Annotated in this window: 56 protein-coding genes and 1 other RNA gene (2 of these 57 only partly in view); 19 read left to right on the top strand and 38 right to left on the bottom strand. The window is 56.8% G+C overall.

From position 1 onward, the window contains the following. The 3 genes in view from ACN0TS_RS12415 to clpS are tightly spaced (at most 39 nt apart) and all read right to left on the bottom strand, a layout consistent with a single transcriptional unit that may run on beyond the window. Positions 1-580 carry the 5' portion of an SDR family NAD(P)-dependent oxidoreductase gene (locus ACN0TS_RS12415; protein ID WP_417259678.1) on the bottom strand. It extends 233 nt beyond the left edge of the window, so 580 of the gene's 813 nt are visible here — the first part of the coding sequence; its start codon is at positions 578-580; the stop codon falls past the left edge of the window. A 39-nt stretch (positions 581-619) separates the two neighbouring features. Then, entirely contained in the window at positions 620-1,633 is a 1,014-nt protein-coding gene (locus ACN0TS_RS12420; RefSeq protein WP_417259679.1) for a class I SAM-dependent methyltransferase, read from the bottom strand. Next, a complete protein-coding gene (clpS, locus tag ACN0TS_RS12425) occupies positions 1,612-1,938 on the bottom strand; it encodes an ATP-dependent Clp protease adapter ClpS (protein WP_417259680.1) in 327 nt (108 codons plus the stop codon). Before clpS ends, ACN0TS_RS12420 begins: the two co-directional genes overlap by 22 nt. 135 nt (positions 1,939-2,073) lie before the next feature. Here clpS and ACN0TS_RS12430 point away from each other — a divergent pair, with 135 nt between their 5' ends. Both ACN0TS_RS12430 and ACN0TS_RS12435 read left to right on the top strand, forming a co-directional pair. After that, positions 2,074-2,778, top strand: a complete 705-nt coding sequence (locus tag ACN0TS_RS12430; RefSeq protein WP_417259681.1) for an HAD family hydrolase — start codon at positions 2,074-2,076, stop codon at positions 2,776-2,778. A gap of 245 nt (positions 2,779-3,023) precedes the next feature. Further along, complete coding sequence (locus ACN0TS_RS12435) at positions 3,024-4,577, top strand: D-alanyl-D-alanine carboxypeptidase family protein (RefSeq protein ID WP_417259804.1); 1,554 nt, start codon at positions 3,024-3,026, stop codon at positions 4,575-4,577. A 53-nt stretch (positions 4,578-4,630) separates the two neighbouring features. Here the strand turns inward: ACN0TS_RS12435 and ACN0TS_RS12440 are convergent, their stop codons facing one another. The 5 genes from ACN0TS_RS12440 to ACN0TS_RS12460 all read right to left on the bottom strand — a co-directional run bounded on the left by ACN0TS_RS12440 (position 4,631) and on the right by ACN0TS_RS12460 (position 11,046). Continuing rightward, the gene (locus ACN0TS_RS12440; RefSeq protein WP_417259682.1) at positions 4,631-6,238 is read right to left on the bottom strand and encodes an ABC transporter ATP-binding protein; all 1,608 of its coding nucleotides are present in this window, start codon (positions 6,236-6,238) and stop codon (positions 4,631-4,633) included. Further along, positions 6,235-7,341, bottom strand: a complete 1,107-nt coding sequence (locus ACN0TS_RS12445) for an ABC transporter permease (RefSeq protein ID WP_417259683.1) — start codon at positions 7,339-7,341, stop codon at positions 6,235-6,237. Before ACN0TS_RS12445 ends, ACN0TS_RS12440 begins: the two co-directional genes overlap by 4 nt. Position 7,342: 1 nt before the next feature. Then, the gene (locus ACN0TS_RS12450) at positions 7,343-8,434 is read right to left on the bottom strand and encodes a microcin C ABC transporter permease YejB (protein WP_417259684.1); all 1,092 of its coding nucleotides are present in this window, start codon (positions 8,432-8,434) and stop codon (positions 7,343-7,345) included. A 33-nt stretch (positions 8,435-8,467) separates the two neighbouring features. Next, positions 8,468-10,336 (bottom strand): extracellular solute-binding protein, encoded by a 1,869-nt coding sequence (locus tag ACN0TS_RS12455; RefSeq protein ID WP_417259685.1) that lies wholly within the window; start codon positions 10,334-10,336, stop codon positions 8,468-8,470. Positions 10,337-10,530: 194 nt separating this feature from the next. Beyond that, entirely contained in the window at positions 10,531-11,046 is a 516-nt protein-coding gene (locus tag ACN0TS_RS12460; RefSeq protein ID WP_417259686.1) for a c-type cytochrome, read from the bottom strand. Positions 11,047-11,167: 121 nt separating this feature from the next. Here ACN0TS_RS12460 and ACN0TS_RS12465 point away from each other — a divergent pair, with 121 nt between their 5' ends. Next, positions 11,168-11,998, top strand: coding sequence for a prephenate dehydratase (locus tag ACN0TS_RS12465; protein WP_417259687.1), 831 nt, complete (start codon positions 11,168-11,170; stop codon positions 11,996-11,998). Positions 11,999-12,046: 48 nt separating this feature from the next. On the opposite strand, the gene ACN0TS_RS12470 is transcribed toward ACN0TS_RS12465, so the two are convergent. Then, positions 12,047-12,520 (bottom strand): SRPBCC family protein, encoded by a 474-nt coding sequence (locus tag ACN0TS_RS12470; RefSeq protein WP_417259688.1) that lies wholly within the window; start codon positions 12,518-12,520, stop codon positions 12,047-12,049. Positions 12,521-12,559: 39 nt separating this feature from the next. After that, a complete protein-coding gene (gene nudC, locus ACN0TS_RS12475) occupies positions 12,560-13,528 on the bottom strand; it encodes an NAD(+) diphosphatase (RefSeq protein ID WP_417259689.1) in 969 nt (322 codons plus the stop codon). 353 nt (positions 13,529-13,881) lie between these two features. Here nudC and ACN0TS_RS12480 point away from each other — a divergent pair, with 353 nt between their 5' ends. The 7 genes from ACN0TS_RS12480 to recR all read left to right on the top strand — a co-directional run bounded on the left by ACN0TS_RS12480 (position 13,882) and on the right by recR (position 21,170). Then, the gene (locus ACN0TS_RS12480) at positions 13,882-15,792 is read left to right on the top strand and encodes a bifunctional 2',3'-cyclic-nucleotide 2'-phosphodiesterase/3'-nucleotidase (RefSeq protein WP_417259690.1); all 1,911 of its coding nucleotides are present in this window, start codon (positions 13,882-13,884) and stop codon (positions 15,790-15,792) included. A gap of 115 nt (positions 15,793-15,907) precedes the next feature. Next, an RNA gene (gene ffs / locus ACN0TS_RS12485) (signal recognition particle sRNA small type) lies at positions 15,908-16,006 on the top strand. A 77-nt stretch (positions 16,007-16,083) separates the two neighbouring features. After that, positions 16,084-17,127, top strand: a complete 1,044-nt coding sequence (rsgA, locus tag ACN0TS_RS12490; RefSeq protein ID WP_417259691.1) for a ribosome small subunit-dependent GTPase A — start codon at positions 16,084-16,086, stop codon at positions 17,125-17,127. Between the two features lie 60 nt (positions 17,128-17,187). Then, on the top strand, positions 17,188-18,960 hold the full coding sequence (locus ACN0TS_RS12495; protein WP_417259692.1) for a DNA polymerase III subunit gamma/tau: 1,773 nt from the start codon (positions 17,188-17,190) through the stop codon (positions 18,958-18,960). Positions 18,961-18,989: 29 nt separating this feature from the next. After that, positions 18,990-20,192, top strand: a complete 1,203-nt coding sequence (locus ACN0TS_RS12500) for a hypothetical protein (RefSeq protein WP_417259693.1) — start codon at positions 18,990-18,992, stop codon at positions 20,190-20,192. Positions 20,193-20,217: 25 nt separating this feature from the next. Then, a complete protein-coding gene (locus ACN0TS_RS12505) occupies positions 20,218-20,562 on the top strand; it encodes a YbaB/EbfC family nucleoid-associated protein (RefSeq protein ID WP_417259694.1) in 345 nt (114 codons plus the stop codon). A 53-nt stretch (positions 20,563-20,615) separates the two neighbouring features. Then, positions 20,616-21,170 (top strand): recombination mediator RecR, encoded by a 555-nt coding sequence (gene recR, locus ACN0TS_RS12510; RefSeq protein WP_417259805.1) that lies wholly within the window; start codon positions 20,616-20,618, stop codon positions 21,168-21,170. An 80-nt stretch (positions 21,171-21,250) separates the two neighbouring features. On the opposite strand, the gene ACN0TS_RS12515 is transcribed toward recR, so the two are convergent. Beyond that, positions 21,251-22,000 (bottom strand): DUF1013 domain-containing protein, encoded by a 750-nt coding sequence (locus ACN0TS_RS12515; RefSeq protein WP_417259695.1) that lies wholly within the window; start codon positions 21,998-22,000, stop codon positions 21,251-21,253. 139 nt (positions 22,001-22,139) lie between these two features. Here ACN0TS_RS12515 and ACN0TS_RS12520 point away from each other — a divergent pair, with 139 nt between their 5' ends. Continuing rightward, entirely contained in the window at positions 22,140-22,781 is a 642-nt protein-coding gene (locus ACN0TS_RS12520) for a ribonuclease T2 family protein (protein ID WP_417259696.1), read from the top strand. 5 nt (positions 22,782-22,786) lie between these two features. Here the strand turns inward: ACN0TS_RS12520 and ACN0TS_RS12525 are convergent, their stop codons facing one another. Further along, positions 22,787-23,773: an NAD(P)H-quinone oxidoreductase gene (locus ACN0TS_RS12525; protein ID WP_417259697.1), complete on the bottom strand. Its 987-nt coding sequence runs from the start codon at positions 23,771-23,773 to the stop codon at positions 22,787-22,789. A 21-nt stretch (positions 23,774-23,794) separates the two neighbouring features. Continuing rightward, the gene (locus tag ACN0TS_RS12530; protein WP_417259698.1) at positions 23,795-24,487 is read right to left on the bottom strand and encodes a COQ9 family protein; all 693 of its coding nucleotides are present in this window, start codon (positions 24,485-24,487) and stop codon (positions 23,795-23,797) included. A 112-nt stretch (positions 24,488-24,599) separates the two neighbouring features. On the opposite strand from ACN0TS_RS12530, the gene rpsU reads away from it, so the two are divergent. Then, entirely contained in the window at positions 24,600-24,806 is a 207-nt protein-coding gene (gene rpsU, locus ACN0TS_RS12535) for a 30S ribosomal protein S21 (RefSeq protein WP_058263026.1), read from the top strand. Positions 24,807-24,999: 193 nt separating this feature from the next. Here rpsU and ACN0TS_RS12540 read toward each other — a convergent pair whose 3' ends face one another. From ACN0TS_RS12540 to mscL, 6 genes are all read right to left on the bottom strand, one after another. After that, positions 25,000-27,030: a DEAD/DEAH box helicase gene (locus ACN0TS_RS12540; protein ID WP_417259699.1), complete on the bottom strand. Its 2,031-nt coding sequence runs from the start codon at positions 27,028-27,030 to the stop codon at positions 25,000-25,002. A 100-nt stretch (positions 27,031-27,130) separates the two neighbouring features. Beyond that, positions 27,131-27,490, bottom strand: a complete 360-nt coding sequence (locus ACN0TS_RS12545; protein WP_417259700.1) for a DUF779 domain-containing protein — start codon at positions 27,488-27,490, stop codon at positions 27,131-27,133. A gap of 150 nt (positions 27,491-27,640) precedes the next feature. Further along, a complete protein-coding gene (adh, locus tag ACN0TS_RS12550) occupies positions 27,641-29,161 on the bottom strand; it encodes an aldehyde dehydrogenase (protein ID WP_417259701.1) in 1,521 nt (506 codons plus the stop codon). 179 nt (positions 29,162-29,340) lie between these two features. Continuing rightward, entirely contained in the window at positions 29,341-30,291 is a 951-nt protein-coding gene (locus ACN0TS_RS12555) for a GAF domain-containing protein (RefSeq protein WP_417259702.1), read from the bottom strand. A gap of 80 nt (positions 30,292-30,371) precedes the next feature. After that, positions 30,372-30,830, bottom strand: coding sequence for an Lrp/AsnC family transcriptional regulator (locus tag ACN0TS_RS12560; protein ID WP_417259703.1), 459 nt, complete (start codon positions 30,828-30,830; stop codon positions 30,372-30,374). A gap of 206 nt (positions 30,831-31,036) precedes the next feature. Beyond that, positions 31,037-31,468 (bottom strand): large conductance mechanosensitive channel protein MscL, encoded by a 432-nt coding sequence (mscL, locus tag ACN0TS_RS12565; protein WP_417259704.1) that lies wholly within the window; start codon positions 31,466-31,468, stop codon positions 31,037-31,039. Positions 31,469-31,625: 157 nt separating this feature from the next. On the opposite strand from mscL, the gene ACN0TS_RS12570 reads away from it, so the two are divergent. After that, entirely contained in the window at positions 31,626-32,327 is a 702-nt protein-coding gene (locus tag ACN0TS_RS12570; protein WP_417259705.1) for a glutathione S-transferase N-terminal domain-containing protein, read from the top strand. Here ACN0TS_RS12570 and ACN0TS_RS12575 read toward each other — a convergent pair whose 3' ends face one another. The 9 genes from ACN0TS_RS12575 to pyk all read right to left on the bottom strand — a co-directional run bounded on the left by ACN0TS_RS12575 (position 32,328) and on the right by pyk (position 39,860). After that, the gene (locus tag ACN0TS_RS12575; RefSeq protein ID WP_417259706.1) at positions 32,328-32,771 is read right to left on the bottom strand and encodes a YtoQ family protein; all 444 of its coding nucleotides are present in this window, start codon (positions 32,769-32,771) and stop codon (positions 32,328-32,330) included. Between the two features lie 71 nt (positions 32,772-32,842). Continuing rightward, on the bottom strand, positions 32,843-35,236 hold the full coding sequence (gene pheT / locus ACN0TS_RS12580; protein WP_417259707.1) for a phenylalanine--tRNA ligase subunit beta: 2,394 nt from the start codon (positions 35,234-35,236) through the stop codon (positions 32,843-32,845). Positions 35,237-35,289: 53 nt separating this feature from the next. After that, positions 35,290-35,733: an ASCH domain-containing protein gene (locus ACN0TS_RS12585; protein ID WP_417259708.1), complete on the bottom strand. Its 444-nt coding sequence runs from the start codon at positions 35,731-35,733 to the stop codon at positions 35,290-35,292. Between the two features lie 24 nt (positions 35,734-35,757). After that, complete coding sequence (locus ACN0TS_RS12590; protein ID WP_417259709.1) at positions 35,758-36,213, bottom strand: hypothetical protein; 456 nt, start codon at positions 36,211-36,213, stop codon at positions 35,758-35,760. After that, the gene (pheS, locus tag ACN0TS_RS12595; RefSeq protein WP_417259710.1) at positions 36,210-37,280 is read right to left on the bottom strand and encodes a phenylalanine--tRNA ligase subunit alpha; all 1,071 of its coding nucleotides are present in this window, start codon (positions 37,278-37,280) and stop codon (positions 36,210-36,212) included. Before pheS ends, ACN0TS_RS12590 begins: the two co-directional genes overlap by 4 nt. A gap of 153 nt (positions 37,281-37,433) precedes the next feature. Then, positions 37,434-37,793, bottom strand: a complete 360-nt coding sequence (gene rplT, locus ACN0TS_RS12600; protein WP_062216829.1) for a 50S ribosomal protein L20 — start codon at positions 37,791-37,793, stop codon at positions 37,434-37,436. A 14-nt stretch (positions 37,794-37,807) separates the two neighbouring features. Next, positions 37,808-38,008 carry a 50S ribosomal protein L35 gene (gene rpmI, locus ACN0TS_RS12605; protein WP_058247396.1) on the bottom strand — a complete coding sequence of 67 codons (201 nt, stop codon included), beginning with the start codon at positions 38,006-38,008 and terminating at the stop codon, positions 37,808-37,810. Between the two features lie 148 nt (positions 38,009-38,156). After that, positions 38,157-38,378, bottom strand: coding sequence for a hypothetical protein (locus ACN0TS_RS12610; protein WP_417259711.1), 222 nt, complete (start codon positions 38,376-38,378; stop codon positions 38,157-38,159). A gap of 36 nt (positions 38,379-38,414) precedes the next feature. Continuing rightward, on the bottom strand, positions 38,415-39,860 hold the full coding sequence (gene pyk / locus ACN0TS_RS12615; protein ID WP_417259712.1) for a pyruvate kinase: 1,446 nt from the start codon (positions 39,858-39,860) through the stop codon (positions 38,415-38,417). A 135-nt stretch (positions 39,861-39,995) separates the two neighbouring features. Between pyk and ACN0TS_RS12620 the strand changes: the two genes are divergently transcribed. After that, entirely contained in the window at positions 39,996-40,781 is a 786-nt protein-coding gene (locus ACN0TS_RS12620) for an N-formylglutamate amidohydrolase (protein ID WP_417259713.1), read from the top strand. A gap of 236 nt (positions 40,782-41,017) precedes the next feature. Then, a complete protein-coding gene (locus tag ACN0TS_RS12625; RefSeq protein WP_417259714.1) occupies positions 41,018-42,277 on the top strand; it encodes a calcium-binding protein in 1,260 nt (419 codons plus the stop codon). A gap of 98 nt (positions 42,278-42,375) precedes the next feature. Here the strand turns inward: ACN0TS_RS12625 and ACN0TS_RS12630 are convergent, their stop codons facing one another. The 3 genes from ACN0TS_RS12630 to dgcN are packed head-to-tail and all read right to left on the bottom strand — an operon-like array spanning position 42,376 to position 45,263. Beyond that, entirely contained in the window at positions 42,376-43,236 is an 861-nt protein-coding gene (locus tag ACN0TS_RS12630) for a D-amino-acid transaminase (RefSeq protein ID WP_417259715.1), read from the bottom strand. 27 nt (positions 43,237-43,263) lie between these two features. Beyond that, positions 43,264-44,229, bottom strand: coding sequence for an N-acetyl-D-Glu racemase DgcA (gene dgcA / locus ACN0TS_RS12635; protein WP_417259716.1), 966 nt, complete (start codon positions 44,227-44,229; stop codon positions 43,264-43,266). An 11-nt stretch (positions 44,230-44,240) separates the two neighbouring features. Next, positions 44,241-45,263, bottom strand: coding sequence for an N-acetyltransferase DgcN (gene dgcN / locus ACN0TS_RS12640; RefSeq protein ID WP_417259717.1), 1,023 nt, complete (start codon positions 45,261-45,263; stop codon positions 44,241-44,243). A 297-nt stretch (positions 45,264-45,560) separates the two neighbouring features. On the opposite strand from dgcN, the gene ACN0TS_RS12645 reads away from it, so the two are divergent. Further along, positions 45,561-46,520: an L-malyl-CoA/beta-methylmalyl-CoA lyase gene (locus tag ACN0TS_RS12645; RefSeq protein WP_417259718.1), complete on the top strand. Its 960-nt coding sequence runs from the start codon at positions 45,561-45,563 to the stop codon at positions 46,518-46,520. 202 nt (positions 46,521-46,722) lie between these two features. Beyond that, positions 46,723-47,685: an acetyl-CoA carboxylase carboxyltransferase subunit alpha gene (locus ACN0TS_RS12650; RefSeq protein ID WP_417259719.1), complete on the top strand. Its 963-nt coding sequence runs from the start codon at positions 46,723-46,725 to the stop codon at positions 47,683-47,685. Between the two features lie 80 nt (positions 47,686-47,765). Here ACN0TS_RS12650 and ACN0TS_RS12655 read toward each other — a convergent pair whose 3' ends face one another. The 3 genes from ACN0TS_RS12655 to ACN0TS_RS12665 are packed head-to-tail and all read right to left on the bottom strand — an operon-like array spanning position 47,766 to position 50,070. Further along, positions 47,766-48,503, bottom strand: coding sequence for a lysophospholipid acyltransferase family protein (locus ACN0TS_RS12655; protein ID WP_417259720.1), 738 nt, complete (start codon positions 48,501-48,503; stop codon positions 47,766-47,768). Next, positions 48,503-49,402, bottom strand: coding sequence for a cell division protein FtsX (locus ACN0TS_RS12660; protein ID WP_417259721.1), 900 nt, complete (start codon positions 49,400-49,402; stop codon positions 48,503-48,505). Before ACN0TS_RS12660 ends, ACN0TS_RS12655 begins: the two co-directional genes overlap by 1 nt. Next, the gene (locus ACN0TS_RS12665) at positions 49,399-50,070 is read right to left on the bottom strand and encodes a cell division ATP-binding protein FtsE (RefSeq protein ID WP_417259722.1); all 672 of its coding nucleotides are present in this window, start codon (positions 50,068-50,070) and stop codon (positions 49,399-49,401) included. Before ACN0TS_RS12665 ends, ACN0TS_RS12660 begins: the two co-directional genes overlap by 4 nt. Before the next feature lie 157 nt (positions 50,071-50,227). On the opposite strand from ACN0TS_RS12665, the gene ACN0TS_RS12670 reads away from it, so the two are divergent. Continuing rightward, on the top strand, positions 50,228-51,250 hold the full coding sequence (locus ACN0TS_RS12670) for a zinc-ribbon domain-containing protein (RefSeq protein WP_417259723.1): 1,023 nt from the start codon (positions 50,228-50,230) through the stop codon (positions 51,248-51,250). Between the two features lie 3 nt (positions 51,251-51,253). Here the strand turns inward: ACN0TS_RS12670 and ACN0TS_RS12675 are convergent, their stop codons facing one another. From ACN0TS_RS12675 to argH, 4 genes are read right to left on the bottom strand one after another with little or no spacing between them, the layout of a single operon-like run. Then, positions 51,254-53,788: a DUF4175 domain-containing protein gene (locus ACN0TS_RS12675; RefSeq protein WP_417259724.1), complete on the bottom strand. Its 2,535-nt coding sequence runs from the start codon at positions 53,786-53,788 to the stop codon at positions 51,254-51,256. Positions 53,789-53,836: 48 nt separating this feature from the next. Then, entirely contained in the window at positions 53,837-55,102 is a 1,266-nt protein-coding gene (lysA, locus tag ACN0TS_RS12680) for a diaminopimelate decarboxylase (protein WP_417259725.1), read from the bottom strand. A gap of 42 nt (positions 55,103-55,144) precedes the next feature. Beyond that, a complete protein-coding gene (locus tag ACN0TS_RS12685; protein WP_417259726.1) occupies positions 55,145-55,312 on the bottom strand; it encodes a hypothetical protein in 168 nt (55 codons plus the stop codon). Beyond that, positions 55,309-56,700 carry an argininosuccinate lyase gene (gene argH, locus ACN0TS_RS12690; protein ID WP_417259727.1) on the bottom strand — a complete coding sequence of 464 codons (1,392 nt, stop codon included), beginning with the start codon at positions 56,698-56,700 and terminating at the stop codon, positions 55,309-55,311. The genes ACN0TS_RS12685 and argH overlap by 4 nt, the downstream gene beginning before the upstream one ends. 13 nt (positions 56,701-56,713) lie before the next feature. Between argH and ACN0TS_RS12695 the strand changes: the two genes are divergently transcribed. Continuing rightward, positions 56,714-56,875 carry the 5' end (the start) of a TlpA family protein disulfide reductase gene (locus tag ACN0TS_RS12695; RefSeq protein ID WP_417259728.1) on the top strand. 417 nt of this gene lie beyond the right edge of the window, so the window shows 162 of its 579 coding nt (coding positions 1-162); it begins with the start codon at positions 56,714-56,716; its stop codon lies off the right edge, out of view.

Raw genomic sequence — 56,875 nt, forward strand, 5'->3', positions numbered from 1 at the left:
CGGCATTCACACGGATACGGTGCGGCGCAAGAGCCACCGCCATAGACCGCGTCATCTGCTCAACGGCAGCGCCCGAGATCGAAAAGGCCAACATTTCGGGCTGTGTACGCCGCGCCGCCACAGAGGACAGGTTGACGATAGATCCGAGCATACCCTCGGTCCGCTCGTCTTTCTCGGCGCGTTTGATCATCCATTTAGACACCTGTTGAGACAGGCGTAGCGCTGTCAGAAGGTTCTGCTCCAACAATGCTTCCACATTGTCTTCCTCTGCACACAATGGATCACTTTGCGCCACTTGGCGCGAGGCATTGACCAAAATATCGACACCATCGAACGCATCGACCGTGGCCGACAACAGATTGGCAATGGTCAGTTTCTCACGCAGATCACCCGCAAAATAGGCAACACGAGCATCCTCAAGTTCAGAGGCCTCACCCACTTCGGCGATCAAACCGTTTTCGTCCATATCGGCGAACATAACATTTGCCCCTTGGGCTTCGAAATGGCGCGCGATAGCAAGACCAACACCATTTGCGGCCCCTGTGACAATGGCCGTCTTACCCGCAATCGAAAAGCTCATGAGATCATCCCTGATTCTGTTGGCGCTAACTTACGAGGTTCAGGCGCGCGTGCGAAGAGGTCTCTTGGCGTAAAGAACTTTGAAGCCGCCCGCGTCCGCAATTTTCTCGACAAAGGAGAACCGTTCGGACAAGGCCACTTCATAAGGGAGTTGACGGTTGGCCACGAGCCACAACTGTCCGTGGGGCGCGAGAAGGCGAGCTGCCGCCGATATAAACGCTTGCCCCAAAGCAGGGTCGGCAGCGCGTGTGGTATGGAACGGCGGGTTCATAATCACGCCGTCAAACCGCAGTTTCGGATCAAACCGTGTGGCGTCGGCCCAATGGAAGGTGGCCCTCGGATCGGTCACATTGGCCTTGGCACATTCCAACGCGGCATGTTCTGCCTCGACCAGATGCAGCGCCTTTACCCCGTCGCGCTCAAGGATATGGCGCGACAGATATCCCCACCCCGCGCCTAAATCCGCGATAATCGATGGGAGTTTTTCGGGCAGCGCTCCGATCAGGAGTTGCGATCCTTTGTCGATACGGTCGGCGGAGAACACACCCAAGCGGGTCTCGAACCCCTCCACAGAGCCAAGCGGGCCTTTGTGTTCCCAATCAGAAAAATCGCCGCCCTCAAACGCAATAGCTTTGCCATGCGATTTGGATTCGACACGCACATTGCCGCCGCGCTTTTTGATATCCCGTGCGATACTATCGATACCGTCCGTTTTCTGACCATCCACGACGACCATCGATGCGCGGGATGCGGCATCAGCAATAAGATCGCGGGCCTCGGTCTTCGAACGCGGCACAGCCACAATGGCAAGATCAAACTCGCCCTCAGGCTCAATACGCACCTCAAACCCCGCATCCGAAAACGCGTCAAAATCAGGTTTGAAACCTTGGATGATCTGTACCGATGCAGGATCAAACACTGACAGGTCAGCCCCGACACGAGGGCGATAGATCGCAATACGATCAGGCTGCTCGCTCAGGAGCAAAGAGATGCGGGCTGTATTCATTGTGACGGGCGCGACCGGAGCCGGCTCTATTCCTTTTCCATCGTGCATTGCAGCGGGTGCTGCTGACGGCGGGCGAAATCCATAACCTGATTCACCTTGGTCTCCGCCACTTCGTGGGGAAAGACCCCGACCACGGCCAGTCCCTTTTTATGGACGGTCAACATAATCTCGGTCGCTTGTGCGTGACCAATAGAAAAGAAGCGCTCCAACACAAGCACGACAAATTCCATCGGCGTGTAATCGTCGTTGAGCAGCATCACCTTATAAAGCGGTGGGCGCTTTGTCTTTGGCTTGGTTTTGGTCGCAAGTGAGGTGTCGCCGTCATCGTTATGACGGTCGTCATCGTCGGACATTTTATGCAGCGAGAGAGTCACTCTGGCGTCTCCGGTTCTACGCAATACCAAAAATAGTGTTGTTAGACGCTGTATATAGCCTCTTTCTCGTATCAATAAAGGGGGTTATCCACACAGGGTAAAGGGGAGACGTAAATGAGCGCAGAAATCTCGACAATCGCCTTCGATGCAGATGACACCCTATGGGAGAACGAACAGTTCTTTCGTATGACACAGGAGCGGTTTGCCGAACTTCTGGCCGATTACACCCCCGCCGACCATCTCGCGGAGCGCCTGCTCGCGGCCGAGCGGCGCAACCTCGGAAGCTATGGATTCGGGATAAAGGGCTTTGTCCTGTCGATGATCGAAACCGCCATCGAAGTGACCGATCATGCCGTGCCCGCCAAAGTGATCAAGGAGTTGATCGAAGCGGGCCAAGACATGCTCTCACACCCGATCCACCTCCTCGATGGGGTCGAACAAACCGTGCGGGCTCTTGCCGCCGACCACGAGCTCATCATGGTGACAAAAGGGGATCTGCTCGACCAAGAGCGCAAACTCGCGCAATCGGGTTTGGGCGACCTGTTCGATGCGGTCGAAATCGTCTCCGCAAAAACACCCCCCGTATATGCCGACATTTTCGGGCGTCACGGCGTGACCCCGGAACGCGCGGTCATGGTCGGAAACTCGATGAAATCCGACGTTTTGCCCCCGATCGAAGCAGGCGCATGGGGGGTCTACATCCCCCACACCATCACATGGGAGATCGAACACGCCGAGGCTCCTGAGGATCATCCGCGCTTTAAGCAACTCGACAGATTGGCCGATTTGCCCGATTTTGTCGGCTCCATTTCACGCTAATTCAGGCTTGTCTCGCGACTCGGAGCAGAGGCGTATAGTGGGGTGGAAAATTTTGCTCTCTTGGCTCACCCCGAAAAGACACCTCATTTAGCGGTCCACCCCAGAACACCCCCTATATTTTGCGTTGCATCAATGCCATCCTCTAATGCCTTATAAAATTTAAGGTTTTCTCATTTCAAAGCCTATGCTAGCGTCTTGGCAATAAGCTGGGCGAAATGATCCGGCACATTCGAGGCAGAGCAATGATGTTGAACAACGTGCGAGCGTGGGCAAACCCGCGTGCCGTGATAAGACGTGTATTCCCCGTTTTTCTAATCGCGTTTGCGATGATCGTAGGCGTTTCCGCCAAGGTCATGGCCGCCGAATACGCCGCATTGGTAATGGATGCGCGCAACGGGAAGATTCTTCATTCAAGCAACGCAGACACACGACTGCATCCCGCCTCCCTCACCAAAATGATGACGCTCTACATTGCGTTCGAAGCTGTCGAACACGGTGAGATCGACCTCGACACGCTGGTGACCATCTCCAAAAATGCCGCCGCAGAGCCGCCCTCGAAATTGGGCCTCAAAGCAGGTCAAAAAATCAAACTGCGCTATCTGATTCGTGCCGCCGCCGTGAAATCCGCCAACGATGCGGCCACCGCGATTGGCGAAGCCATCGAAGGGTCCGAGGCCGCATTTGCCCGTCGCATGAACCGCACCGCCAAACAGCTTGGCATGTCGCGCACCACCTTCAAGAACGCTCACGGCCTGACCGCGAGCGGGCATTTGTCGACCGCACGCGACATGACTGTATTGGGGCGCCACGTGTTTTACGATTACCCAGAATACTACAATATCTTCTCGCGCAAGACGGCCGACGCAGGGGTGCGCACAGTAACCCACACCAACAGCCGTTTTCTCAATAGCTATGCCGGCGCTGACGGGATCAAGACAGGATATACCTCTGCCGCAGGGTTCAATCTCGTGGCCTCCGCCCAGCGTGGCAACGAACGCATCATCACAACCGTCTTCGGTGGACGTTCCACCGCATCGCGCAACGCACGTGTGACCGAACTGATGGACCTCGGGTTCAAACGGGCTCCAAGTCGTGTCGCTGTCGTCAAACCCAAGCGCCCCCCTTATCTCGGCAAGGCTGCGGGTGGTGCGGTTATGGTTGCAGGCACACAGGAGGCACCCAAAGTGGCCTCTAAAATCATTCGCGTGACTGTCAACATCACCAAGAGCCCGATCCCCAAACCGCGCCCGATGCGCGAACTGGCACCTGAAGAAGAAACACTCCTCGTCGCAATGTCGGATGATATTCTCAATGCCGTCACGCAGGCCCAAGAAGAGGAACAGGTGCTTGCCTTGGCCGAGACCGCAACAACGGAAGCCGCCGAAGTGCTCGAAGAAGTCGCAGCAAAACCCGCTCCCGCAGGCATTGCGGCCATCGCGCCCAAGCCACGTCCTGCCACATTGCAACTTGCCGCGATTACACCCACATCTGCACAAATCACTACACAAACAGTTGTGGCAGACACCGGCCCCGAAGTTGTCACCCGCCTATCGACCTCCGGATCGCGTCATTGGGGGGTCAACATCGGCACCTACGGGTCGGAATATGAGGCGCGCAAAGTGTTGTTGAAAACGGCCCTGACCGAACTCGACATGCTTGATGGTGCGCTCCGCAAGGTCGTGAAATCAAAACGCGGATATCAGGCGAACTTCCTCGGCCTGACCCAAGACCTCGCGGGTATGACCTGTCGCCGCCTGTCGGCGCGCGGCGTAGAGTGCTCCCCGATTGGCCCGACCTGAAGACAGGCCTCAACACATAGCAAAAGAGATCACCACCGGAACGGCGCGGGCGTTTAGACGCCTGCGCCCTCTTCAACTTTGAGATCGAACGCCGCAGCAACGAGAGCTTTGGTATAAGGCTGTTGCGGCGCATCAAAGATCGCATCAGCGTCCCCCGCCTCAACGACATCCCCACGCTTCATCACCATCACCTTATGGCTCAGCGCACGCACCACACGAAGGTCGTGCGAGATGAACAGGTAGGCGAGTTTGTGTTTGACCTGAAGGTCGCGCAGAAGATCGACGATCTGCACCTGCACCGTCATATCAAGTGCGGACGTTGGCTCGTCCAGAACGACCAGACGCGGACGCAGGATCATGGCACGCGCGATCGCCACCCGTTGCCTCTGCCCGCCTGAAAACTCATGCGGGTAACGATGGCGCGTTTCGGGATCAAGGCCGACTTCATGCATGATTTCGATCACAGCGTCTTCCTTGGACGTATGATCGCCCAAACCGTGGACGCTCAAACCTTCGGCAATGATTTGCGCGATGGTCATGCGTGGCGACAGCGATCCGTAAGGGTCTTGGAACACGATCTGCATATCGGCCCGCAGATCACGCAGCGCTCGGTTGTTCCACCCTTGCACATCCTGACCAAGCACAACCACAGGGCCTTGCGACGAAATCAGCCGCATCATCGCAAGCGCGAGTGTGGTTTTCCCTGAACCGGATTCGCCTACGATGCCGACGGTTTCGCCTTCGCGCACGGAAAATGTCGCAGCATTCACCGCCTTCACGTAGCCCGCCGTGCGGCGCAAAAATCCGCGCTGGATCGGGAACCAGATACGCAAATCTTTGGTCTCCGCTACGACCTTTGCATCGTCGGGCACAGGCGCAGGTCGCCCTGTCGCGGCGGCTTCCAACAACAACTTGGTATAGGGGTGGCTCGGCGCATCGAATATCTCGGACGTCTTTCCCGCCTCGACGATCTCGCCGTCCTTCATCACGCAGACACGATCAGCAAATTTGCGCACGATGTTGAGGTCATGGGTGATGAACAGCATCGACATGCCCTCATCGCGCTTAATATCCATCAACAGGTCGAGTATCTGCGCCTGAATGGTGACATCAAGCGCCGTGGTCGGCTCGTCCGCGATGAGCAATTTGGGCGCATTCGCAAGCGCCATAGCAATCATCACGCGTTGGCGTTGCCCACCTGACAGTTGGTGCGGATAGGCACCCAAACGTTCTTCGGCGTTATGAATGCCCACACGGTCCAACAGATAGAGAATGCGTTCGCGGGCCTTGGCCCCTGTCATCCCTTGGTGAACGAGCAAAATCTCGGACAACTGCTTTTCAATCGTGTGCAGCGGATTGAGCGAGGTCATGGGCTCTTGGAAGATGAAGCTGACGTCATTGCCGCGAATTTTGCGCAGCACGTTTTCGCTCGCCCCTGCCAACTCCTTACCATCATAGAGGATTGACCCCTCGATCACAGCATTGTCGGACAACAGGTTCACAGATGAGAGCGCAGTGACGGATTTGCCCGACCCGCTCTCTCCAACCAAGGCGACGACCTCACCCTTCTGGACGTTAAACGACACGCCTTTAACAGCCTCGACAAGGCCGCCATCCTGTTTGAACGACACGCGCAAATCTGTGAACTCAAGAAGGCTCATTGAAAGGTCTTTCTCGGATCAAAGGCATCGCGCACCCCCTCGAAAACAAAGACGAGGAGCGACAGCATAATGGCATAGGTGAAAAACGCGGTGAAACCGAGCCACGGCGCTTGCAGGTTCTGTTTGGCTTGCAGCGTTAGCTCGCCCAGTGACGGATAGGACGACGGCAACCCGAACCCCAGAAAGTCGAGCGAGGCCAATGTACCGATGGTGCCTGTGACGATGAACGGCAAAAGCGTTAGTGTCGCGACCATCGCATTGGGCAGCATATGGCGGAACATGATCGTCCAGTTCCCGACACCCAAGGCTCGCGCCGCACGGATATACTCGAAATTGCGCGCTCGCAGGAATTCAGCACGCACAACACCGACCAAGGCGGGCCAGCCGAATAGGATGGTAACAAAGACCAAGAGCCAGAAACTTCGCCCCAAAATGGCGAACAGGATAATGATGACATAGAGCGAGGGCATGGACCCCCAAATTTCCAGAAATCTCTGGAATACGATGTCCGTGCGTCCGCCAAAGAACCCTTGGATCGCGCCCGCAACAATGCCGATGAGTGACGACACCACGGTTACAATGAGGGTAAACAGGATCGACAGACGGAAGCCGTAAATCACCCGTGCGACCACATCGCGTTTGGTGTCATCGGTCCCGAGCCAATTTTGCTTGGTGGGCGGGCTTGGCGCCGCACCTGGCCCCTCGACCTGCGTGTTGAACGAATATCGGATCGGCGGCCAAAGCAGCCAGCCTTTCTCGATTGCCTCGCCATTCACTTCACCATCTTGCGCGTCTGCGATGATGGCATCGGGATCGTCAAAACAATCAACCAAACCACCCGATACAATCAGACATTCCACCTCGGGGTAACGGTAGACGGCCTCGGTCTGGAAATCGCCGCCGAATTCGGTTTCAGGATAGAAGTTGAAGACTGGCGTATAATAGCTGCCGCGATAATTCACGATGATCGGTTTGTCGTTCGCGAGGAATTCCGCAAACAGCGACAACACGAACAGGAACGAGAAAATCCAAAGCGACCAAAGCGCGCGGCGGTTGGCCTTGAAGTTACGCCAACGACGTTGATTGAGAGGGGACAGGCGCATCTCAGCTCTCCCGCTTTTCAAAGTCGATACGCGGATCGACAAAGACATACATCATATCCGACACGATATTGATCAACAGACCGATCAGACCAAAGAAAAACAACGTGCCGAAGATCACGGGATAGTCGCGTTGCAGAGCGGCTTGGAATCCCATGCGGCCAAGACCATCAAGCGAGAAAAGCGTCTCAATAATCACAGACCCGCCAAAGAAGACCGACAGAAACAGACCCGGGAATCCCGCGATGACAATCAACATCGCGTTGCGGAACACATGTCCGTAGAGAACACGGCTTTCCGTGAGGCCCTTCGCCTTGGCTGTCACCACGTACTGCTTGCGGATTTCATCGAGAAACGAGTTCTTCGTCAGCAAGGTCAGCGTCGCAAAAGACGAGATCAGAGAGGCCAAGACGGGCAATGTAATGTGCCACAGATAGTCGCCCACTTTGCCCAAGGCGCTTAACTCGTCAAAGTTGGATGAGGTCAATCCGCGCAGCGGAAAAATCTGCCAGTATGAGCCGCCCGCGAACAAAACAAGCAGCATAATCGCGAACAGAAAGCCCGGAATAGCATAGGCAACAATGATGATCGCAGAGGTCCATGTGTCGAACCGCGACCCGTCGCGCACCGCCTTGCGGATGCCCAAAGGGATGGAAATCATATAGGAAATCAACGTCGCCCAAAGACCGAGTGTGATCGACACGGGTAGCTTGTCCCAGACCAGTTCCAACACGCCTTGGCTGCGGAAATAGCTCTCGCCAAAATCAAATTGCATGTAGTTCCACATCATCGACAGGAACCGTTCAAGCGGCGGTTTATCGAGACCGAACTGACGCTCCAACTCCGCGATGAATTCAGGCGGAAGCCCACGCGCGCCGATGTATTCGGACTCCGCTCCCGCCGCTTCAAGCTGCACTTCGACATCGCCAGAGCCACCCGAAATGCTCTCAAACACATCGCCTTCGCCACGCATCTCGGCAAGCACCTGCTCCACCGGTCCGCCAGGGACGAACTGGGTCAGGGCGAAGTTGATGATCATAATCCCGAGCAACGTCGGAATAATCAGCAATAAACGCCGAAGAATATAGGCTCCCATGTGGGTGGCTCCCGCTCGTTTTCTCTTTGGGCGTTATTTAATCGCGCCTGCCGCTTTCAACTGAGCGGCTTTGTCGGCGTTATACCACCAGTAATCCAGATAGCCTAGATGATAGGGTGCCATCTGTTCCTCTGGGGGATGCTCATACATGTCGTAATAGGCGACCCAGTGCTTATCGAGGAACCAAGTCGGCACCACAAAGTACTCATAGCGGAACAGGCGATCTACAGCCCTGAGTGCGGCCGCCATATCATCGTAAGTCGGCGCTTCAATGACCTGTTGGATCAGGATGTCAGCCGCCTCGGACGCATAGCCTGCGGGATTGAACACGTCGTCGATCCCTTCAGTGCCATATTTCTGGCTCAGGCTCACACCCTCTTCAAAGCCGCTCGTATAACCGCCAAAGATGATGTCATAATCGAAACTCTGCGTACGGGCCTGATAGGCGTTTGTGTCCACACGATTGTAAACAGCGTCCACACCCAATGCGACGAGATTTTCGACGTATGGGATCAAGATGCGGTCAAACGACGGGGTATTCTCCAATATCTCGATCTTGAGCACCTGACCGTTCTCGTCGCGCAATTTTCCATCTGGTCCCGGCGTGTAACCCGCCTCGGCCATCAGGGCGAGCGCTTGGCGCATGTTCTTGCGATCTAACGAACGGGCACCAGAGACATGCGGCAATACTGCCTCTTGGGTGAACAGCTCTTCAGGAACGAGATCACGCACCATCTCGAGATACTCGAGTTCCTTGCCTTCGGGCAGCCCCACAGCCTTGAGTTTCTCTGTGTCCCAGAAACTCTCACGCTGCGCAAATAGCCCGTATTGCAACGTCTCGTTGGTCCATGTGAAATTATACATCAGGCCTAGCGCACGGCGCACATTGCGGTCCTGTAGCTTTTCTTTGCGCAGGTTGAAGACAAAGCCCGTGGCGTTGGGCAGATTGCCATCGGGCAACTCCGCCTTCACCACATAGCCATTGTCGAGCGCGGGAAAATCATAGCCCGTTGCCCAATTGAGTGATGAGTTTTCTTGGCGGAATGTGATCTCACCCGATTTGAACGCTTCAAACGCGCCGATGGTATCACCGAAGTATTCGATACGGATGGTATCGAAATTCTCGGTCCCCTTTTTAAGCCAGTGATCTTTGCCCCAATAATCGGGATTGCGGTTATACTCGATCCATCGCCCGGCCTCGAATGCTCCGTGAGTATATGGCCCTGTTCCCGGAGAGACATCGAAACGTTTCTCGTCGATCTTCGCATTTGTCTCGTCGAACCATGCCTTTTGCATGACAACAGTTGACCCCGCCTGTGAAATCAATCCATTGCGCGGCGCGTCAGGCTGGAAATTGAACCGCACAGTATAATCATCAAGCGCTTCAACGCTCGCGATCATATTGCCCACGCCCGTGCGCCACGACAACGTCGCCTCGGCCATGAATTTCTCATGGGTAAAGACGACATCGGCGGCGGTCATCGGCGTGCCATCCGAGAAGGTCACATCATGGCGCAGGTTGAAAATCACCCACTCCTGACTCTCGGGATATTCGATGGTTTCGCACAGCAAACAATAAGACGCCGACAGTGCTTCGTCCCCGACCCCCGCCATCAGGCGTTCGTAGGGGATGGATGAGTTTGCGGCAGGTGTGCCCGAACGTGTGGAATAGGGATTAAGGCTGTCAAAATCCCCGATGACGCCAAGCACGATCTTTCCCCCTTTGGGTGCATCGGGATTTACATAGTCGAGATGGTCGACAGGATCGCTATATTTTGCCTCGTTCCAGTCTGAATACCACGTCGCGGTAATCACCGTATCGTCCTGCGCCCAAAGAGCGCTCGTTGAAATGGCGATACCTGCGGCAGTGAGAAACGCGAGGCGAATGCGATTGGCGACCATGTGTGACCTCCGGTCAATTGGTGATAGCTCGGTATTTTGTAGTAGTGTTATCAAACTGGCCTGAAAATGCACGACTTCCAATGGGTAAGTGAAACAACTGTGATTAGCCCGTGAGCGCTGCGCGCCTCACATAACGAAAAAGCCCCCACAGCAGGTGCTGCGAGGGCTTTTCAATGAGATCAACTTAGGGGCTATCAGTTCAAGGTCTGAAGATAGGCCACGAGGTTGGCGCGATCCTGAGGTTTGCTCAGACCGGCAAAGGACATTTTTGTGCCTGGTGCGTAGTTTTTTGGAGAGGTGAGAAACTCATCCAAATGCTCGGGCGTCCATGCGCCCTCCATACCTGCCAGAACATCAGAGTAACCGAAGTCACCAACGGATGCGATGTCACGATCGACAACACCATCGAGGTGGGGGCCGGTGCCGTTGGAGCCGTCCACTTTGTGACAGGCTTTACATTTGTTGAAGACTTTTTCGCCTTTAGCAACATCCGCAGAGGCCAGAAGCTCGGCGAAGGACACTTCGACCACGACTTCTTCTTCGGCTGGCTCATCGTCGCCCGTCGCAATGACATAGGCCTGAGCGTGCTCACCGTGGCCACCGCCACCGGAATGATAAATGGCGTCTGCGCCCCAATTGGCGAAGAGGAAGATCAAGAGCGTTCCGCAGATACCGCCGACGATCTTAGTAAGGGTCATAGTGTTGAACATGTCGCGTTCCGTTTTGGTGCATGGGTCGCGCGTTATCTATCCGTTTCCACCACCACTTTTCAAGGTATAAGACCTGCGACCAATAAACATTCCGTACAAACCAGATCGAAAAGGGACGAAAATGACAAAACGCATAGCATTCCAAGGGGAAATGGGCGCTTATTCGCACCAAGCCTGTCGGGATGCCCGTCCCGATTTCGAGCCTCTACCCTGCCCTTCCTTCGAAGATGCCATAGAAGCGGTCCGGACCGGCAAGGCCGATTTGGGTATGATTGCGGTTGAAAACTCAACTTACGGGCGGGTGCAGGACGTCTACCACCTGCTCCCTGAGTCGGGCCTGCACATCATTGACGAGACCTTTGTGCGCGTTCATGTGAATTTGCTTGGCGTTCCTGGCGCCAAAACCGAAGACGTGCGCGAAGTGCGCGCCATGTCTGTTCTGTTGGGGCAGGCGCGTGGCTTCATATCCGAACACGGTCTCAAAACCCGCAATTGGTCTGATAACGCCGCCGCAGCCCGCGCTGTCGCTGAGGAAGGCAATCCCGCCATCGGGGCCTTTGCGTCCGAACTGGCTGGTGAAATCTTTGGTCTCGACCTTTTGGAACGCCACATCGAGGATCACCAACTAAACACCACACGCTTTCTCATCATGTCGCGTGAAGCCGATCACTCGCGTCGCGCCGACAAGATGGTCACCGCCTTTATGTTTCGAGTGCGCAACATTCCCGCCGCGCTTTATAAGGCAATGGGCGGCTTTGCCACGAACGGCGTCAACATGACAAAACTGGAAAGCTACATGGTCGACGGAACGTTCTCCGCCACCCAGTTTTACGCCGACATCGAAGGCCACCCAGACGACGAAAACGTGCGTCTGGCACTCGATGAATTGAGCTATTTCACAGAGATGGTGGAAATTCTGGGGGTTTATCCCGCAGATCCACGGCGCAAATAAGCACGAGTAGGTACATTGTGGCGGGAGCCGACCTCGGCACCCGCCACCTTACGCCATGCGTGTTTTGTCGTAATCTTCGCGAATAGTGCTACAGAACTGTCCGATTTTGCGTTCATATCGCCGATCAAGCGTGCCTTTGGCGAATTTGATCGATTGCACAAGAATACGGGCCGACAAGGTCTGAGGCTTGACGTCAAAGGTCATCGCCAGTCTGGTCCGTTTCGGACTCAAAGCAACGAGATCGACAACAAGTACCATATCGAGGCCATCAGACTTCGCATTCACCGCAAGCCCGCTTGGCGCAGAAAATGCGACGACATCGGCCTCAAGATCGCGAGTCTTTCCGCGAAAAGGGACTTTCATCGTCCAACCTGCCCCAACGCCTCGGGACTGGGCAGGGTCTTTGCGGGCCACTTCGATGCCCCGACGCATGGCCTGACGCTCAAGCGCCTCAAAATTTGAAATACGTTCAAAAACATATTCTGCTGGGGCGTCGATGTCTTTATGCGTCGAGAACTTCATACTGTCCCACCTCATTAAACTGTTCGCCAGAATATCCGATTATTCAATCTCGTCCGCAAGCCACTTCATCAGAAGAAAATGTGCAATTGCGCCTTTTCGTGCAGCTTTGAGAGTCGGGTGCCCGCCAGCCATAGCCAAGGCCACATCCTCGCGCGTTACCCACATGGCATCTTGCAACTCTGCGGGATCAATCGTGATCTCACAGCTTGTTGCCTTTGCGGTGCAACCCAGCATCAAAGACGCAGGAAACGGCCACGGCTGCGAGGCCACATAGGAAACCTCGGACACCGAAATCCCCGATTCCTCAAGGACCTCGCGGCGCACAGCGGCCTCGATCGGCTCACCAGGCTCAACAAACCCCGCGAGCAAGGAATACATCCCCTCAGGCCAATTTTCATTGCGCCCCAAAAGAACCGAATTCGCACGAGTCACCAACATGATCACAACAGGATCTGTACGTGGATAATGAGGCGCGCCGCAAGCAGGGCAGTCTCTCTGCCATCCGCCCTGCGTCATGTTGCTTTTAGCTCCGCACGCAGCACAAAATCCGTGGCGGTTATGCCATTCCAACAATCCACGCGCGGTCGACGCAATCTCTGCCTCCCACGCGGACAATAGGGTCATCACCGAGCGCAATTCGCAAAAAGCTCGTCCCGACAGGCCGTCCACACGTTGCTGCGACGGATCAAGAAACCCCTCTTGCAACGGCTCAAGCGCATGAACATCCCACGCCTCAGTCACGTCCACCGCAAAGATCGCGCCGCCAGCGTCATCGACACCCAAGAAAATGGCATCACGCGCCAATCCCGCCACTTTAGGATCTTTTGTATCCAGGTAAGCCAACCCGCCCGTGTCGTGGCAAAACGGTTTGTACGACCAAAGAGGCAAAACGCGTGAGCCGTCTTTCTCCCAAAGGCTTGCCGCCTCAGCCCGCTGTAGTGCCGCGCGGTCCAACGTGCCTGCGCCCAAAGTAACGGCTTGATTTGGCCTACCTATTGTCGTGATCACGCTCGCACACCTCGCCGATTGGCCTGTCAAAGTTTTTCAAATTTCCGTCTTGTGCAAATCGCACCCACGGCATGGCGTCAAGGAGAACACTCGCAAAATCGGTCCTTTGTTTAGTCGACGCGACTGCTTCCGAAACAGCTCTCAACCGCAAGCTCTCCCTAAAGTTGTTTCCGTTGCGTCAATACCCCTTAAAAGTTTTGTTGCACACAATTTCCCTGTTATAGTTTCCTGATAGATCATGTGATTGTAGTTGCTGCCCGCACACCAAGACGGGCCCACAGACACGTGACCTGAAACGTTACGCAAGAATTCAAACCCGTGACTCACCGTCCGGTCTGCTAGCAGGAGCCGCCGTGAATCATCGCCATATATTTTCCGATACGGCCTGTGTAGGACAGGCGCATCTGCGGATTATGAGCACCACCGACCTGCACATGCAGATCTACCCCTATGACTATTACGGGGATCACACGACAGATACCGTCGGGCTTGCCCGCACCGCCGCACACATCGTGGCAGGGCGCGAACAGGCAGCCAACAGCGTTCTGGTGGACAATGGCGACTTTCTTCAAGGCACTCCAATGGGTGATTTCGTTGCCGCTGATCGAAACAATGGGCGGACCAAACCCCACCCGATGATCACCGCCATGAACACGCTTGGTTACGATGTCGGGACAGTCGGGAACCATGAATTCAACTACGGATTGGACTACCTCAAGTGGGTGACATCAGGGGCGACCTTCCCGATGATCTCTGCCAATCTCATCGAATCACGTGGCGACGCTCCGCTTGACGACACACCCGTATTGCCGCCTTTCGTCATCCTTGATCGCGATATCACTGATGGCAGCGGAGCCCTTCACAAGCTCAAGATCGGCTTTCTCGGACTGCTCCCACCACAAATCATGACATGGGATCGCCCTCATCTCGAGGGCAAAGTCACCACCCGTGACATCATGCAAACCGCCCGCGCCTATGTGCCCCATATGAAGAAGCTCGGCGCGGACATCATAGTGCTCTTGTGTCACTCTGGCATAGACAGTGCGCACGAATATGATGGCATGGAAAATGCTGCCATCCCCCTAGCACAGATCGAGGGCGTTGACGCTTTGGTCACGGGGCACCTACACATGGTGTTCCCTTCCCCCCAATTTGATCACATCGACGCCGTCGACAGCCGCCGAGGACTGATCAACGGCAAACCCGCTGTGATGGCTGGCACAGGCGGTTCACATCTTGGCCTCATTGATTTGCTGATCGAGCGCAAAGACGGGACATGGACCGTCATCGGCTCCCGCGTCGAAGCCCGTCCGATCTATGAGCGTGACAAAACAGGCGCGGCTATTCCCTTGGTCGACAGTGTCACCGAAGTCCTTGACGCCGTTGAACCCGATCACCTCAATACGTTGGAATTTGCGCGACGCGCCGTTGGCCAGACCGCTGGCCCGCTCCATTCCTATTTCTCTCTGATTTCCACGGACCGCTCAATGGAATTGATCGCGGAGGCGCAGCGCAGATATGTCATCGATGCCCTCGCAGGAACCGAATACGCAAACTTTCCCGTGCTCGCTGCTGTTTCGCCTCTCAAGTCGGGGGGGCGTGGTGGTCCCGAAAACTATAGTTCGGTCCCCGCAGGCATTTTGGCGATGAAGAACGTTGCGGACCTCTATCCTTTTCCGAACAGGATTTGCGCTGTTCGCATTACAGGAGAGCACGTGCTCAACTGGCTCGAACGCGCAAGCACCGTGTTCAACCGCATCACACCCAGCACACGTGACCAAATGCTGCGCAGCCCCTTGGCCCCCGCCTATTTGTTCGATGTGCTTTTTGGCGTGACCTATCAAATTGATCTGTCACAGCCCGCCCGATTTGATAGCGCCGGAAATCTGGTGGACCCTTCTGCCCATCGCATCCGCAACCTGTCCTTTAATGGTACTCCCGTCACCGACTCCATGGAGTTCATTGTCGTGACCAGTGACTACCGCGCCAATGGGGGCGGCAGATTCCCGGGCGCGGACGGGTCCACTGTGATCTTCGAAGGCCACGATCTCAGCATCGACATTTTAACACGCCACATTCGCACGTATGGCGTAGTCGCGGAAAAGAGCCCCCCAAACTGGTCCTTTGCCCCTCTTGGCGGCACTCCCGTCATTTTTGAAACGGCAACCGCCGCACAGCAACATCTCCACGAGTTGGCGCATCTCAATGTAAAAGACGTGGTCAAAAGCGCCTCAGGATTCGCGCAAATCAAACTGGTTTTGTGAGGCGCACCCCCTGTGAAAGCCCTATAGCCATTGGCCCCGCGCCTTTGGAAGGCTTAGTCGATCACCATGGCGCGTTTCTCTTGCCATTTCATCGCCTCCACCCTATATCCCCATGCGAGAGGTTGGCGCGGGCAAGCTCCTCGCCAACTCGGTCAGGTCCGGAAGGAAGCAGCCGTAACGAGGCCCGTTTGGGTCGTTGTCCAGCCTCTCACCTAATCTCCCTACATCCGCGCCCCTTGCCGTATCGGTCGAGACGGGCAATATAGGCGCTATGTTCATGAGTTCACTCAAATGACACCAAACCTGAAGCGCCTTGGCTGGTCGCAATACTTCACCGCGCAGATGAGCGTGGAGGAGATCGAAACACTTACCCCCGTGCGCATTTCCGAAGTGCGTCGCCGCAACATCATCGCCCTCACAGCTGAGCTTGATCGCTTGGAGCTGGCGCTAACGGGTGATCTGGTCGCGTCCGATTTCGCGGTGGGTGATTTTGCCCTGACAGACGGCGAGAAAATCGTGCGCCTTCTAGACCGCAAAACAGTGATCTCGCGCAAGTCTGCGGGCGTCACGTCACAAACCCAACTCATCGCGGCCAACATCGACACGCTGTTCATCACTACCTCATGCAACGACGACTTCAATGAAGCGCGTCTGGAACGCTACCTCGCCATCGCCATTGAGGCCGAAACGCATCCCGTCATTATCATCACCAAAGCCGATAGGCCCGAAAGAGGCAGCGCCGACGACTATGTTACGCGCGCCAAGGTTATCTATGCCCCCGCCGATGTGATCGCCCTGAACGCCAAAGATCCCGAAGCCTTCGGGGGCTTGAAATATTGGTGCGGCAAGGGTCAGACCCTTGCACTTGTCGGCTCCTCTGGTGTCGGGAAATCCACCATCGCACGCGGCCTCACAGGCCTCGACATTGAAATCGGCGACATCCGCGAAGATGACGCCAAAGGTCGCCATACAACCACCGCCCGCTCCATGCACCCGATGTTGGAGGGTGGCTGGCTCATCGACACCCCCGGAATGCGTGAACTGGCACTGCATGACGCGGCCGAAGGCATCGGCACCCTGTTCGAGGACATCACCGATCTGTCGACCACCTGCAAATTCTCCGACTGCGCCCATGACACCGAACCGGGATGCAAGGTCCGCGCAGCGATTGAAGATGGCACATTAGACATCGAACGCGTCGAGCGGTGGCGTAAATTGCGCGAGGAAGACGAGCGCAACTCCGAAACCGTCGCGGAAGCCCGCGATCGGGGCCGCAAATTCTCCAAAATGGCCAAGTCGGTTATGAAAGCCAAAAAGGCACGACGCGGCGAGTGAAACCCGCTTGCGGGGGGGGCTCTGCCCCCTTACCTTGAGCGGCGATAAGGGAGACTGCGCATGAGCGAGAACACCGACGGATATAAGGTCCTAGCACGCAAATACCGCCCAGAGACCTTCGCCGACTTGATCGGTCAGGACGCGATGGTGCGCACCCTCAAAAACGCCTTTGCCGCCGACCGCATCGCCCAAGCTTTCATCATGACGGGGATTCGCGGGACGGGGAAAACCACCACGGCACGGATCATCGCCAAGGGGCTCAACTGTATTGGGCCTGATGGCAAGGGCGGCTCTACCACCGAGCCTTGCGGGAAGTGCAAACCCTGCATCGGCATCAGTGAAGGTCGCTTCTTTGACGTTCTGGAAATTGACGCTGCCTCCTCAACAGGTGTCGACAATATCCGTGAGCTGAACTCAATGGCGCGCACCCGCCCCGCCGAAGGGCGCTATAAGATCTTCATCATCGATGAGGTTCACATGCTCTCGACCGCCGCGTTCAACGCGCTGCTCAAAACCCTCGAAGAGCCAATGGCCCATACCAAATTCATCATGGCGACCACGGAAATCCGCAAGGTGCCCGTCACGGTTCTGTCGCGCTGTCAGCGCTTTGATCTACGGCGCATTGAGCCCGAGGTGATGATGGCCCACCTTGCCTCTATCGCCGAGAAAGAAGGCTCGGACGTGGCGCAAGACGCCCTTGCCCTCATTACCCGCGCGGCCGAAGGCTCCGTCCGCGACGCTCTATCTCTCTTGGACCAAGCCATCTCGCATGGCGCAGGTGAAACCACCGTAGATCAGGTCCGCGCCATGCTTGGCCTTGCGGATCGTGGCCGTGTGCTTGATCTGTTCGACATGATAATGGCGGGCGATGCGGCAGCCGCCCTCGAAGAACTCAGCGGGCAATATGCCGACGGGGCCGACCCGCTCGCCGTGCTACGCGATCTGGCGGACATAACCCACTGGGTATCGGTGATCAAAATCACGCCAAACGCCGCTGACGACCCGACCATTTCACCCGATGAACGCGCAAGAGGACTGGCCCTGTCCGAAAAGCTACCCATGCGCGTTCTATCGCGGATGTGGCAAATGCTGCTCAAAGCCCTCGAAGAAGTTGCAGCAGCTCCCAACGCCATGATGGCCGCCGAAATGGCGATCATTCGCCTCACTCATGTGGCTGATCTACCCATGCCCGAGGATTTGGTGCGCAAACTCAACGAGCAAAATCCCCCTCCACGCCCCCCTGTTGGTCCCGCAGGAGGTGCGCCCTCCGGTGGTGGAGGTGGCAATTCGACATCTGCACAGGGCAGCGCCCCCGCAGGCGGTTCAGGTGGCATGACCCATGCCCCGACCATGTCAGCACAAGCCGCCCCCGCTCAAGCGCCCGACGCGGGCCTCGCCAAATATGCGCGGTTCGAGGACGTCGTCGAGTTGATCGGCTACCACCGCGATATGAAGCTCAAGATCGACGTGGAAAATCACGTGCGTTTGGCAAGCTACAAACCTGGTCGGATCGAATTTGAACCCGTCGGGGATGCGCCCGCTGATCTTGCATCTCGTCTATCGAGCCGCTTGCAGTCCTTTACAGGGCACCGTTGGGGCGTGTCGATTGCCACCGCCCCCGAAGGCACAAAAACCCTGCGCGAATTGATGGATGCCGACCGCCTCGCTCTTGAGGCCGCCGCCAAAAGTCACCCGATGGTTGCGAAGGTATTCGAGCTGTTCCCCGACGCCAAAATCGCGGACATCCGCACGCCCGAAAAGATCGCCGCCCAAGCCGCATCTGAAGCGCTCGAAGAAGTCGAAGACGAATGGGATCCGTTCGAAGAGGATTGATCTCCGCGGACCGCTCACGAAAGGGCATCATGCACGCACTCGCAGACACACATCAGCTCGTCAAAGACGGCGTTATTACGCCAGACCAAGCCGCGCAGATCGAAGATCGTGCGCGTGACACAATGATGCGGATGGTCATCAATATTATCCTGACGGGCGGTATTTTCGCGTCGACAATCGGTCTCATTGCCTTTCTCGCAGACGCGCGATCTGTGGCCGGCCTTGGCGCAGGTCTTTTGCTTCTCGGAGCTTTGATCCTGAACCGTAAGAGCGATAGCCTGTCCATGTTTGGTCAGGCGGCAACCCTCATCGGCGCAGGCATGTTGATCGGTGGCTTTGGGACGGAACTATTCCTCTATCACGAGCCGATTGCAGGACCTGCGGCATCGATCGCGGGCATCGTGGTGGCCCTGCCCGCCGCATGGATATTTCGTCGCCCCACGCATCATCCGTTTATTATCGGTGCCATCTTCATCATGGGCGTCGCCCTGCACCTTGCGGGATGCGCCTTTTGGCTCGACCAAGCCGAAATGGTGGGATGGTCCAAGGCGTTGTTCCTATTATACGGCGCAGTTGCAATCGCGGCATCCGGGCTCTTTGTCGATGTGCGTTTCATCACCGCCCTCGCGATTATCCCCTTCGCACAAATCCTTGATGCAAACACACGATATTATCACGCGGCTTATGCATTTTACTCCAAAGAATCGACGCTCTCCATTCTGCAAATGTCAGGCTTGATTGTTCTTGCCCTGCTCACGCGCAACCGTTGGGGTGACCGCGTCGGACGGCATATAACCCTGCTCGCGATAATTGCCTTTATCGTCGCCAACATGTGCGCCCTTGTCGGCTCGCTTTGGGGCGATGTTGTCGGCGAGAGCCTTTGGGGCCAGCATACCTATTGGCAGAATTACCCCGATTACGAGACAGCTCAAGCCGCACGTGAAGCCTTTGAAGCCACGACCTTGGTGATTTCCGAACAGGCCTATGCTATTCTTTGGGCCTTGGCTCTTGTGGCAGTTGCGGCCTTCGCCGCGCATCGCGGTTTGCGCGGTCTGCTCAACACTGCGGTGACCTTCGGGGCCATCCATGCCTACACTCAAATGTTCGAAAGCTATGCCGACCAACCCTTGGCCTATGTCATCGCGGGGCTCACTGCGATCCCCTTGGCATGGGCAATGTGGCGTCTCAATACATGGCTGGCCTTGAGAACCAACACTACGACGCGTATCTAACGCTTAACCGTACAGGAGACACGATATGTTCAAAGGACTTGGCAATCTCGGCGATATGGCCGGCATGATGAAAAAAGCCAAAGAAATGCAGCAGCAAATGGCTGACCTGCAAGAGAAAATGGACGACATGACAGTCGTGGGTGAAAGCGGCGCAGGTTTGGTCAAAGCCACCTCCACCGTCAAAGGTCAGCTGACAGCGCTCGAAATCGACCCCTCGATCTTTAACCCCGACGAGAAAGAAGTGGTTGAGGATCTCATCCTTGCCGCGATCAAAGACGCACAGGCCAAAGCCTCCGAGCGCGCCCAATCAGAAATGGCACAAGTGACCGAGGGTCTTGGCCTGCCCGCTGATTTCAAAATGCCGTTCTGAGGCTGCTTGAGGTGGGGGACGCGACACAGGACATCGAAGATCTGATTGACCTCATGGCACGGCTTCCGGGCCTTGGTCCGCGTTCGGCACGCCGTGCGGTTCTCCACCTGATCAAAAAACGCAGCCGCCTCATGGCCCCCCTCGCCACCGCCATGCAAGGCGTGGCCGACAGCGCGCGTGAATGCCTGCAATGCGGAAACATCTGCACCTCTGACATTTGCGACATCTGCACATCTGGCAAACGCGCCAACGGCGAAATCTGCGTGGTCGAGGATGTTGCCGACCTCTGGGCAATGGAACGCGCAAACGTCTTTGGCGGGCGCTACCACGTTCTTGGCGGGACACTGTCCGCACTGGATGCTATCGGCCCCGAGGACTTACGCATCCCTGCCCTTGTCCGCCGAGTCGCAGACGAACAGATCACCGAAGTAATCCTCGCGCTCAACGCCACAGTCGACGGCCAAACAACCGCCCACTACATCGCGGACCAACTGTCCGACCGCTGCGCCGTAACCTCACTGGCCCAAGGCGTGCCTATCGGTGGCGAACTTGACTATCTTGATGACGGAACAATCACAGCCGCATTAAGAGCGCGCAAAGGAATCTAACCCGAGGCCAAACACTAAACACAGAAAAGCCCGCCAAATTGGCGGGCTTTGCGCATTTCAGGACCATGCCCGTTTAGGCATCAATCGTCGTCGCCCTCGTCATCATCTTTGTCGGGCAGGTTGAAGAAACTGTCAGCATCAGGGACAGGAGCTTCTTTGTCTTCGTCGTCGATATCACGCGACAGGGAGAAGGCTTCGAGACCCGAAATAGCCGTCGGCATTTTTGGCTCGGCGCTCATACCCAAGGATTGCTCTGTAGAGAGCAGCTTGCGACGTTCGTCATCGGTCATCGCGGCGCCATCGGCAGCCCGTTTCGCGGCGGCTTTTTGCACAGCGGCGTCAAGCTCGGTCTGCTTACACAGACCCAAGGCAACAGGGTCAATCGGCTGCATGTTGGCAATGTTCCAGTGGGTGCGTTCACGGATCGACTGGATTGTCGGTTTGGTCGTGCCAACGAGCTTGGCAATCTGGGAATCAGCCAATTCAGGGTGGAATTTAACGAGCCACAGGATCGAGTTGGGGCGGTCTTGGCGCTTTGACAACGGCGTGTAGCGTGGGCCACGGCGTTTTTCCTCGCCAGACGCAGCAGGGTTGAACTTCAGCTTCAACTTCTGCGCAGGGTTCTCTTCAGCAGATTTGATCTCGTCTGCGGTCAACTGGTTGTTTGCGATCGGATCAAATCCTTTCACACCCGCAGCCACATCACCATCAGCGATGCCCTGAACCTCAAGCTCGTGAAGACCACAAAAGTCAGCGATCTGTTTAAAGCTCAGCGTCGTGTTGTCGACGAGCCAAACGGCGGTGGCTTTCGCCATAATTGGTTTTGCCATGGAATACTCTCCTTGCGATGCCTGTGCCCCGAACAGAACTTCTCCGTCGCCTGAAAAGGCTTTCCCACTTTGGGGACGTATCCGTTGTAAGGGAACTTGGGCGGTGTATAGTGCGGAAATTGCGTAAGGGGAAGAGAAAATGAGTAAACGATTGGTAACGGCTCTGACGTTGGCCGTATCTACGTTTGGACTGGCCGCATGGGCCGACGGTGAGACCGCAGGCGACTTTGACTACTACGTCTTGTCATTGTCGTGGTCTCCGACGTGGTGCGCCCTTGAAGGTGACGCTCGCAATTCTCCGCAATGCGACCGCGAGCTTGGATGGGTTTTGCACGGGCTCTGGCCCCAATACGAAGACGGTTGGCCCTCCTATTGTCACAGTCCTGTGCGCGATCCCTCTCGCAGCCAGACCGCTGCAATGGAAGACATCATGGGGACTGCTGGAGCCGCGTGGTATCAGTGGAAAAAACACGGGCGCTGCTCTGGCCTAGAGGCACAAGAGTACCTTGACCTGTCGCGTGCCGCCTATGAAAAGATCAAACGCCCGTCGGCCTTTATGAAACTACCGCACGACATCAAAGTGCCCGCCTCGGTTATTGAAGAGGCCTTCATGAACGTGAACGAGGGATTGGACGCCAACGAGATCACGGTGACGTGCAAAGATTATCGTATACAAGAGGTGCGCGTGTGCATGACCCCCGATCTGGAACCGCGCAAATGTGGACAAGATACGATCCGCGATTGCACGCTCACCGACGCCCTTTTGCAGGACATCGAATAGCGCCCTCAAATCTCAAGTACGATTTTCCCGATGTGTGCGCCGTTTTCCATGTGGGCGTGGGCGGCACTTGCATCCGCCAACGCATAGCGACTGTCTATCACGGGAGCGACGCGACCCGATGCAATCAGGGGCCAGACTTTGGCACGCAACGCCTCGGCAATCCGCGCCTTTTGCGCGTCGGATTGCGGGCGCAAGGTCGAGCCAGTCAGCGTCAGACGCCGCATCATAACAGCGGCAAAATTCAACTCCGCCTTTGAGCCTTGCAAAAAGGCTATATTGACGAGCCGCCCTTCCATCGCCAACGCCCTGACATTGCGCGGAATGTAGTCACCGCCGACCATATCGAGGATCAGGTTGGCACCGCCCTCCCCCTTCATCACATCGACGAAATCTTCGTTGCGGTAATTGATCGCGCGTTCGGCTCCGAGGTCCACACAGGCCGCGCATTTCTCGCCAGACCCTGCCGTTGCAAAAACTCGCGCACCAAAAGCTCGGGCCAATTGGATCGCGGTCGTGCCAATGCCCGAAGAGCCGCCGTGCACCAAAAACCGCTCGCCCGCTTGCAGCCCACCGCGCTCGAATACGTTCGACCAGACCGTAAAAAACGTCTCAGGTAGACAAGCGGCTTGTTCAAGAGACAGCCCCGTTGGAACGGGTAACGCATGTGCCGCTGGAGTCGCCACATATTCGGCATAGCCACCGCCGGGCAAAAGCGCACAAACCTGATCGCCCACGACCCACATCGACACCGATGCGCCCACGGCCACCACTTCGCCCGCCGCTTCCAACCCGGGTAAATCAGATGCGCCCGCAGGAGGATTGTAGAGCCCTGCCCGCTGCAATGCATCGGGACGGTTTACGCCCGCATAGGCCACCTTGATCACGATCTCATCGGCGCGCGGCACAGGCACAGGGCGCGAGCAAAGGCGCAGCACATCAGGGCCACCCGCCTGTGAAATTTCTACAGCGCGCATGGTGGTGGGAAGGCTCATAGGATTCTCCGGTGTCTCGAATTAGTCGGCACGTGTGCCAGGGATATCGTCACGACCAACGCCCGCAGGGGCCTTGATCGTACCAAGGATCGCATTGGGCAGTGCAAAAAGCGCCGAGAGTGCCTTGTTATCGCGCACCGTGGCCTTGGCCTTTTCGATCTGCATCACGTTGGCGATACGACGGTCGATAAAGGCGCGGGTTTCGGCGAAATCCTCGCTGTCATCTCCAAGCCAGAACAGCACGGAGGAGGCAAAAACCCCCGAAAGCGTGGCGCGTTTCGTGTACCAATTCACATCGCGCGACGTATCGCCCATCGCATTCCAAATCGCATCGCTCGTTTCCCAAAGCAACTTGGTCCCCTCAGGCGCATAGTGCGGCAAGGAAAAGAGCGACATGCCACGGCGCACGACCTCACGATCAACGGCCTGCAATCGCAACCACACAGCATGACCGATCCGATCAGAAAACCGCATCGCGCCCAGATCGGCATCCGCAAGCGCCGCGAGCATCGCGCGGTCGCCGCGCTTGTGATAGGCCGCAGCCAAATCAACAGCACCGCGCGGCGCAGACACGTTGGCCAAAGCCTCTGAAATCCCCGAATCAGCGACTGCCGCCTTGAACGTCTCGGCCCCCCATCCGTCGAAAACCACGTGCGGAAGCGCCGCATCGAGCAATTTTTCACGCGTTGGGTCGAGATAAGCGGTGGTTTGCATCGGATCAGTCCTTTTTGGAGATAGGGACATAGTAGACAAGGAAGTACCACTTTGCTATATGGCGACTTCCTGCAATTCATGCAAATCTAACTTAGGAAGGTGGTGACACCACATGCAGGTTAGCGTTCGTGATAACAACGTCGATCAGGCACTCCGTGCTCTGAAGAAAAAACTTCAACGCGAAGGCGTTTTTCGTGAAATGAAGCTCAAGCAACATTTCGAAAAGCCCTCCGTCAAGAAGGCACGCGAGAAAGCTGAAGCCGTACGGCGTGCTCGCAAGTTGGCTCGTAAAAAAGCTCAACGCGAAGGTATGCTCTAAGAGCTAAAGCCGTTCGATGTTAGAACGGTCCGATGCACGCAAGTGCTAGGACATAAAAGATTACAAACCCCCGCACCCTTTTGGGTTGCGGGGGTTTTGTTTTGCATGTGGCAAAGGCGCAGGAAGGTGGACACGAAAAAGGCGGCCCGACCCAAGATCAAACCGCCCTCAACCGTGTCGCAATATTTCGCGCCTATTTCTTACGTGTCAGAACCGCGTCGCCGCCCTTTGGGCCGCCTTTAGGCGCAGCGCCCTTACGGTGGGGCTTTTTACCCGAGCCAGTTTTGTCGAACTTGCCTGCGGGCTTACCACCTTTGGGCTTTCCTGCGGGTTTTCCAGCAGGCTTGCCACCTGTGGATTTGTAATCGCCGCCTGCCCCTGCGGGTTTTGGTTTGCCCTTATACTTGCTTGCAGGCTTGTCCTTGCGCGGCTTCGCAGGCGCATGAACGGTGTCATCACGCTCCTTACGCGCAGGTTTTTCAAACTTGTCGTATTTCGGCTTGTCGCCACGAGGTTTGTCGTATGACGGCTTATCCCCGCGCGGCTTGTCAAACTTGGGCTTACCATAGCTCGGCTTATTGCCACGTGGCTTGCCGCTGTGTCCGTCAAAGCGCGCTTTGGGTGAGCGCGGCCCACCAGAACTGAACGTCGGCGTGCCCTCAACAGCGCGCGCCGTCACACCGTCCTCAAGCTCACCACCTGCGCCAAGCTGTTTCATGAAATCAGGGAAAGCGGCCTCTTGGAGTTCCACGAAGGTTTCCGTGTTTTCCATTTTGATCTTGCCGATTTTAGATTTGTCGATGTTCCCCGCACGGCACAACAGTGGCAAAAGCCACCGTGGCTCGGCATTTTTGTCGCGCCCGACAGACAGCGCAATCCATTTAGACGGGCCAAAGGTCTCGCGGATGTCTTTTTGCGGGCGCCCACCGGTATGGACATTGATCTCTTCGGGCGCGGAAAGACCCGCACGATAGAGACGCAAGCAGGCCGCAGCAACTTGTTCGGGGCTGAACTTCTCAAGCAAGGTCGCCGCAAATGCCGTTTCGGTTTCCGTCAACTCTTCGGTCCATGCCGCGTCCTCGATCAGACGGGTCTCGTCGAGTGCCAGAATTTCTTCGGCAGTGGGCGCGCCACGCCATTCGGCGTCAATCTTGGCCCATTTCAAAAGGCGCTGCGCCTTCTTCGCGACATTGTCAGGCGCGATCAGAACGGATGTACCCTTGCGCCCCGCACGGCCAGTACGGCCAGAACGGTGCAACAAACCTTCGGTGTTGGTTGGAATATCAGCGTGGATCACAAGTTCGAGGTTGGGCAGGTCAATGCCGCGAGCCGCAACGTCCGTGGCGACACAAACACGCGCACGTCCATCACGAAGCGCTTGCAATGCATGACTACGCTCGTCCTGAGACAACTCACCCGACAGGCTCACAACCGAGAACCCACGGTTGGCAAAACGAGCAGTCAGACGCGCCACGGCGGCGCGGGTATTGGCGAACACAATCGAGGTCTGACTGTCGTGAAAGCGCAACAGGTTGATGATCGCGTGCTCGGCATCGCGCGGAGCACATTGGATCACTTGGTAGGAAATATCGGCGTGTTGATCGCGGTCGGACACAGTCGAAATCCGCACCGCATCGCGTTGGAAATTCGTCGCGATCTGGCTAATCGACTTGGATACCGTTGCCGAAAACATCAAGGTGCGACGGTCTTTTGGACATTCGCTAAGCATGAACTCGAGGTCTTCACGGAAACCCAGATCGAGCATCTCGTCCGCCTCATCAAGGATCACAGCACGGATGTCGTCGAGGTCAAGTGCGCGGCGCATGATGTGATCGCGCAAACGTCCAGGTGTGCCAACAACGATATGTGCGCCACGTTCCAAGGCGCGGCGCTCTGTGCGTGCGTCCATGCCACCAATACAGGTCACAACCTTGGCCCCTGTTTTGGCATAAAGCCATTCAAGTTCGCGGGCGACCTGCATCGCCAACTCACGGGTCGGCGCAATTGCGAGCGCGAGTGGTGCCGCAGCGGGACCAAAACGAATCTCGTCGCCCAAAAGCGTTTTCGCAATGGCGAGACCAAAGCCAACCGTCTTACCCGACCCCGTCTGAGCCGAGACAAGCAGGTCGGCCTGTTCCAATTCGGGAGCCGTAACAGCGGTTTGTACATCGGTCAAAGTGTCGTAACCGCGCTCGGAAAGCGCGTCAGAGAGGGGCGTAATCATGTGGGAATGTCCAATCGGCGCGCAGGTAGTCTGCGCAATTTTTGGCAAGTTAAAAGATTTTGCCGCGATTGTCCATTGCTGTCGCTCAAATGGGTAAACGCTACGCGCTCAATTGTGCATATTCCTCATCAGTGAACAGGCGCGATTTGGAGTGGAAACATCTGCCGCGCCCCGTATCGAGGGAAAAGCCCGCGCCGTTCCCATCGCCAGCGTCGAGGATCATTTGACTGTTGCGCCAAATCTCGAACAGGGTTTCTGAAATCCACACTGGTACCCCCGCAACATCGCCCAGATGGACATCGCGTGACCCGATCAGATAATCGCCCTCTTTGTAACACATCGGCGAGGAGCCATCGCAGCACCCACCCGATTGCACAAAAATCACATCGCCATGATCGGCGCGGATTTCGTCCAGAAGCGCCAAAGCGGCCTCGGTCGCAACAACACGATCAACAGTCATATCACATCCTCCAAATAAAAAGCGGTGGCCCGATGAAACAGGACCACCGCAAGTTGGGTCGAGACGCGCGGCTACGTACGGGGAGAAGACACCGCGCGTCTCATAGGGAGGGCGTCGAAACAGACACCCGAAACCAGATCAAAGAGGGGCTTAGAAGAAGCCCAGTTTGTTCGGGTTATAGGAGACGAGCATGTTTTTCGTCTGTTGATAGTGGTCGAGCATCATTTTGTGGTTTTCACGTCCAACGCCCGATTGCTTGTAACCACCGAAGGCCGCATGTGCCGGATAGGCGTGGTAGTTGTTGACCCAAACGCGCCCAGCCTGAATGTGGCGTCCAAAGCGGTAGCATGTATTCATGTCACGCGACCAAACGCCGGCACCGAGGCCATACATGGTGTCGTTTGCGATTTCCAAGGCTTCCTCTTCGGTTTTAAAGGTCGTCACAGACACAACTGGACCAAAGATTTCTTCTTGGAATACCCGCATTTTGTTGTGACCTTTGAGGATCGTAGGCTGAATGTAGAACCCGTCCGTCAGATCACCGTCAAAACGTGCAGCATCACCACCCGTCAGCACTTCAGCGCCCTCTTCACGACCAATCGTGAGGTAGGACAGGATTTTCTCCTGCTGCTCTTGCGAGGCCTGTGCGCCGACCATTGTGTTGATGTCGCGTGGATCGCCTTGTTTGATGGCTTTCACGCGGGCAATGCAGCGTTCCATGAACTCTTCGTAGATGTCTTCCTGAATAAGCGCACGGCTCGGGCAGGTGCAGACCTCGCCTTGGTTAAAGGCAAACAGAACGAAGCCTTCGACCGCTTTGTCGAGGAAAGCGTCATCTTCGCGCATCACGTCGGAGAAGAAGATGTTGGGGGATTTCCCACCAAGTTCCAACGTCACAGGAATAAGGTTCTCGGTGGCGTATTGCATGATCATGCGACCCGTGGCCGTCGAGCCTGTGAAGGCGATTTTGGCGATGCGTGGGGAACGCGCAAGCGGCGCACCAACTTCGGCGCCATAGCCGTTAACGATGTTAAGCGTGCCTGCGGGCAACACTTCGGAAATCAACTCGGCCAGAACCATGATCGCGGCAGGCGTCTGTTCGGCAGGCTTGAGCACGATACAGTTGCCCGCAGCCAATGCAGGTGCGATTTTCCACGCGGCCATCAGGATCGAGAAGTTCCACGGAATGATCTGACCGACAACGCCAAGTGGCTCATGGTAGTGGTAGGCAACGGTGTCTTCGTCGAGTTCGGACATCGTGCCTTCTTGACCGCGCAGCACAGATGCGAAGTAACGGAAGTGGTCAACGGCCAAAGGAATATCAGCCGCCATCGTTTCACGGATCGGCTTGCCGTTGTCCCATGTTTCCGCCGTCGCGATGAGTTCGAGGTTCTCCTCGATAACATCTGCAACTTTGAGCAAGAGGTTGGAGCGGTCGGTCGCGGAGCGTTTGCCCCATGCCTCTTTTGCAGCATGAGCGGCATCGAGAGCCAACTCGACATCAGCGGCGTCCGAACGCGCCACATCACAGACTTTTTGACCTGTGATCGGCGTGATGTTCTCGAAATACTTCCCATTCACAGGGGGCACGAATTTGCCGCCAATGAAGTTGTCGTATTTAGCCTTAAATGGATTGACGTATTTGCTGTCAGGTTTGGACTGAACGTTCATAGATTTTTCTCCTCCAAGAATGCCGGCGTCCTCCCGCCGGTATTCCAAGAGCATGCCAACCTGATTGGGGCTCAGTCAGCCCCCCCGACCTGTCCAACACGGCCAAAGTGTCTCACAGGTGAGACACTTCGAGACAGATTGCATGCGCAAACAAGCAGATCGTGGAGAAATCTAGGGCGTCAAGTCACCTCGATGCCGAGGCGACTCATGCGGCGGTAGAGCGTCGCACGTCCGATTCCAAGCTCACGCGCCGCCGCCGAGAGATTGCCGCCAGAGCGCGCGATGGCACGTTTAAGCGCGGCGCGTTCAGCCCGCTCCAAGGCGGACGCAGTGGTGTCGCGCCCCAAGACATCCGAGGCAGGACGCGGTGTAAGAGCGCCTCCCTGTCCCAAATCGAACACACGCCGTGCTGCACGGGTCGCCCCGACAATGATGTCATCGCTATCCACGGCCAGTAAAACCGCGCCTTCGGGGCGCTCTTCGGGTGAGGTGACAATACGGGCCTTGGGAAAGGCCGCGCGGAAGGCTTCGGTTTCGATCTGCTTGGCGGTCTGTGCCACGACCCCCGAGATCAGCCGCGTATAGGCCTCCGTCTGATCAGCTCGACAGGACGACACATCAAGCGCCGCAATCAACTCACCATCAGGGCCAAAAATCGGCGCGTCCATGCAGGACATTACAGTGTTACGGCTCAGGAAATGTTCGTCTCGGTGGATAGTGAGCTGACGGGCTTCAGCGATACACGTCCCGATCCCGTTGGTGCCTTCGGCTCTCTCCGACCAATCAGCGCCATACCATAGGCCCCATTTGTCAAAAGTCGCGGCATCCCCATCAGAGGAGCGCAGATCAAGCACAACACCCTCACGATCGGTCAGCAACACGCAACAGCCCGTTTGGCCCACCATCTGGAACAGGTGATCAAGTTTCGGGGTGGCCAGCTCCATGAAAGAGCCCATGCTGTCACGACGTTTATCAACCTCGCTACGTTCATACCGTCGCGGGGCGTGGCTCAGTGTCGGATCAAGGCCATGCTTGTTGATGGACCGTCGCCAACTCGCCGTCAGGCGCGATCCAACAGATCCCGATTCGACGGCGGAAATGACATTATCTGCGTGCTTTAGTCGTCTCATTGACTGCGTCCTCCCAAAACGACAGCAACGTTCATACCACGAATGTGTGTATTTTCACAAACTCGACAACCTGCGTCTCCTCACACAGGCAGGGCCGTGGTTTTGAAAACCGTGCGCATTGCAAAGGAAGATTGCATTTTTTGAACTCCGGGAAGGCGTACCAGTTGACGGTGAACAAGCGCGAAATGTTCCGTGTCAGCAGCTACAACTTTGAGCATGTAATCCGCTGAGCCTGCCATCAGGTGACACTCCAACACATCCTCGACCAAGGCCACCGCCCGCTCGAACTCATCGAGCGTTTCATCTGCCTGACTGTCGAGTGTGACCTCAACAAACACCGTCGCGCGGCGATCCACATGACGCGGGTCGATCATCGCGGCGTAATCCCGGATGACACCCTCCGCCTCCATACGCTGCACGCGGCGGTGACAGGCCGAAGACGAGACATTGGCCTGCACAGCCAAATCTGCGTTTGAGATGCGGCCATTGCGCTGCAAAATGCGCAAGATACGGCGATCTGTATCGTCCAATGTCGTCATGATGGCAGATTATCCCGAACTAACCCAAGTTACGGGAGAGTGTTCCACAGCATCTTTATCGGCGCAAGCGCGACGGAAATCCTCGTCGCCCCCGTATGATAAGATGTATCCCCCAAGTCGTGGCATCCCTGCCACGCAAAAGGCCCGCCGGAGCAATCCGACGGGCCTCTTTTCACTACCACGCAGCATTGCGCGGATAATGTCACTTATTTCTTCGCAAGCGAATCGCGAATTTCAAGCAATACGTCGAGTTCCGATGGACCCGCAGGCGCTTCTGGAGCGGCCTCAACAGGCTTTTCTGCCGCTGCTTTGATTTTGTTGACATAGCGCACAAGCATGAACACCACGAATGCGATGATCAGGAAGTTGATAATTGCCATGATGAACGAGCCATAGGCGAAAATCGCAGCGCCACTTTCGCGAGCGTCCGCAAGAGCCGTGCCGGCGGCGACGTCACCCGACAGCACAATGTATTTGTTCGCAAAGTCGATGCCGCCCATGAACAAACCGATGAACGGGTTGATCAGGTCGTCGACCAAGGATTTCACGATCGCGGTGAAGGCCGCACCGATGATGATACCAACAGCCATGTCCATGACATTGCCCTTGGCGATGAAGTCTTTGAATTCTTTCAACATGGAAAATTCCCCACTCTAGTACCTCTAACAACTGCGACAACCTGCCACAGCACTGCACACTGCATAGCAGATTTCCGAACAGTCTCTAGCCCTTTTGACACCACTACGGCACACTTACGTAGGGATAGAATGCAAAAAAGCCTCAGAAAGTTACTCCATGACACAGACACTGACACACCCGATCACCGCCCGTTGGCCCGCCAAAGACCCATCGGTGTTGCAACTCTATTCCTTTCCGACACCCAATGGGGTGAAAGTCTCCGCCGCCCTCGAAGAAATGGGGTTGGCTTATGAGCCACACCTCATCACTTTGTCCGATGCTGATGTGAAAAGCCCCGAATTTCTTGCGCTAAATCCCAACAACAAAATCCCCGCGATCATTGACCCCGACGGTCCTGACGGACAACAAATCGAGTTGTTCGAAAGCGGCGCGATCTTGCTTTATCTTGCGGAGAAGACAGGGCAATTCCTGTCCGATGATCCCAAGACCCGCATTGAAACAATCCAATGGGTGATGTTCCAAATGGGCGGTGTTGGACCGATGTTTGGTCAGCTCGGTTTTTTCCACAAATTCGCAGGCAGCGCGATGGAGGACAAAACCGCCCGCGACCGTTATGCGAATGAGGCCAAACGGTTGTTGAACGTGGTTGAGCAGCGTCTTGACGGGCGCGATTGGATCATGGGTGACTATTCGATTGCCGACATGGCGCTCGCGCCGTGGCTCAATGCACTCGACTTTTACGGGGCCAAGGAGATCACAGGTGCGGATCAGCTTAAAAACGTCCCCGCCTACATCGACCGCTTCTATGCCCGTCCCGCCGTGCAGCGCGCGAAAAACATTCCCGCGCGCCCCGAATAATCAGGACGGCAAAGCTCCATTCAACACATAGGTGAGCATCTCGACCACCTGCTGCGGCGTTTCGCAAACGGCAAGCGCCGCAGCATCCACTTCCTTCAGCGCGTGTTGATGATCCGCGCCATGCATCACAATCAACGCCTTACCTTTGGCTGCGGCATAGCCCGCATCAAACGCGGCGTTCCATTGTTTGTATTTTTCACCAAACCGCACAACGACCACGTCCGCCGCTTCAATGGCCATACGGGTGCGGATCGCGTTGAGCTTCGCGCCTTTATGATCGTGCCAGAACTTATTGTCCTCGGCCCCAAGGATTGTGACACCACAATCATCCGAAGCTGCGTGATCCGTCACGGGTGCAGAAAATTCGATATCAAGACCCGCTGCGCCCTCAACAATCTGATCGCGCCAATCGGTGTGGATTTCTCCTGACAAATAGACTTTCATTGCTTTCTCCCTGTCTCAGTAAAAAGGAGGCCGAAGCCTCCTTTTGCATAGCATAATAAGCGTGGGCCGCGTTACCCGCGCAGAGCGCCGCCTGTGGCTTTCTCGACTTTTGCAACCACCTTAGCCGACAACTCATCAAGGTCTTTTTCCTTGAGCGTACCTTCCGTGGGCTGAATACGCACGGTGATGGCAAGGGATTTCTTATCCTCACCCAAAGAGCCGCCGATGAATTCATCAAACACCCGCACCTCTTCGATCAGCGCCTTGTCTGCGCCACCTGCGGCATTGACCACATCGAGCGCGTTGACGGATTTGTCGACAACAAAGGCAAAGTCACGCTCGACCACCTGCAGGTCGTTGGTGAAGAACGCCGAGCGCGCCACTTTAGCCCCGCGCGGCATCGGAACCGCTTCAAGGTAAACGGTAAAGGCGACAGCGGGGCCTTTGACGCCCATCTGCTTGAGCACCTTGGGGTGAACCTCACCGAATTGCGCGAGGACTTTCTTTGGCCCGAGGCAGATTTTGCCCGAACGACCCGGGTGGAACCACGCCGCTGTGTCGCGCATGATCTGTGCCTTGGCGGGCGCACCGATGGCCGCCAAAACGGCCTCGGCGTCGGCTTTGGCATCGAACAGATCAATCACGCGGCGCTCGCCGTGGACATCCTTGGGCCCAGTCGCGCCCACAAGCAAACCCGCAAGCTGCAAATGCTGCTCGCCCGGCTCGCCACCGTGGAACGCTGGTCCGCACTCAAACAGAGCCAGATCGGCAAAACCACGCGCCTGATTGCGGCTCGCCGCTTGCAACAGACCGATCAACAGGTCAGGGCGCATATGGCTCATCTCGGACGAAATCGGGTTTTGCAACTTCACTGCATCACTACCACCGCCGAACAGAACAGCAGAGGCTTCATCCACAAAGGAATAGGTGACACATTCGTTGTAGCCCAATGCCGCCGCCGTATGACGGGCCGCACTTTCGCGCACCTGCATTGGCGTCTGGATTTGCTTTGCCACACCAGTGGGACGGGACAAAGGTTTTGGCTCCAGATGCGTCAGGCTTTCGACACGCGCAACCTCCTCAACAAGGTCCGCCGAGCCAAGCACATCGGGACGCCACGACGGCACTCGCGCCATGTCGCCATCCATTTCAAACCCCAAAGCGGTGAGAATTTCGACCTGACGCGCAGGCGTGATTTCCATGCCCACGAGCGATTGCACGCGGTCGGTATCGAGCGGATAGGCGCGGCTCACATCGGGCACCTCACCCGCGACAACCACCTCGGAAGGTGTCCCACCGCACAGCTCCAGGATCATCGCCGTGGCGTCTTCCATCGCTTGCATGTTGTAGGCGGGATCAATGCCGCGCTCGTTGCGATAGCGCGCATCGGAATTGATCTTGAGCGCACGACCGGACTTGGCGATGTCGAGCGTGTTCCAAACAGCCGCCTCGACAAACACATCCACGGTGTCCTCGGTGCAACCCGTGTCCAAACCACCCATAACACCCGCAACGCTCTCCACGTTACCGCCCGACGAGATCACCATCGCGCCCTCGGGCATGGTGTAGGTTTTCTCGTCCAAAGCGACCAATTGCTCGCCCCCCTTGGCGCGGTGGATGGTCAACCCGCCCTCTACTTTGCCCGCGTCAAACACGTGCAACGGGCGGTTGCGGTCATAGGTGAAAAAGTTGGTGACATCGACAAGGGCCGAAATCGGGCGCAAGCCGATTGCGGTCAAACGGTCCTGCAACCACTGTGGCGAGGGGCCGTTTTTCACGCCCTTGATCAAACGCCCCGCAAAGACGTAGCAGCCGTCCTTGGCCTCGTCCTCAATCGTCACGGAGATCGGGTTGGGGAATACACCCTCAACGGTCGGCGTCGCAGGTGTCTTGAGCGTGCCAAGACCACGCGCGGCCAGATCACGAGCAATACCGTGAACGCCAAGCGCGTCGGGACGGTTAGGCGTAATCGCAATCTCGATCACGGGGTCGACCTTGGACGGGTCAGTTTGAGCGAGATAGTCGGCAAACTCCATGCCGACCTCGCCACCCTCAAGCTCGATAATCCCGTCGTGATCCTCGCCCAAGTTCAGCTCGCGCATCGACGCCATCATGCCGAAACTTTCAACGCCACGGATTTTGCCGACGGAGATCGTAATATCGAGGCCCGGAATATACATGCCCGGCTTGGCGAGAACGGCGGTGATGCCTGCGCGTGCATTCGGGGCACCGCACACGATCTGGGTCTCTCCCTCGTCGGTCTCGACGGTGCACACGCGCAGCTTGTCCGCGTCGGGATGCTTTTCGGCCTCTTTGACTTTGACCAACTTAAAGCCCTTGAGCGCCTCGGCGGGATTTTCCACACCTTCCACTTCGAGACCGAGGTCGGTCAGCGCGTAGAGAATGTCGTCGAGAGAGGCCTCGGTTTCGAGGTGCTCTTTGAGCCAAGAAAGGGTGAACTTCATGTCGGTGTCTCCTTTGCCCACACGGGCGTCGGTTTGCGTGTCGGGAGGCGGCGTTAACGGACGCCGAGATCCTCAACCAATTCGAATGTTTCAAAAACCAAAAGCGTATCGCGGTCCAACTCGATGCCTTTTTCGCCCTTGGTGCCAAAGGCTTTGGTGATGCGTTTGCGCCAAGCCTCGATATCTTTGTCCTCGCCCTCAAGCATCGCCATTTGCGGCGTCACGTGGCGAAATTTGATGCGGTCCACTTTGAGCGTGCGCACGACCATCGCGGGGGTGCCGTCCCAGTTGGCAATGATGTCCGCGCGACCCACTTGCGGCAGCGCCTCTGGATCGTTCTCGAACTCGGAAAACGGCAAACAGGTCGCGGTTTTCTTGCCCGCAGCGACAAGTTTGTTAAGCGCATTACACCGCGCCTCATCCTCCGCCAACCGAAACGTCCCTGCTCCGGGATAGGTGTCTTGGAGGTCTTCCATGTTGTCGTTTGGGTTGGTCATTTTAGTATCCCTTTGGGAGTCGAATTATCCATCGAGATCCGCCTTCATTGCCTTTACCACATCCGCGAGCCCAACATTTTTGCCCTCGCCATCAGTACCTGAAGAACCGCTAATTGTTCCGAGCGGCTGCTTAAGCAATTCACGAACAAGGTCGCTAACCTCAATTGGGGCGTACATTGTGACTAGCGAAGCAGCTAAAGTCATCTTTGTAACCTCTGACTTACCTATAGTACCTTCGCCGCTAGCATGTGCATCTATGGCGTACTCGCTATAAGCCGCCAAAAACGCAGCATAGGCCAAACGTTTTTCCTCATGTTGACGTTCATTCCTGTCGACTTTTTTCTGGCCTCGATAAGCAATAGTACCGCCTATCACTACAACTACGGCCGAAAAAAACGGGACCCAATCCGTAAACTGCCCCAACCACGAAAAATCGCGGCAGATGTTTTTACATGCCGTGATTGTCTCGTGTGTGGTCACCCGTGAATCCCCCCCGCCAAGGTCGGGACGCTCAGCGGGCTAAAGCCGTAGTGGCGCAGCCAGCGTAGGTCGCTGTCGAAGAAGGCGCGCAGATCGGGGATGCCGTATTTCAGCATGGCGAGGCGGTCGATGCCCATGCCAAAGGCAAAGCCCTGCCACTCGGCGGGATCAATGCCGCCCGCCTTGAGGACATTGGGGTGCATCATGCCGGAGCCAAGCACTTCGAGCCAGTCGTCGCCCTCGCCCACAGTGACCGTGCCGTTTTCCCATTTGCACTGCACGTCCACCTCGGCGGATGGCTCCGTGAAGGGGAAGTGCGAGGCGCGGAAACGGGTTTTGACGGGGCGACCAAAGAAGGCGGTAAAGAACTCTTCGAGCACCCATTTGAGGTTCGCCATAGAGATATCCTTGCCGAGCGCCATGCCCTCGACTTGGTGGAACATCGGCGTGTGGGTTTGGTCGTAATCACAGCGATACACACGACCCGGCGCGATGATGCGTACAGGGGCGCCACCGTCGAGCATCGTGCGGATTTGCACGGGGCTGGTGTGGGTGCGCAGCACGTGCGGGGCGCGGTCGTCACCCTCGTCGCGGTGCATGTAGAAGGTGTCATGCTCTTGGCGTGCGGGGTGGTGTGGCGGAATGTTCAGCGCATCGAAATTATGCCAGTCATCCTCGATCTGCGGGCCTTCGGCCACAGCGAATCCGAGATCGGCAAAGATGGCGTAGATTTCCTCGGAGACGCGCGAAATCGGGTGCAATGTCCCTTGGCGACGGGCGCGCGCGGGTAGCGTGACGTCGAGCCACTCTTCGGCCAGACGCGCCTCAAGAGCGGCATCTTCGAGTGCGACCTTCTTGGCGGCGAGTGCGGCGTTGATTTCGTCTTTGAGAGCGTTGAGTTTGGGGCCCACCTCTTGGCGCTGCTCAGGCGTCATCTTGCCAAGCTCGCGCATTTTCAGAGCCACTTCGCCCTTTTTGCCGACAGCCTGAAGGCGGATGTCCTCAAGCGTGGCTTCGTCCCCCGCGTTCAAAATGGCGGTGAGGTATTTGGTCTTTAGGTCGTCCATCTGACACCCCTGTATTCTGGGCACGTCCGCAATCGGATGGCCCCGTATTCATGTTCCCCCGCTTGGTATCACGGAGGGTTTGAAAAGCAAGAAGCCGCGAGACCCCAAAGGAGGTCCGCGGCTTCAAATGTCTACCCGAAAAGGGTGAGTAGCTTAGAGCGCGGCCTTCGCCTTATCGACGATGGCACCAAACGCTTCGGGCTCATGCACGGCGAGATCGGCGAGAACCTTGCGGTCCACTTCGATGCCCGCAAGGGACAGGCCGTTGATGAACTTGGAGTAAGTCAAGCCATCGTCATGGGCGCGAACAGCAGCGTTGATACGCTGAATCCACAAAGCGCGGAAATTACGCTTGCGATTCTTACGGTCGCGTGTCGCGTATTGGTTTGCCTTGTCGACAGCCTGCGTTGCGGTGCGGAAGTTACGGCTACGGGCGCCATAATAGCCTTTCGCGGCCTTAACGATTTTACGGTGACGGGCGTGGGTAACGGTACCACCTTTGGTGCGGGACATATCCTAGCTCCTTCTTAGCGGTCGTATGGCATGTAGGACTTCACGATCTTCGCATCAGGTGCGGAGAGCGTGGTAGTGCCACGTGCGTCACGGATAAATTTCTTGTGGCGTTTGATCATGCCGTGGCGTTTGCCAGCCTGACCTGCCATGACCTTGCCTGTGGCGGTCACTTTGAAGCGCTTCTTAGCGCTCGATTTTGTCTTCATCTTGGGCATTTCCATCTCCTTCGTATTTCGATGGTTGTAACGCGCGACTCGGCATGCCTTTTAGCCGGCCACGCACCATGAGCGCGTGCAAGTACACGGCAGGTGGGTCTTTGACAAGTCTGTTTGTGGAAATTGTCAGATTTAGGAGCGAATTTCCTTAGAAATAACGCCCGAGGACGCGGGTAAGCGCCATTGGGATATCTGCCACGGAATACCCGCCCGGATGTTGCGTGACGGCGAAGATCAAAAGACCTCCGCCGATCATCACAAGCATGGCAGCCGCACGGGGCGGGCGGCTCTCAGAAAGTGCGCCAATCACGGCTGGAATAGCGAGGACCAGAATGGCCACACCAAGCACAAGAAATAGATCGGTATCCATTGACCCCACCGCTCCAAAAACGTTTTACAAACGCAATTATTCGGGATCGGTGTTGAAAATCAAGCGTTCCTCACACGGGGCAACGCGCAAAATATTGGTCGAGCCTGGTTGGTTGAACGGAATACCTGCGGTCACAACGATCATATCTTTCTCTGTTGCGAACCCTGCGGTGCGAGCGGCACGCGCCGCATTGACCACAGCCATTTTGAAGCGCTCGACCTCACCCGTCATCACGCAATGCATACCCCAATAGAGGCACAACTTACGCGCTGTGTTGCGGCGCGACGTCATGGCGATGATTGGAACGTGTGGGCGTTCGCGGGCCGTCAAAGACGCGGTGGTGCCGCTCTCGGAGTAGCACACGATGGCTTTGACGTTGGTGGTCTCGGCAATCTCGCGGGCAGCGGACACGATGGCATCGGCCACAGTATCTTTGGCCGCCGAGCGGGAGGCGTCGATCACTTCGCGGTAGGTTGCGTCGTTTTCGACCTCCATCGCCACGTTGTTCATCGTGGTGACGGCTTCAATAGGATAGTTCCCTGCGGCGGATTCAGCGGACAACATGATGGCATCGGCGCCCTCATAGATCGCAGTCGCAACGTCGGAGACCTCGGCGCGGGTTGGCATCGGGCTTTCAATCATGCTCTCAAGCATCTGCGTCGCCACAATCACCGGCTTGGCAGCAGCACGACATTTGCGGATCAGGCGTTTTTGGATCGGCGGAACAGCATGGACAGGAAGCTCAACACCAAGATCGCCACGGGCAACCATGATCCCGTCGGATGCTGCCAGAATGTCGTCGAAGTTTTCAACGGCAGAAGGTTTTTCAATCTTCGCCAAAACCGCAGCACGACCGTTCACCAGTTCTTTGGCCTCAACCATATCCTCAGGGCGCTGCACAAAGGACAGAGCGACCCAATCGACACCCAGTTCACAAGTGAACTCAAGGTCTTTGCGATCTTTGTCGGACAATGCAGCAAGCGGCAGCAACACGTCAGGGACGTTCACGCCTTTGCGGTCAGAAATCGTGCCACCAACGACAACGACACAATTAGCGTAGTCTTCGCCGCAATCTTCGACTTGCAGGCGGATTTTGCCGTCATTGACGAGCAGGTTCGCGCCTGGCTTCAAAGCTGCGAAAATTTCGGGGTGCGGCAGTTGCACGCGCTTGCTGTCACCGGGAGTGTCATCCAGATCAAGACGGATTTTATCGCCTTCTTCGAGATCATGCGCACCAGAGGAGAATTTACCGACCCGCAATTTCGGACCCTGAAGGTCAGCGAGAATCGCGATCGGACGGCCAAGGTCGGTTTCGACCTTGCGGATAATCTCATGGCGCACGCGGATTTCTTCGTGCTCACCGTGGCTCATGTTGAGACGGAACACGTCCGCACCCGCCTCGGCAAGAGCGCGGATCATTTCATAGTCATTCGAAGCGGGCCCCAGTGTGGCCACGATTTTCACGTTCCGTAAGCGTCGCATGCTGCCTTACATCCTTTTAAGTCATTTAATTTCTGTCAGGGCCGCCCCCTCTATGCCGCAAACTTGAGGGCTGCACAACTGGCGGTTTTAGCGCAAACACTTTAAGCAGGAGTGCAAATCATTGATGACAGAGCCATGACACAAACCCCTCCCTTTGAAATTATCGGACAGAGCCGCAAAGGGCGGTGGCTCGTGACCTGCGACCACGCAAGCAATTATGTGCCCGATGACATTTGGCCCGAGGGCGGTGAGGCTCTGGGACTGCCGCCTGCGGATATGTCGCGTCACATCGCCTATGACATCGGGGCGCGTGGCGTGGCTTTGGCGCTTGCACAGCACCTCGACAGTCCCGCAATCCTGTCGACGTTTTCTCGCTTAGTGATCGACCCGAACCGCGGCGTGGACGACCCAACTTTGGTGCGCAAGATTTACGACGGGTCGATCATTCCTGGGAACCGACACGCAGGTGCCTCCGAGATTGCTCGGCGCATTGATGGCTATTATCGTCCTTATCACGATGCCTATGAGAGACTGGCGCAGCAGCGCGACGACACTGTGATCCTTGCCGTCCACAGCTTTACACCCCAACTCAAATCACGTCCGCGCCGCCCGTGGCAAATTGGTATTCTGTCCGCACATGACAAACGCCTCACCGATCCGTTGATCAAGGCATTAGAACAAGCCCCCACCCTAGTGGCTGAGGCCACCAAAATCGGAGAGCGTCTGTGCATCGGAGACAATGAACCATACGAGGGGCGCTTCCCTGGCGATTCCATCGACCAACACGCGCTTCGCAAAGGCCGCTTGAACGTCTTGATCGAACTGCGCTCGGATTTGATTGAAACTCCTGAGGCACAGAGCCATTGGGCGCGCTTACTCGCGCCAATTCTGTGCGATACCTTGGCAAAAACGGGCCTTTAGCGTCGCCTCGGACGCTACACCGAGACACGCAATTCACACACCTCACCCGCTCCTATTGTTTCCCGTCCACGCACAATCAACCCAGACAGGAAGGATTGCGCAGACAAGGCCAACAGACGCCCCTAAAATGTCAAACTTTCTTGACTCAAAATATCCTTAAGCATTTATTGCCCCCGTCCGTCAGGGGTGATCGGATGCGCAATTTTGCGCCTTACTGTTTTAACACGGGGTCAATTATGTTAACTGTTTTAGCGCTACTTCCTTGGGCCATTGGTCTTGGGTTCTTGGTTGATGCATTTGGGGACGATAACGGTGGTGACGACGACACTGAAGCCGAAGCCCCCGCTGAAGAAACCACCGAAGACAGAATTTTCACGGACGGCACGCCTTTTGAGGGCACAGATGAGGCCGAGCACGTGCGCGGAAATGGCCTTGCAGACATGATCGCAGGCAACGGCGGCAATGACATTCTTTACGGTCTAGGTGGACATGACACCATCAACGGTGGCGAAGACGACGACCGCATTTTCGGCGGTGCAGGTAGCGACACATTGGACGGCAACGAAGGCGACGATTTGATAGCGGGCGCTAACGGCGCCGACATCATTCGAGGTGGCCCTGGCAATGACACGATCCGCGGCGAAGATGGCGCAGACGACATTGACGGCGGAGCGGGCGATGACACCATTGACGGCGGTCTGGGTCACGACCTCATCAATGGCGGCGCAGCAGCCGATACAATTTTTGGCAACATCGGCAATGATACGATTAGTGGCGGCAAAGGCAGCGACACCATCGACGGCGGCCAAAACGATGACACCATTCGCGGAAATGGCGGCAATGACACGCTCTTTGGCGGCGCGGGCGAGGACACGCTCTATGGCGGCTTTGGAGACGACACAGTCGAAGGTGGATTTGGCAACGACATCGTCAATCTTGGCGATGGGAACGACTCCTCTGGCGCAAGCAACGATTTATCTCTTCAGGCAGGAAACGACACCATCAATGGTGATGCGGGCGATGATACGATTCTTGATGCGCTCGGAACAAATGCAATCTTTGGCGGCGCGGGTGACGATGCACTTTCCACCGCAGATCGGGATTTCCTTTTTGCCTATCAAGAGGGCAATGAGCCAACACCAGACACGGTAGATGGTGGCGAAGGTAACGACGCGATTGTCGTCGACAACGGCGACACTGCGACAGGCGGAGCGGGCGAGGACATTTTTGACGTGATCCGCTCCACGCAAGACGACGCTCACATGGTGACAATCACAGATTTCGATGTGGCCGAGGACGTCTTGGTTCTGGAATGGGTCGGTGAAGTTCAAACGGGCGACACGGTCGTGTTCACGGAAACCGCAGATGGCCTTGTCGGTACGTATAACGGCATCGCCTTGGTCCAACTCGACGGCCTAACAGCCGCCGACATTCCAAACATCAACGGCTCATTCTCATTCGCATCCACGGCACCCGCGGCTCCCGCAGGTGCCTAGAGAGTAGTTCTGGTTGGCTTATAGCCGCCTCTCAATTGGAAAAGGCCCGCCGATTTGGCGGGCCTTTTTGTTGCGGTGCCCATTTGGGCGGTCCGAATTCAAATCGCGGCTTTAATCATCTCTTCGGTGTAAATCTCGCGTAGGCGTTTGGAGATATCCCCCGGAACACCATTCCCAATCGTCGCGCCATCAATCTCGATGACGGGTTGTGCAAATCCAGTGGCGGAGGTCACAAAGGCCTCATCCGCACCTTGGGCTTCTTCAATCGTAAAGGGGCGCTCTTCGACTTGCATTTGAGCCTCTCGCGCGAACCGCAAAATCGCGGCGCGAGTAATTCCGTGCAAAATGTCGTTGCTCAACTGACGCGTAATGATTGTGCCATCCTTGACGATATAGGCGTTGTTTGCGGTGCCTTCGGTGACAAAGCCATCCTCAACAAGCCACGCATCCGCACAGCCCTTCTTCTTGGCCTGCATCTTGGCATATGACGGATAGAGCAACTGTGTGGTCTTGATATCGCGACGGCTCCAACGCTCGTCTGGGATGGAAATCACCTTTATGCCCTCATCCATCACCTTGCTGTCCACGAGCGGTTTGTTGAAGGTGAACAACACGATGCCTGCGGGCACCTCATCGGGATCTGGCCATGCGAAATCGCGATCTCCTGGCGCCCCGCGTGTGATCTGCAAGTATATACCACCCTCATTGAGGTCGTTCTTTGCGATCAGCTCACGGTGAATGGCGAGCAATTCGTCCATCGTCACGGGAGAGACCATTTCCAGCTCGCTCATCGAGCGCTGTAGGCGCGTTACGTGGCCTTCGAAATCAACGAGCTTTCCGCCGATCACAGACGTAACCTCATACACCGCGTCCGCCATCAGGAAGCCACGGTCAAAAATGGAAACTTTGGCTTCGGTCTCGGGCAGGTAGTCGCCGTTGACGTAAACGGTGCGGGTCATGTCGCTCTCCTAAATGTAAATCTCTTGCTAGCCCCAAAGCGCCGCAGCGGGCGGATGAACACCATCCGCATCATAGGCCAAAGGAACATCACGGTCTTCCGCCAAAAGCAGCGGCCCGTCAAGGTCCACGACCTTTGCACCTTGCGCCACGAGAACCGCAGGCGCCATTGCCAAGGACGAGCCGACCATACAGCCGACCATAAGGCCATAGCCCTCGTCGAGCGCGGCCACCCGTAGCGCAAGCGCCTCGGTGAGGCCCCCCGTTTTGTCGAGCTTGATGTTAATCATGTCGTATTTGCCCTTCAGCGCAGGAAGGCTGGCGCGGTCATGACAGGACTCGTCAGCGCACACGGGCAAGGGCCGCGCGATCTCCGCCAACATACCGTCCTCACCCGCAGGCATAGGTTGCTCGACCAGATCAACACCGAGTCGCACCATATGAGGGGCGAGATCGGCATAAACATCCGCACTCCATCCCTCATTCGCATCGACAATGATGCGCGACTTTGGCGCACCGCGACGCACAGCCTCAAGACGGGCCATGTCTTCCGCTGTGCCAAGTTTGATCTTCAACAACGGACGATGCGCATGTTTCGCCGCCGCCCGTTCCATCGCCTCGGGTTCACCAAGCGATAGCGTATAGGCGGTGATCAGTGGCACAGGGGCAGGCAAGTCAAGCAACTGCCAAACCCGTTTACCCGCCGCTTTGGCGTCCAAATCCCACAGCGCACAGTCCACAGCGTTGCGGGCGGCCCCTGCGGGCAGCGCCTCTTGCAACTCCTGACGCGTGATGCCCGCAGGCAACGCTTCGATCTGCGCCGTCACGCTTTCCATGCTTTCGCCGTAGCGGGCATAGGGAACGCATTCGCCCTGCCCCACCACGCCGCCTCGCTCAATGCGCACGGTTAGAACATGCGCCTCGGTCCGCGCTCCGCGCGAGATGACAAAGGCCTCCGCCAAGCGGAACGCCTGAGCTGTTACTGTAATGGTCATACCAAGTCCTGTTATTGCGCTGCGACGGCAGTGTGCAGACCCAAAAGCGCATCGACAAGCCGTTCTGCGCCCTGACGGAACGGATCAACAGCAGGCAGACCCATTTCCATTTCGACTTTGGCCAGATACTCGACCGCCTCGACCTCAGACATATGTTGGGTATTGACCGAAATACCGACCACTTCGCAGGCTGGATTTGCGACACGAGCCAGGGGAAGAGCGGTATCTCGCAACTGCTGAAGGGTCGGCAAGTCGTAGTCAGGCAGACCGCGCATGTGGGTGCGGGTCGGCTCGTGACAAAGAATAAGCGCGTCAGGTTGACCGCCATGAATGAGAGCGAGCGTGACACCCGAATAGGACACATGGAACAGGCTGCCCTGCCCCTCGATCATGTCCCAATGATCGGGGTCGTTGTCTGGCGTCAGCCATTCCACCGCACCCGCCATAAAGTCAGCAATCACCGCATCAAGCGGCACACCCTTGCCCGTCACCAGAATGCCAGTCTGGCCTGTAGCGCAGAACGTCGACTTCTCGCCGCGCTCCTTCATCACCTTGTCCATCGCCAAGGCGGTGTACATTTTGCCCACCGAACAATCGGTGCCAACCGCAAGGCAGCGCTTGCCTGTGCGCTTCACGCCAGTCGCAATCGGGTATGTGATGGAGGGCACGCGCACATCGTGCAATTGACGGCCACAGGCCTTGGCCACCGCGACCAAATCCTCTTCGTCGCGCAGCAAATTATGCAGACCAGAGGCAATATCAAACCCCTCTTCGAGGGCCGCAATCAGAACTTTTTTCCATGAGGGACTAATGACACCCCCACGGTTAGCCACGCCGATCACCAATGTCTTGGCCCCTGCCGCTTTCGCCTCCTCAAGCGTCATATCAGCGATCCCCATATCGGCCTTACAACCCTCCATGCGGAATTGACCAAGCGCGTATTCTGGGCGCCAGTCTTTAACCCCTTGGGCAACCTTGGCAGCGAGTTGATCGGGGGCGTCCCCGAGGAACAATAGATATGGTGTCTTAATCATGGCAGCTCTCCGATGGCGGTCATGTCAGCGACTGTGACCTATGCGTTTCGCCCAATATGGCGCGGAGATGTTGGAATGTGCTTGCGTTTACATCATTTCAAAACGCTACTTCGGGAGAATCTCCCCATAAAAGGGAAATAGTGGGATTTTTTTGCACGCCGCATCCGACCTCGCAAAAGTTCGAAACTCGCCATACGCACATCGCCGCAGCGCAGAAATCCCTTGCATATAGCAACGCAAGATAATACCAAACAAGGCGACAGTTAAGAAACATCATTGCTAAAGGAATTCTTTCGCATGTCCTTCCGCCTTCAACCAACGCCTCCCGCCCGTCCAAATCGCTGCCAACTGTTTGGACCTGGCTCGAACACAAAACTGTTCCCAAAAATGGCGGCCTCGGACGCAGATGTGATCAACCTCGACCTCGAAGATTCTGTGGCGCCCTCCGACAAAGACGTAGCTCGAGCCAATATCATCGAAGCGATCAATACCATTGATTGGGGTACCAAGACGCTGGCCGTGCGGATCAACTCCCTCGACACCCCGTACTGGTATCGCGATGTGGTGGACCTTTTGGAGCAAGCGGGCGAACGCCTCGATCAGATCATGATCCCCAAAGTTGGGTGTGCCGAGGATGTCTATGCCGTCGATGCGCTTGTCACCGCAATTGAACGCGCCAAGGGGCGGACGAAAAAGGTCGCTTTTGAAGTCATTATCGAATCCGCGGCGGGGCTCGCCCATGTCGAAGAGATCGCCGCAAGCTCCCCACGCCTTGAGGCCATGAGCCTCGGCGCTGCCGATTTCGCAGCCTCCATGGGGATGCAAACCACGGGCATCGGCGGCACACAGGAAAACTACTACATGCTGCACGGCGACACCCGCCATTATTCCGATCCGTGGCATTGGGCACAAACCGCCATCGTTGCGGCCTGTCGCACCCACGGCATCCTACCTGTCGACGGCCCCTTCGGGGACTTCTCCGACGACGAGGGCTACCGCGCCCAAGCGCGCCGCTCTGCTACACTTGGCATGGTCGGGAAATGGGCGATCCACCCCAAACAAATCGCCTTGGCCAATGAGGTATTCACTCCCTCCGAGGAAGCTGTTGCGGAGGCCCGCGAAATCCTCGCCGCGATGGAAACAGCCAAAGCCAATGGCGAAGGCGCAACCGTCTACAAAGGACGCTTGGTCGATATTGCCTCCATCAAACAAGCCGAAGTCATCGTCGCGCAATCGGAATTGATCGCGAATAGCTAACGCCACTTCCAAGCGGGTGGAGGAGCCCGCTTGTCGAAGCGAACGCCGCGGGAGGCCCACCCCGCGGCGTTTGTCATTTGCTTCGCAACCTTGCCAGTTCACGCCGCAAACGGGCCTGAAAAGAATTCGTAAATCTTGCCGAGTTGCACACAGCCGCTAAAGTCGCCATATACGACTACAACCATCGGTTTGGAGTTCTAGAATGACGCAATATCTCGAGTTTGAAAAACCCCTCGCGGAAATTGAAGGCAAAGCGGAGGAGCTACGGGCTCTGGCCCGTGCCAACGAAGAGATGGACGTCGAGAAAGAAGCCGCTGCTTTGGACAAGAAAGCGGCTGACATGTTGGTCGACCTCTACAAAAACCTAACGCCGTGGCGCAAATGTCAGGTGGCCCGCCACCCCGACCGCCCCCACTGCAAGGACTATATTGAGGCGCTGTTCACCGAATACACACCGCTCGCAGGCGACCGTAACTTTGCCGACGACCACGCCGTCATGGGCGGCCTTGCGCGCTTCAATGACCAACCCGTCGTTGTGATCGGCCAGGAAAAAGGCAACGATACGAAATCCCGCATTGAGCGTAACTTCGGCATGGCACGCCCTGAGGGCTACCGCAAAGCCATCCGCCTCATGGAATTGGCTAACAAATTCGGTCTGCCCGTGATCGCCCTTGTCGACACCCCCGGCGCCTATCCCGGCAAAGGGGCCGAGGAGCGCGGTCAATCCGAAGCCATCGCGCGCGCCACCGAAAAGTCGCTGCAACTTGGTGTGCCTATGATTTCCGTGATCATCGGCGAAGGCGGATCAGGCGGCGCAGTTGCGTTCGCGTCGGCCAACAAAGTCGCCATGCTTGATCACTCCGTCTATTCGGTCATCTCACCCGAAGGCTGTGCGTCGATCCTATGGAAGGACGCCGAAAAGATGCGCGAAGCCGCCGAAGCACTGCGCCTGACAGCGCAAGATCTCTATAAGCTCGGCGTGATAGACCAGATCATTCCCGAACCAATGGGCGGCGCACAGCGCGATGCTCAAACAACCATCGCCGCCGTCGGCAAAGCCATCCAATCCATGCTGACACCACTGTCGAAAATGAGCCCTGACGCGCTCATCGCAGATCGGCGCAAGAAATTCCTCGACATCGGGTCCAAAGGGTTGGCGGCATAACGACGCGAGACCCAACACTCAAACATAACAAAGGGCGCCACGTACAAACGGGCGCCCTTTTGCGTGAGGTTGGAACACTGTCAGTCTTTAGCGGCCACAAATCCCGCCTCAGCCATGAGTGCATTGGATGACGTTTCAACATCATGCTCCAACCGCGCCATAAAGGTTTTCATGTCTAGCCCCGTCTCGATCTCGGGAAGAAACTCCACAACGGCGGTTCCGCGACCGCGATAAATCCCGTGGCGCGGCCAGAACACACCGACGTTGGTTCCCGCTGGAACGCAGGCCTGACCTGTCTGTTCGTAGAGTACACCCGTACCGATTTTATATGGCAAATGCGCCCCTGCCGCGACACGCGTGCCTTGTGGAAAAATGATCAACTGCCCCGGATCGGTGGCACCGGATTTCACATCTGCAACCATCTTCTTGATCGCCACACCGCGCTTGCCACGATCCACAGCGACACAACCCATTCGCCTTGCATACCAACCAACAATCGGCGTCCACAGGATCTGTTTTTTCATAATGAACTTCGGTCGAGGCGCGACAGAAACGATCAGAATAATGTCGAAGAAACTCTGATGCTTGGACGCGATAATCACCTCTCCCGTAGGCACTTCGCCGCGGATTTCCGATTTCAGCCCAACGATATATCGCGCCGAGAACCGTACCCATTTGCAATAGGAATGAATCGCGTTGAACACATTGTCCCGCTTGATCATCACCAAAGGCGTCCAGAATATCGCCATGACAAACATCGACAGATACATCTGCACAATAAAAATCAGCGAGAGAATCCACTGGATCGGGTAAGGCATTACATCAATCTCCGCAGGGCTTGCGTGGCGGCTACACGAGTCGCGATATAGGCGACTACGGCAGCAAGAACAGGAATGATAGCAGGCCAAAGCCACTGTGCCCCGCGAAAACCGAGCCCCGTTAAAAATCCGCCCTCAACCTGCGCATCCGGCAAGAGCGCTATCGCAATCATACCGAAAAACGTGCCAACCACAGCGCCCGTAAACCCGCGCAATGTAAAGCGGCGCACGAATGCCCGCGCGATATAGCGGTCCGTTGACCCCACAAGGCGCAACACACGGATCACCTGTCCATTCGCGGCCAGAGCGGCATTGGCGGCAAGCGTAATCATCCCCGCCGTCACCCCCGTGATCAAAACCAACGACAATAACCCAAGCGCCCGCAATCGCTCCGCAGCCTTTACCAAAGGCACGCGCCAACGGGTATGATCGTCAAGCACAGCCCCCGGGGCTTCGCCCGCAAGACGCAAGCGCAACCCTTCGGCGTCATAGCCTTCGGCCGTTTCTTGCACCTCAATCAGCACGGGCAAAGGCAGAGTATCCACGGGCAAAGACGGCCCGAACCATGGCTCCAACAAAGCACGCTCATCCTCGTCCGACAGCGCCTGCGCCGAGGCAACCCCTGGCGTCGTGAGCAACACATCAAGCGCCGCTTGCGTCTGTGCCTCGATCTGGTCTTCGGGCGCAGAAATACGCACCGTTGACGCCCGCGCCAATTCACTGCCCCACTGATCCGCCAAACGCCCCGTAGCAAAGGAAAGCGCCATTGCAAACACCGCCAGAAACGCCATCGCCCCCGAGGTCAGCAGTGACAACTGCGCAGTAAAGCCCGACGACGGCACAACACGAGCATGTTTACTCTCTTCGAACGTCAAAAACGGCAGGAGAATACTTCTCATAGATCCGCTCCCGCTTGATGAATACGACGATCCGCGATTCGCAAGACACGCGCGTTGACCTGTGATTTCGCCTGACGGATCAAATGCATGTCGTGAGTGGCAATGACCACGGTTTTCCCCATGCGGTTCAATTCCACCAACAGCTGTAAAAGCCGCAGCGACATGTCCCAATCCACGTTGCCAGTCGGTTCATCCGCAATGATGACATCGGGCGACATAATGATCGCCCGTGCAAGCGCGGCGCGTTGGCGCTCCCCTCCCGACATCTCGGGCGGCAAGGCATTGACATGGTCACTCAAGCCGACCCAAGCCATAAGATCCGCCAAGTCGCTCTCGACAATTGGACGCCCCGAAACAGTTAAGGGGAGAGAGATGTTCTCCCAAACGCTGAGATGATCGAGAAACTGACAGTCTTGGTGAACAACACCGATCTTGCGCCTCAACATCGCCACATCATCGCGTTCCAGCGCACGACTGTCCTTACCCAAAATCGACACACGACCCGCCGTCGCCTGCAATTCATGGTAACAAAGCTTGAGAAACGTGGTTTTCCCCGCCCCCGATGGACCCGTCAGAAAGTGGAACGATCCTGGAGCCAGTGAAACGTTCATTTGCGTGAGCAGCTCTTGCCCACCGTATCCGTAAGCCGCGTCATTAAACTCGATCACTTGGGAACCCCTGTCGCTCTTTCGCGACAGTTTTGCCTCACAGTGAGGTGTGTTTCAATGCAACTGTCGCAAAAACATGGACAATTCAACTTCAGCCGTTAACATTTTGGGAAAATAGTCAAGATATACCACGGTAGAACTGTGGATGGGGTCAGTAATGCGGCTAGTTTGCCCGAACTGCGACGCTCAATATGAGGTCGACGATAAAGTTATTCCCGAGAGCGGGAGAGACGTTCAATGCTCGAACTGCGGTAATACGTGGTTCCAAGGGCCTAAGCATCGAGATGCCGATCTTGCCGAAGAGATGGGCTACGAAATAGCGCCTGATGGCGAGGCAGAGCATGGGAGCGATCCCATATCCGAACAGCCACCCAAGCCCGATTTCGAAACGGATGAAGATCAGTTCCACGACATCGAACCCAACGAAGTCTCCCCTGAACACCCCTCTGAAACAGAGGATATTGCCTTCCATGACGAGGGCACGGTCGCAGATGACAGCCCAGACCCGTCACAGGAATACACCTACGACGACAGCGACGACGACCTCGATGCGCCAGTCTCCGTAGATGAGGACGATGACGAAGAGGATGAGGGGGACGCACCAGTTCCAGAGGGTCGCAAGCTCCCGTCCATAGACGATTCGATCAAAGAATTGCTTCGCGAAGAACAAGAATTCAGCGCACCGCCATCATCGAGCGACCAGCTGGAAGTTCAACCCAACCTAGGCCTTGAAGAGGCCGAAGTGGCCACCGATCAGGCAATGCGTGAGAAAATGGCCCGCCTTCGTGGCCTTGATCCCGCGGACCCTGCTTTGGCTGCGGGGATATTGGGCGCACAGGGCAAGCGACGCGATCTGCTTCCCGACATCGAAGAAATCAATTCGACCCTGAGCGCTTCGTCGGAACGCGATGCAGACGGCACTGTTCCAGACGAGCAAACACGGCGCACCCGAGTTCGTCGCGGCACCTCGCGCACCATATTTGTGGCGCTCATCGTTATCGTCTTGCTCTTGATTGTGCTTTACATCCTCGCACCGACCATCGCCAATGCTGTGCCCGCCACCGCCCCAATTATGGAGAGCTACGTCGAGGCCGCCAACGTGTTCCGTACGTGGCTTGATGGTGGCATGTCGGCCTTAAGTACACGGCTGAACACGCTCTTGAGCCAACTCAACGGCTAACAGTCAAAACCGATCCAACAGCCTGTTGAGGTAATCGCGTTCCTCTTCGGGACGGTTTTGTTCGGCTGAGCGACGGCGAATTTCGTCGAGCAACTCTTCGGCGCGACGATAGACATCCTCACCCTCGGCCATTTCCTCGTCCGATCCGAACCGTCCCGTATTCCCCGGTGTGCGGCCTAACGGATCGCGGCGCTCCTCAGCGCCATCGGCACCGCCCGCTTGACCCTGTTGGCCCTCTTGCTCTTGTGGTTGTCCTTGCGCAAGTTGATCACCCAACTGGCGCATGCCTTCGCGCAGCGCTTCCAAAGCTTCGGCCTGACTGTCGAGCGCTCCGGCCAAATCATTCTCACGCAGCGCCTGTTCGGCGTCATCCATTGCGCGCCCTGCATCCTCAAGCGCCTCGCCGATCCCTTCGGCATTTTCGCCACTTGGGACATTGCCAAGCTGGCGCTCCAATTCGCGCCGCAACGCCCGTTGACGGTCTGACAGATCACCCATATCCGCTGCACCGTCTTCACCTTGCTCATTTTGCGCTTGACCTTGGGCACCGTTTTGATCTGCGCCTTCGCCGTCTTGACCCTCTTGGTTTTCGCCTTGGTCCGCCTGCGCTTGCCCCTCACCCTGTTCGCGTTGATCCTGCTGCTCTTGCAGATCAGAGAAGGTATCGTCGTTCAGGTCTTGTTGTTCGCGCAGCATATCCTGCATGCCCTGCATCGACGGATTGCCTTCGCCACCCTGCCCATTGGGGTCTTGGGTGACGCGCATATTCTCCAACAACTGATTGAGCATATCCATCATCTGCTGCGCCTCGGCCATGCGGCCCTGCTCCATCAACTCTTGGATACGGTCCATCAATTGCTGCAACTGATCGGCGGACATCTGTTGTGTCTCGCCCTGCGGCTGCTCGCTTTCGTCCTCTCCTTGCTGCTCGGCCAACTGCTGAATGTAGTCTTGGGTCGCCTCTCGCAATTCCTGCATCAAGCGCGCGATTTCCTCGTCAGAGGCCCCGTCGCGCATCGCCTGTTGCAACCGTTCTTGGGCACGCCGCAACCGCTCCAACGCCTCGCTCAACTGGCCATCTTCCAACAAGTTGGCAATCTCCCAGAGGTCCGTGGCGATCTCATCGACCAAGGCATCGGACATCGGATCACCGCGCCCTTCCAACTTGGCAATCACATCGCGCAACCGCTGCGTAATGGCGTCATCGTCGATCAGGTCTTCGGGCTGAAACGACACGGCTCGCAACACCTGTGCCGCGCGAGAAGCATTCGCGCGATTCCACAACAGCTCGCGCCGCACATCAATCAACGCCGCCGCCAAGGGATCAAAAAACCGCCGCGATGGCAAAACGCCCTCACCGATAGCGTCTTCGCTTACCTGTCCCGTTTGATCATAGGCCCGCAAAGAAACCATAACGGGCAGCCCTGCGAACGGGTGCTGTGAAAAGTTCTCGGCAAACACGCCCTCAATCTCGGTGCGGTCCCCTGTCTGCGGCAGCGTCACCTCAACAGCCAGATCGGCGCGAGGCTCAGGATCAACAACAAACCCGTAGTGCCGCGTCACCGCATCAATATCGCGCTCGAACACCATAACCGCTCGAGCAACACCGAAATCATCGCTCAGGCGAAACCCTTGCCGCGTCTCGCCACTGGCCGCACGGGTCATCGCGTCCACAAGTTCGGCCACGGGCGGCGCATCGGGCACAAGTGCGACAGACCATAGTCGTCCTGTCGGCCCGTCAATCTCGATATCGCCAGACTGCACAACGCTGAAATCTGTTGCCTCGCTTTCGCCCGAACCTGACACGGTTTCGCGCAGGCTCAACGCATCGCTATCGCCATCCCCGTACAGACGCACCGTCACTTCGGAGCCCTTGGGTGCCTCAAAGGCATCATTCAAATCCGCCAGATAAAGAGTCGGCTTGCCCGTAAACGCAGGCGGCTTGACCCAGCCTTCCCACACAGGCCCCATCGCGATCTGATCCGCCCCTCTGCCAATGGCAACGGTCTTTGCCTGATCAAGCGAGCCAAACAAAAGCCCCATGCCCAAAACGGTCAACGCCATGAGGCGCAGCCCAAAGGGATCGTGGCGCGGCAAGTCGGGCGGCGGCGCGACGGCACGGGCGGCGGCGGCTCGCGCGGCCATACGGTCCAAATGCGCGGCCCAAATGGCTTGTGACGCGGGATCGGCGGCACCAGACAACGGGGTGTCGCTCAACGCCTGAAGCGGACGGCCTTTGAGCGTGGCATCGACACGAGCCACGGCCTCGCCCTTGGCTGGCCACCGAAAACGCCACACGCCATGACCCAGTGTGACCACGAGGAAAGCGGCGGCGCCCATAAACAGGAACACACGCAACCCGCTTGGAATAACCTCATGCACCCCCAGCAGAGCCAAACCAACAAGCGAGACAAGAACAGAAAAGAACGGCCAGAACGCCGCGGACAGATGTTCAAACAGCACACCAGCGTAGGTCGCGCGAATGGCGCGTTTCACCCGCGTGGCGGGCCCTTTTGGCAGGTGGGTTTTATAGTCCATTCACTCATCCGTTCGGGGCATGCGCCGCGCACCGAAGAGGGCGCAGGATCAAAGCCACTCAGGAATGCTATCGCGATTTATCATCTCGTCATAGGTCGGACGGGGCCGAATGACAGCGAATTGATCGCCATGCACAAGAACTTCGGGAATAAGCGGGCGCGAATTGTATTCCGACGCCATCACCGCGCCATATGCCCCCGCAGAACGAAACGCTACGAGATCGCCCTCGCCGAGCCGCGGCATGTTGCGCGCCTTGGCAAAGGTATCGCCCGTCTCACAAACGGGGCCGACGATATCCACAGGCGACTGCTCTGTGGCGGCTTGTGGTTCAAGGACGGGAATAATGTCATGATGCGCGTCATACATCGACGGGCGGACAAGATCGTTCATGGCCGCATCCACGATAAGGAAATCACGCCCTTCACCGTGCTTGAGATAGATCACCGACGAGACGAGAATCCCCGCATTCCCCGAAATCAGCCGACCAGGTTCAATTTCGATCTCGCAGCCCAAATGACCCACGGTGTTGCGGATCACGTTGCCATACTCAACGGGCAAGGGCGGAGCCTCGTTAGAGCGCTCATAAGGAATTCCCAAACCACCGCCAAGGTCGAGACGACGAATGTTGTGGCCATCACTGCGCAGGGCTTCGGTCAACTCGGCCACCTTGGCAAAGGCAAGCTCAAACGGCTCAAGTTGAGTCAGTTGCGAGCCGATATGCACATCAATCCCGACCACATCAATCCCGTCCATTTTGCCCGCACGGGCATAGACATCGCGACAGGTGGCAATCGGGATGCCGAACTTGTTTTCGCTTTTGCCAGTGGCAATTTTCGCGTGGGTTTTCGCATCGACATTGGGGTTCACACGCAGCGCAATCGGGGCTTTGACGCCCAACGATATGGCGACCTCATTGAGCGCCTCCAACTCAGGCTCGCTCTCCACGTTGAACTGTCGGATGCCACCTTCAAGCGCCACGCGCATCTCCTCGCGGGTCTTGCCCACGCCCGAAAACACGATCCGATCTCCGGGGACGCCTGCGGCTTTCGCCTTGAGGTATTCGCCCATCGACACCACATCAATGCCCGCGCCAAGCTCACCCATGAGCTTGAGCACCGCGAGGTTTGCGTTCGACTTCATTGCGAAACAAACAAGGTGATCCATGCCCTCTAACGCCTCATCGAAGAGCGTAAAGTGGCGGGTCAATGTGGCCGTCGAATAGACGTAAAACGGCGTACCAACAGCGGCGACGATATCGCTTACCGGCACATCTTCGGCGTGCAACATGCCGTCGCGGTAGAGAAAGTGGTCCATAAATGGCGGCCCTTGATATCAGGTCCCCGCGTGGTCGGCGGGTCAATTGGCAGGAAAGGTGATCCCGATTTGCGTGTTGGTATACACACCCGTGTTCGAATTCACACCTATGGTCTGCTTGCCCGACACGACGGGTTTGGTCGGAGGACCGTTCGCCCCACAGGCCGCAAGTAAAACAACAATTCCCAAAGCAGTTGCAATACGGATCATTTAAGCACCTCTTTCCAACGCGCGATCTGCACGCGCACCTGTTGAGGGGCCGTGCCACCGTAGCTTGTGCGCGAGGCGACCGAATTTTCAACCGTTAAGACGTTGAACACGTCTTCGGTAATCGCTTCGTGAACGGATTTCATATCGTCGAGGGAGAGATCAGGCAGATCACAGCCCTTTTTCTCGGCCATTGCCACCAATGCGCCCGTGACGTGGTGCGCCTCGCGGAATGGCATACCCGCCTCGCGCACGAGCCAGTCGGCCAGATCGGTCGCCGTCGAAAATCCACTTGCCGCGGCAGCACGCAAATTATCAACATTGGCAGTCATGTCAGAGACCATACCCGTCATTGCGGCGAGAGCCAGCATGAGGTTATCGGCGGCATCGAACACCTGTTCTTTGTCTTCCTGCATGTCCTTGGAATAGGCGAGCGGCAGACCCTTCATCACCATCATCAGCGCAACATTGGCCCCGAAAATCCGACCAATTTTGGCGCGGATCAGTTCAGCGGCGTCGGGGTTTTTCTTTTGCGGCATAATGGACGAACCGGTGGAGAAGCGATCCGAGAGCGTCACAAACTTGAACTGTGCCGAGGACCAAATCACCAACTCTTCGGCAAAACGGCTCATGTGCATGGCGGTGATCGACGCGCAGGACAAGAACTCGAGCGCAAAATCGCGGTCCGCAACCGCATCGAGCGAATTGGCCGTTGGACGATCAAAACCGAGCGCCTCAGCGGTCATATGACGATCAATCGGGAAGCCTGTGCCCGCAAGAGCCGCCGAGCCGAGAGGATTTTCATTCATCCGTGCGCGGGCGTCCTTGAACCGAGACAAATCACGGCCAAGCATTTCGACATAGGCCATCATGTGGTGGCCCCATGTGACGGGCTGCGCGGTTTGCAGGTGCGTAAAGCCGGGCATCACCCAATCCGCACCCGCTTCAGCCTGTGCGAGCAGCGCGCGGATAAGCGCATCAATTCCTGAGATGGCCGCGTCCATTTGGTCGCGCGTCCAGAGTTTGAAATCCGTGGCCACTTGGTCATTGCGCGACCGAGCCGTGTGCAAACGCCCTGCTGCCTCGCCGATAATCTCTTTGAGACGCGCCTCAACATTCATGTGAATGTCTTCAAGCGCTGTGGAAAATTCGAATTTTCCCGCTTCGATTTCTGACAATACCGTGAGAAGGCCTTCCCGAATACGCTCCGCATCGTTAGCGTCAATGATGCCTTGTTCGGCGAGCATGGCGGCATGTGCGCGTGACCCTGCGATGTCCTGAGACGCGAGGCGTTTGTCGTAATCGATAGACGCATTGATCGCTTCCATGATGGCGTCGGGACCGTCCGCAAACCGTCCGCCCCACATCGCATTGGATTTTTTGTCACTCATGGACCTGCCCCACATGTTGAAAACTTCTCTTGTCGCCACCCTTTATACGGCCCTGAGCCTCTCTGCAATTGCTGCGCAGGCATCTGACATGAGCGACATCGAGGCCCTGCGCACCGATAGCATGAAGAAACTCGTGGTTCACGCAGCACCCAAAGAGACCTCCGACGTGCCATTC

The sequence above is a fragment of the Celeribacter sp. genome, from assembly GCF_048266405.1.
GTDB lineage: Bacteria > Pseudomonadota > Alphaproteobacteria > Rhodobacterales > Rhodobacteraceae > Celeribacter.

Excerpts from the sequence above, each read along its gene's own strand:
- ACN0TS_RS12455 (WP_417259685.1), bottom strand. The coding sequence starts at position 10,336 with ATGGTCGCCAATCGCATTCGCCTCGCGTTTCTCACTGCCGCAGGTATC.
- adh (WP_417259701.1), bottom strand. The coding sequence starts at position 29,161 with ATGAACGTTCAGTCCAAACCTGACAGCAAATACGTCAATCCATTTAAG.
- rpsU (WP_058263026.1), top strand. The coding sequence starts at position 24,600 with ATGCAGGTTAGCGTTCGTGATAACAACGTCGATCAGGCACTCCGTGCT.
- ACN0TS_RS12460 (WP_417259686.1), bottom strand. The coding sequence starts at position 11,046 with ATGTTCAACACTATGACCCTTACTAAGATCGTCGGCGGTATCTGCGGA.
- ACN0TS_RS12515 (WP_417259695.1), bottom strand. The coding sequence starts at position 22,000 with ATGGCAAAACCAATTATGGCGAAAGCCACCGCCGTTTGGCTCGTCGAC.
- mscL (WP_417259704.1), bottom strand. The coding sequence starts at position 31,468 with ATGTTGAAAGAATTCAAAGACTTCATCGCCAAGGGCAATGTCATGGAC.
- rplT (WP_062216829.1), bottom strand. The coding sequence starts at position 37,793 with ATGTCCCGCACCAAAGGTGGTACCGTTACCCACGCCCGTCACCGTAAA.
- pheS (WP_417259710.1), bottom strand. The coding sequence starts at position 37,280 with ATGGACGACCTAAAGACCAAATACCTCACCGCCATTTTGAACGCGGGG.
- ACN0TS_RS12530 (WP_417259698.1), bottom strand. The coding sequence starts at position 24,487 with ATGCAAACCACCGCTTATCTCGACCCAACGCGTGAAAAATTGCTCGAT.
- ACN0TS_RS12675 (WP_417259724.1), bottom strand. The coding sequence starts at position 53,788 with ATGGACTATAAAACCCACCTGCCAAAAGGGCCCGCCACGCGGGTGAAA.
- ACN0TS_RS12650 (WP_417259719.1), top strand. The coding sequence starts at position 46,723 with ATGACGCAATATCTCGAGTTTGAAAAACCCCTCGCGGAAATTGAAGGC.
- ACN0TS_RS12625 (WP_417259714.1), top strand. The coding sequence starts at position 41,018 with ATGTTAACTGTTTTAGCGCTACTTCCTTGGGCCATTGGTCTTGGGTTC.
- ACN0TS_RS12670 (WP_417259723.1), top strand. The coding sequence starts at position 50,228 with ATGCGGCTAGTTTGCCCGAACTGCGACGCTCAATATGAGGTCGACGAT.
- ACN0TS_RS12445 (WP_417259683.1), bottom strand. The coding sequence starts at position 7,341 with ATGCGCCTGTCCCCTCTCAATCAACGTCGTTGGCGTAACTTCAAGGCC.
- dgcA (WP_417259716.1), bottom strand. The coding sequence starts at position 44,229 with ATGACCATTACAGTAACAGCTCAGGCGTTCCGCTTGGCGGAGGCCTTT.
- argH (WP_417259727.1), bottom strand. The coding sequence starts at position 56,700 with ATGAGTGACAAAAAATCCAATGCGATGTGGGGCGGACGGTTTGCGGAC.
- ACN0TS_RS12520 (WP_417259696.1), top strand. The coding sequence starts at position 22,140 with ATGAGTAAACGATTGGTAACGGCTCTGACGTTGGCCGTATCTACGTTT.
- pyk (WP_417259712.1), bottom strand. The coding sequence starts at position 39,860 with ATGCGACGCTTACGGAACGTGAAAATCGTGGCCACACTGGGGCCCGCT.
- rsgA (WP_417259691.1), top strand. The coding sequence starts at position 16,084 with ATGACACCAAACCTGAAGCGCCTTGGCTGGTCGCAATACTTCACCGCG.
- recR (WP_417259805.1), top strand. The coding sequence starts at position 20,616 with ATGGCACGGCTTCCGGGCCTTGGTCCGCGTTCGGCACGCCGTGCGGTT.
- ACN0TS_RS12450 (WP_417259684.1), bottom strand. The coding sequence starts at position 8,434 with ATGGGAGCCTATATTCTTCGGCGTTTATTGCTGATTATTCCGACGTTG.
- clpS (WP_417259680.1), bottom strand. The coding sequence starts at position 1,938 with ATGTCCGACGATGACGACCGTCATAACGATGACGGCGACACCTCACTT.
- ACN0TS_RS12610 (WP_417259711.1), bottom strand. The coding sequence starts at position 38,378 with ATGGATACCGATCTATTTCTTGTGCTTGGTGTGGCCATTCTGGTCCTC.
- dgcN (WP_417259717.1), bottom strand. The coding sequence starts at position 45,263 with ATGATTAAGACACCATATCTATTGTTCCTCGGGGACGCCCCCGATCAA.
- ACN0TS_RS12430 (WP_417259681.1), top strand. The coding sequence starts at position 2,074 with ATGAGCGCAGAAATCTCGACAATCGCCTTCGATGCAGATGACACCCTA.
- ACN0TS_RS12560 (WP_417259703.1), bottom strand. The coding sequence starts at position 30,830 with ATGACGACATTGGACGATACAGATCGCCGTATCTTGCGCATTTTGCAG.
- ACN0TS_RS12540 (WP_417259699.1), bottom strand. The coding sequence starts at position 27,030 with ATGATTACGCCCCTCTCTGACGCGCTTTCCGAGCGCGGTTACGACACT.
- ACN0TS_RS12575 (WP_417259706.1), bottom strand. The coding sequence starts at position 32,771 with ATGAAAGTCTATTTGTCAGGAGAAATCCACACCGATTGGCGCGATCAG.
- ACN0TS_RS12620 (WP_417259713.1), top strand. The coding sequence starts at position 39,996 with ATGACACAAACCCCTCCCTTTGAAATTATCGGACAGAGCCGCAAAGGG.
- ACN0TS_RS12470 (WP_417259688.1), bottom strand. The coding sequence starts at position 12,520 with ATGAAGTTCTCGACGCATAAAGACATCGACGCCCCAGCAGAATATGTT.
- ACN0TS_RS12500 (WP_417259693.1), top strand. The coding sequence starts at position 18,990 with ATGCACGCACTCGCAGACACACATCAGCTCGTCAAAGACGGCGTTATT.
- ACN0TS_RS12660 (WP_417259721.1), bottom strand. The coding sequence starts at position 49,402 with ATGAGAAGTATTCTCCTGCCGTTTTTGACGTTCGAAGAGAGTAAACAT.
- pheT (WP_417259707.1), bottom strand. The coding sequence starts at position 35,236 with ATGAAGTTCACCCTTTCTTGGCTCAAAGAGCACCTCGAAACCGAGGCC.
- ACN0TS_RS12685 (WP_417259726.1), bottom strand. The coding sequence starts at position 55,312 with ATGATCCGTATTGCAACTGCTTTGGGAATTGTTGTTTTACTTGCGGCC.
- ACN0TS_RS12570 (WP_417259705.1), top strand. The coding sequence starts at position 31,626 with ATGACACAGACACTGACACACCCGATCACCGCCCGTTGGCCCGCCAAA.
- ACN0TS_RS12440 (WP_417259682.1), bottom strand. The coding sequence starts at position 6,238 with ATGAGCCTTCTTGAGTTCACAGATTTGCGCGTGTCGTTCAAACAGGAT.
- ACN0TS_RS12435 (WP_417259804.1), top strand. The coding sequence starts at position 3,024 with ATGTTGAACAACGTGCGAGCGTGGGCAAACCCGCGTGCCGTGATAAGA.
- ACN0TS_RS12645 (WP_417259718.1), top strand. The coding sequence starts at position 45,561 with ATGTCCTTCCGCCTTCAACCAACGCCTCCCGCCCGTCCAAATCGCTGC.
- ACN0TS_RS12630 (WP_417259715.1), bottom strand. The coding sequence starts at position 43,236 with ATGACCCGCACCGTTTACGTCAACGGCGACTACCTGCCCGAGACCGAA.
- ACN0TS_RS12585 (WP_417259708.1), bottom strand. The coding sequence starts at position 35,733 with ATGACCAACCCAAACGACAACATGGAAGACCTCCAAGACACCTATCCC.
- ACN0TS_RS12505 (WP_417259694.1), top strand. The coding sequence starts at position 20,218 with ATGTTCAAAGGACTTGGCAATCTCGGCGATATGGCCGGCATGATGAAA.
- ACN0TS_RS12545 (WP_417259700.1), bottom strand. The coding sequence starts at position 27,490 with ATGACTGTTGATCGTGTTGTTGCGACCGAGGCCGCTTTGGCGCTTCTG.
- lysA (WP_417259725.1), bottom strand. The coding sequence starts at position 55,102 with ATGGACCACTTTCTCTACCGCGACGGCATGTTGCACGCCGAAGATGTG.
- ACN0TS_RS12525 (WP_417259697.1), bottom strand. The coding sequence starts at position 23,773 with ATGAGCCTTCCCACCACCATGCGCGCTGTAGAAATTTCACAGGCGGGT.
- ACN0TS_RS12555 (WP_417259702.1), bottom strand. The coding sequence starts at position 30,291 with ATGAGACGACTAAAGCACGCAGATAATGTCATTTCCGCCGTCGAATCG.
- ACN0TS_RS12465 (WP_417259687.1), top strand. The coding sequence starts at position 11,168 with ATGACAAAACGCATAGCATTCCAAGGGGAAATGGGCGCTTATTCGCAC.
- ACN0TS_RS12495 (WP_417259692.1), top strand. The coding sequence starts at position 17,188 with ATGAGCGAGAACACCGACGGATATAAGGTCCTAGCACGCAAATACCGC.
- ACN0TS_RS12655 (WP_417259720.1), bottom strand. The coding sequence starts at position 48,503 with ATGCCTTACCCGATCCAGTGGATTCTCTCGCTGATTTTTATTGTGCAG.
- rpmI (WP_058247396.1), bottom strand. The coding sequence starts at position 38,008 with ATGCCCAAGATGAAGACAAAATCGAGCGCTAAGAAGCGCTTCAAAGTG.
- ACN0TS_RS12420 (WP_417259679.1), bottom strand. The coding sequence starts at position 1,633 with ATGCACGATGGAAAAGGAATAGAGCCGGCTCCGGTCGCGCCCGTCACA.